General features: G+C 60.4%; 57 protein-coding genes and 1 riboswitch (2 of these 58 only partly in view). Of the genes, 25 read left to right on the top strand and 32 right to left on the bottom strand.

Annotation, left to right across the window (positions count from 1 at the left end):
• The 3 genes from dbpA to yccS all read left to right on the top strand — a co-directional run.
• Positions 1-47, top strand: partial view of an ATP-dependent RNA helicase DbpA gene (gene dbpA / locus NWV16_RS26385; protein WP_260523587.1) — the end only. 1291 nt of this gene lie to the left of the window's left edge; only the last 47 of its 1338 coding nucleotides appear in the window; the start codon falls outside the window, past its left edge; it ends in the stop codon at positions 45-47.
• A 156-nt stretch (positions 48-203) separates the two neighbouring features.
• On the top strand, positions 204-1382 hold the full coding sequence (locus NWV16_RS26390; protein ID WP_260521320.1) for an NAD(P)/FAD-dependent oxidoreductase: 1179 nt from the start codon (positions 204-206) through the stop codon (positions 1380-1382).
• Between the two features lie 110 nt (positions 1383-1492).
• The gene (gene yccS, locus NWV16_RS26395; protein ID WP_260521321.1) at positions 1493-3667 is read left to right on the top strand and encodes a YccS family putative transporter; all 2175 of its coding nucleotides are present in this window, start codon (positions 1493-1495) and stop codon (positions 3665-3667) included.
• A gap of 22 nt (positions 3668-3689) precedes the next feature.
• On the opposite strand, the gene NWV16_RS26400 is transcribed toward yccS, so the two are convergent.
• Positions 3690-4427, bottom strand: coding sequence for a substrate-binding periplasmic protein (locus tag NWV16_RS26400; protein WP_260521322.1), 738 nt, complete (start codon positions 4425-4427; stop codon positions 3690-3692).
• 257 nt (positions 4428-4684) lie between these two features.
• Here NWV16_RS26400 and NWV16_RS26405 point away from each other — a divergent pair, with 257 nt between their 5' ends.
• Positions 4685-5137 (top strand): GNAT family N-acetyltransferase, encoded by a 453-nt coding sequence (locus NWV16_RS26405; RefSeq protein WP_260521323.1) that lies wholly within the window; start codon positions 4685-4687, stop codon positions 5135-5137.
• Positions 5138-5252: 115 nt separating this feature from the next.
• Here NWV16_RS26405 and NWV16_RS26410 read toward each other — a convergent pair whose 3' ends face one another.
• The 3 genes from NWV16_RS26410 to NWV16_RS26420 are packed head-to-tail and all read right to left on the bottom strand — an operon-like array spanning position 5253 to position 8229.
• The gene (locus tag NWV16_RS26410) at positions 5253-5549 is read right to left on the bottom strand and encodes a winged helix-turn-helix domain-containing protein (protein ID WP_260521324.1); all 297 of its coding nucleotides are present in this window, start codon (positions 5547-5549) and stop codon (positions 5253-5255) included.
• Between the two features lie 24 nt (positions 5550-5573).
• Entirely contained in the window at positions 5574-6065 is a 492-nt protein-coding gene (locus tag NWV16_RS26415; RefSeq protein ID WP_260521325.1) for a M48 family metallopeptidase, read from the bottom strand.
• A 40-nt stretch (positions 6066-6105) separates the two neighbouring features.
• Positions 6106-8229: a putative bifunctional diguanylate cyclase/phosphodiesterase gene (locus tag NWV16_RS26420; protein WP_260521326.1), complete on the bottom strand. Its 2124-nt coding sequence runs from the start codon at positions 8227-8229 to the stop codon at positions 6106-6108.
• A gap of 333 nt (positions 8230-8562) precedes the next feature.
• On the opposite strand from NWV16_RS26420, the gene NWV16_RS26425 reads away from it, so the two are divergent.
• The 7 genes from NWV16_RS26425 (at position 8563) to NWV16_RS26455 (ending at position 13918) form a co-directional block, all read left to right on the top strand.
• Positions 8563-9231, top strand: coding sequence for a polysaccharide lyase family 7 protein (locus NWV16_RS26425; protein ID WP_260521327.1), 669 nt, complete (start codon positions 8563-8565; stop codon positions 9229-9231).
• Positions 9232-9647: 416 nt separating this feature from the next.
• Positions 9648-10010 (top strand): DUF6124 family protein, encoded by a 363-nt coding sequence (locus NWV16_RS26430; RefSeq protein ID WP_260521328.1) that lies wholly within the window; start codon positions 9648-9650, stop codon positions 10008-10010.
• A gap of 239 nt (positions 10011-10249) precedes the next feature.
• Positions 10250-10810, top strand: coding sequence for a hypothetical protein (locus NWV16_RS26435; protein ID WP_260521329.1), 561 nt, complete (start codon positions 10250-10252; stop codon positions 10808-10810).
• A gap of 28 nt (positions 10811-10838) precedes the next feature.
• Positions 10839-11288, top strand: coding sequence for a hypothetical protein (locus tag NWV16_RS26440; protein WP_260521330.1), 450 nt, complete (start codon positions 10839-10841; stop codon positions 11286-11288).
• 317 nt (positions 11289-11605) lie between these two features.
• Positions 11606-12151 (top strand): hypothetical protein, encoded by a 546-nt coding sequence (locus tag NWV16_RS26445; protein ID WP_260521331.1) that lies wholly within the window; start codon positions 11606-11608, stop codon positions 12149-12151.
• A 28-nt stretch (positions 12152-12179) separates the two neighbouring features.
• A complete protein-coding gene (locus NWV16_RS26450; RefSeq protein WP_260521332.1) occupies positions 12180-12632 on the top strand; it encodes a hypothetical protein in 453 nt (150 codons plus the stop codon).
• Between the two features lie 326 nt (positions 12633-12958).
• Complete coding sequence (locus NWV16_RS26455; protein ID WP_260521333.1) at positions 12959-13918, top strand: hypothetical protein; 960 nt, start codon at positions 12959-12961, stop codon at positions 13916-13918.
• Positions 13919-14081: 163 nt separating this feature from the next.
• On the opposite strand, the gene fba is transcribed toward NWV16_RS26455, so the two are convergent.
• From fba to tkt, 6 genes are all read right to left on the bottom strand, one after another.
• A complete protein-coding gene (gene fba / locus NWV16_RS26460) occupies positions 14082-15146 on the bottom strand; it encodes a class II fructose-bisphosphate aldolase (RefSeq protein WP_064380164.1) in 1065 nt (354 codons plus the stop codon).
• Between the two features lie 125 nt (positions 15147-15271).
• Positions 15272-15604: an MliC family protein gene (locus tag NWV16_RS26465; RefSeq protein WP_260521334.1), complete on the bottom strand. Its 333-nt coding sequence runs from the start codon at positions 15602-15604 to the stop codon at positions 15272-15274.
• Between the two features lie 57 nt (positions 15605-15661).
• A complete protein-coding gene (locus NWV16_RS26470; RefSeq protein WP_065261798.1) occupies positions 15662-15883 on the bottom strand; it encodes a hypothetical protein in 222 nt (73 codons plus the stop codon).
• 34 nt (positions 15884-15917) lie between these two features.
• Entirely contained in the window at positions 15918-17081 is a 1164-nt protein-coding gene (locus NWV16_RS26475; RefSeq protein WP_260521335.1) for a phosphoglycerate kinase, read from the bottom strand.
• Between the two features lie 12 nt (positions 17082-17093).
• On the bottom strand, positions 17094-18146 hold the full coding sequence (gene epd / locus NWV16_RS26480; RefSeq protein WP_260521336.1) for an erythrose-4-phosphate dehydrogenase: 1053 nt from the start codon (positions 18144-18146) through the stop codon (positions 17094-17096).
• Between the two features lie 151 nt (positions 18147-18297).
• Positions 18298-20295, bottom strand: coding sequence for a transketolase (gene tkt, locus NWV16_RS26485; RefSeq protein WP_260521337.1), 1998 nt, complete (start codon positions 20293-20295; stop codon positions 18298-18300).
• A gap of 258 nt (positions 20296-20553) precedes the next feature.
• On the opposite strand from tkt, the gene NWV16_RS26490 reads away from it, so the two are divergent.
• The 4 genes from NWV16_RS26490 to NWV16_RS26505 all read left to right on the top strand — a co-directional run bounded on the left by NWV16_RS26490 (position 20554) and on the right by NWV16_RS26505 (position 25077).
• Complete coding sequence (locus tag NWV16_RS26490; RefSeq protein ID WP_260521338.1) at positions 20554-21549, top strand: metalloregulator ArsR/SmtB family transcription factor; 996 nt, start codon at positions 20554-20556, stop codon at positions 21547-21549.
• A gap of 18 nt (positions 21550-21567) precedes the next feature.
• Complete coding sequence (gene metK / locus NWV16_RS26495) at positions 21568-22758, top strand: methionine adenosyltransferase (RefSeq protein WP_065261833.1); 1191 nt, start codon at positions 21568-21570, stop codon at positions 22756-22758.
• Positions 22759-22905: 147 nt separating this feature from the next.
• Positions 22906-24585 (top strand): NAD-dependent DNA ligase LigB, encoded by a 1680-nt coding sequence (gene ligB, locus NWV16_RS26500; RefSeq protein ID WP_260521339.1) that lies wholly within the window; start codon positions 22906-22908, stop codon positions 24583-24585.
• 96 nt (positions 24586-24681) lie between these two features.
• Positions 24682-25077 (top strand): DUF1090 domain-containing protein, encoded by a 396-nt coding sequence (locus NWV16_RS26505; RefSeq protein ID WP_065261835.1) that lies wholly within the window; start codon positions 24682-24684, stop codon positions 25075-25077.
• A gap of 52 nt (positions 25078-25129) precedes the next feature.
• Here NWV16_RS26505 and NWV16_RS26510 read toward each other — a convergent pair whose 3' ends face one another.
• Entirely contained in the window at positions 25130-25579 is a 450-nt protein-coding gene (locus tag NWV16_RS26510; RefSeq protein ID WP_260521340.1) for a cytochrome c, read from the bottom strand.
• Between the two features lie 127 nt (positions 25580-25706).
• Here NWV16_RS26510 and NWV16_RS26515 point away from each other — a divergent pair, with 127 nt between their 5' ends.
• Positions 25707-26879, top strand: coding sequence for a murein transglycosylase A (locus NWV16_RS26515; RefSeq protein WP_260521341.1), 1173 nt, complete (start codon positions 25707-25709; stop codon positions 26877-26879).
• Positions 26880-26928: 49 nt separating this feature from the next.
• On the opposite strand, the gene NWV16_RS26520 is transcribed toward NWV16_RS26515, so the two are convergent.
• Positions 26929-27312, bottom strand: a complete 384-nt coding sequence (locus tag NWV16_RS26520) for an MAPEG family protein (protein ID WP_260521342.1) — start codon at positions 27310-27312, stop codon at positions 26929-26931.
• A 37-nt stretch (positions 27313-27349) separates the two neighbouring features.
• A complete protein-coding gene (locus NWV16_RS26525; protein ID WP_260521343.1) occupies positions 27350-28183 on the bottom strand; it encodes an EamA family transporter in 834 nt (277 codons plus the stop codon).
• Between the two features lie 238 nt (positions 28184-28421).
• Here NWV16_RS26525 and NWV16_RS26530 point away from each other — a divergent pair, with 238 nt between their 5' ends.
• The gene (locus NWV16_RS26530) at positions 28422-29687 is read left to right on the top strand and encodes a cation:proton antiporter (protein ID WP_260521344.1); all 1266 of its coding nucleotides are present in this window, start codon (positions 28422-28424) and stop codon (positions 29685-29687) included.
• Here NWV16_RS26530 and NWV16_RS26535 read toward each other — a convergent pair whose 3' ends face one another.
• Both NWV16_RS26535 and NWV16_RS26540 read right to left on the bottom strand, forming a co-directional pair.
• Positions 29688-30575, bottom strand: coding sequence for a formate/nitrite transporter family protein (locus NWV16_RS26535; protein ID WP_260521345.1), 888 nt, complete (start codon positions 30573-30575; stop codon positions 29688-29690). It lies immediately after the preceding gene.
• A gap of 73 nt (positions 30576-30648) precedes the next feature.
• On the bottom strand, positions 30649-31056 hold the full coding sequence (locus tag NWV16_RS26540; protein WP_134334142.1) for an acyl-CoA thioesterase: 408 nt from the start codon (positions 31054-31056) through the stop codon (positions 30649-30651).
• Between the two features lie 197 nt (positions 31057-31253).
• A riboswitch (S-adenosyl-L-homocysteine riboswitch) is annotated at positions 31254-31352 on the top strand.
• Positions 31353-31374: 22 nt separating this feature from the next.
• Between NWV16_RS26540 and ahcY the strand changes: the two genes are divergently transcribed.
• From ahcY to NWV16_RS26560, 4 genes are all read left to right on the top strand, one after another.
• Positions 31375-32784, top strand: a complete 1410-nt coding sequence (gene ahcY, locus NWV16_RS26545) for an adenosylhomocysteinase (RefSeq protein ID WP_065261843.1) — start codon at positions 31375-31377, stop codon at positions 32782-32784.
• 192 nt (positions 32785-32976) lie between these two features.
• The gene (metF, locus tag NWV16_RS26550) at positions 32977-33822 is read left to right on the top strand and encodes a methylenetetrahydrofolate reductase [NAD(P)H] (protein ID WP_260521346.1); all 846 of its coding nucleotides are present in this window, start codon (positions 32977-32979) and stop codon (positions 33820-33822) included.
• 168 nt (positions 33823-33990) lie between these two features.
• A complete protein-coding gene (locus NWV16_RS26555) occupies positions 33991-34803 on the top strand; it encodes an ABC transporter substrate-binding protein (RefSeq protein WP_260521347.1) in 813 nt (270 codons plus the stop codon).
• A gap of 222 nt (positions 34804-35025) precedes the next feature.
• A complete protein-coding gene (locus NWV16_RS26560; RefSeq protein ID WP_260521348.1) occupies positions 35026-36891 on the top strand; it encodes a DEAD/DEAH box helicase in 1866 nt (621 codons plus the stop codon).
• 68 nt (positions 36892-36959) lie between these two features.
• Here NWV16_RS26560 and NWV16_RS26565 read toward each other — a convergent pair whose 3' ends face one another.
• From NWV16_RS26565 to NWV16_RS26575, 3 genes are all read right to left on the bottom strand, one after another.
• A complete protein-coding gene (locus tag NWV16_RS26565) occupies positions 36960-37553 on the bottom strand; it encodes a YceI family protein (protein WP_260521349.1) in 594 nt (197 codons plus the stop codon).
• A gap of 31 nt (positions 37554-37584) precedes the next feature.
• The gene (locus NWV16_RS26570; protein WP_260521350.1) at positions 37585-38136 is read right to left on the bottom strand and encodes a cytochrome b; all 552 of its coding nucleotides are present in this window, start codon (positions 38134-38136) and stop codon (positions 37585-37587) included.
• Between the two features lie 279 nt (positions 38137-38415).
• Positions 38416-40215, bottom strand: coding sequence for a flavin monoamine oxidase family protein (locus NWV16_RS26575; RefSeq protein ID WP_260521351.1), 1800 nt, complete (start codon positions 40213-40215; stop codon positions 38416-38418).
• A 223-nt stretch (positions 40216-40438) separates the two neighbouring features.
• Here NWV16_RS26575 and NWV16_RS26580 point away from each other — a divergent pair, with 223 nt between their 5' ends.
• The gene (locus NWV16_RS26580) at positions 40439-41845 is read left to right on the top strand and encodes an adenosylmethionine--8-amino-7-oxononanoate transaminase (protein WP_260521352.1); all 1407 of its coding nucleotides are present in this window, start codon (positions 40439-40441) and stop codon (positions 41843-41845) included.
• A 153-nt stretch (positions 41846-41998) separates the two neighbouring features.
• Complete coding sequence (locus NWV16_RS26585) at positions 41999-42718, top strand: 16S rRNA (uracil(1498)-N(3))-methyltransferase (RefSeq protein ID WP_065261862.1); 720 nt, start codon at positions 41999-42001, stop codon at positions 42716-42718.
• A 4-nt stretch (positions 42719-42722) separates the two neighbouring features.
• Here NWV16_RS26585 and NWV16_RS26590 read toward each other — a convergent pair whose 3' ends face one another.
• Positions 42723-43625 carry a transporter substrate-binding domain-containing protein gene (locus tag NWV16_RS26590; RefSeq protein WP_260521353.1) on the bottom strand — a complete coding sequence of 301 codons (903 nt, stop codon included), beginning with the start codon at positions 43623-43625 and terminating at the stop codon, positions 42723-42725.
• Between the two features lie 41 nt (positions 43626-43666).
• Complete coding sequence (locus NWV16_RS26595; protein ID WP_260521354.1) at positions 43667-44908, bottom strand: D-amino acid dehydrogenase; 1242 nt, start codon at positions 44906-44908, stop codon at positions 43667-43669.
• 108 nt (positions 44909-45016) lie between these two features.
• On the opposite strand from NWV16_RS26595, the gene NWV16_RS26600 reads away from it, so the two are divergent.
• Positions 45017-45973: a LysR family transcriptional regulator gene (locus NWV16_RS26600; RefSeq protein ID WP_260521355.1), complete on the top strand. Its 957-nt coding sequence runs from the start codon at positions 45017-45019 to the stop codon at positions 45971-45973.
• Between the two features lie 51 nt (positions 45974-46024).
• On the opposite strand, the gene trhA is transcribed toward NWV16_RS26600, so the two are convergent.
• Complete coding sequence (trhA, locus tag NWV16_RS26605) at positions 46025-46642, bottom strand: PAQR family membrane homeostasis protein TrhA (RefSeq protein ID WP_065261866.1); 618 nt, start codon at positions 46640-46642, stop codon at positions 46025-46027.
• A gap of 142 nt (positions 46643-46784) precedes the next feature.
• Between trhA and NWV16_RS26610 the strand changes: the two genes are divergently transcribed.
• Positions 46785-47699: a LysR substrate-binding domain-containing protein gene (locus NWV16_RS26610; protein WP_260521356.1), complete on the top strand. Its 915-nt coding sequence runs from the start codon at positions 46785-46787 to the stop codon at positions 47697-47699.
• Between the two features lie 125 nt (positions 47700-47824).
• On the opposite strand, the gene madM is transcribed toward NWV16_RS26610, so the two are convergent.
• The 11 genes from madM to NWV16_RS26665 form a co-directional block, all read right to left on the bottom strand.
• On the bottom strand, positions 47825-48589 hold the full coding sequence (madM, locus tag NWV16_RS26615; RefSeq protein ID WP_260521357.1) for a malonate transporter subunit MadM: 765 nt from the start codon (positions 48587-48589) through the stop codon (positions 47825-47827).
• Position 48590: 1 nt separating this feature from the next.
• Positions 48591-49007 (bottom strand): malonate transporter subunit MadL, encoded by a 417-nt coding sequence (gene madL / locus NWV16_RS26620; RefSeq protein WP_260521358.1) that lies wholly within the window; start codon positions 49005-49007, stop codon positions 48591-48593.
• 64 nt (positions 49008-49071) lie between these two features.
• On the bottom strand, positions 49072-49992 hold the full coding sequence (gene mdcH, locus NWV16_RS26625) for a malonate decarboxylase subunit epsilon (protein WP_260521359.1): 921 nt from the start codon (positions 49990-49992) through the stop codon (positions 49072-49074).
• Positions 49989-50609: a malonate decarboxylase holo-ACP synthase gene (locus NWV16_RS26630; RefSeq protein ID WP_260521360.1), complete on the bottom strand. Its 621-nt coding sequence runs from the start codon at positions 50607-50609 to the stop codon at positions 49989-49991. The genes mdcH and NWV16_RS26630 overlap by 4 nt, the downstream gene beginning before the upstream one ends.
• The gene (gene mdcE / locus NWV16_RS26635; protein ID WP_260521361.1) at positions 50603-51388 is read right to left on the bottom strand and encodes a biotin-independent malonate decarboxylase subunit gamma; all 786 of its coding nucleotides are present in this window, start codon (positions 51386-51388) and stop codon (positions 50603-50605) included. Before mdcE ends, NWV16_RS26630 begins: the two co-directional genes overlap by 7 nt.
• On the bottom strand, positions 51385-52236 hold the full coding sequence (locus tag NWV16_RS26640; RefSeq protein ID WP_260521362.1) for a biotin-independent malonate decarboxylase subunit beta: 852 nt from the start codon (positions 52234-52236) through the stop codon (positions 51385-51387). The genes mdcE and NWV16_RS26640 overlap by 4 nt, the downstream gene beginning before the upstream one ends.
• A complete protein-coding gene (locus tag NWV16_RS26645) occupies positions 52229-52528 on the bottom strand; it encodes a malonate decarboxylase subunit delta (protein WP_003229075.1) in 300 nt (99 codons plus the stop codon). The genes NWV16_RS26640 and NWV16_RS26645 overlap by 8 nt, the downstream gene beginning before the upstream one ends.
• On the bottom strand, positions 52528-53400 hold the full coding sequence (locus NWV16_RS26650) for a triphosphoribosyl-dephospho-CoA synthase (protein ID WP_260521363.1): 873 nt from the start codon (positions 53398-53400) through the stop codon (positions 52528-52530). The genes NWV16_RS26645 and NWV16_RS26650 overlap by 1 nt, the downstream gene beginning before the upstream one ends.
• Positions 53400-55070, bottom strand: a complete 1671-nt coding sequence (gene mdcA / locus NWV16_RS26655) for a malonate decarboxylase subunit alpha (protein ID WP_260521364.1) — start codon at positions 55068-55070, stop codon at positions 53400-53402. Before mdcA ends, NWV16_RS26650 begins: the two co-directional genes overlap by 1 nt.
• A 140-nt stretch (positions 55071-55210) precedes the next feature.
• Complete coding sequence (locus tag NWV16_RS26660) at positions 55211-55681, bottom strand: chemotaxis protein CheW (RefSeq protein ID WP_260521365.1); 471 nt, start codon at positions 55679-55681, stop codon at positions 55211-55213.
• Positions 55674-56254, bottom strand: partial view of an Hpt domain-containing protein gene (locus NWV16_RS26665; RefSeq protein WP_260521366.1) — the 3' end only. It continues 5335 nt past the right edge of the window; the window shows 581 of its 5916 coding nt (coding positions 5336-5916); its start codon lies off the right edge, out of view; the stop codon is at positions 55674-55676. Before NWV16_RS26665 ends, NWV16_RS26660 begins: the two co-directional genes overlap by 8 nt.

Genomic DNA, 56254 nt, shown 5'->3' on the forward strand with positions numbered 1-56254 from the left:
ACAACGGCAAGATCAAGGGCCGTTCGCTGCGCGTTCGGGCTTTGTAAACGATCTACCATCCAAAGTAGATCCTTGTGGGAGCGGGCTTGCCCGCGATTGCAATCTGTCAGTTGATATCTTTGTGACTGACACACCGCTATCGCGAGCAAGCTCGCTCCCACATTGGTTTCCGGTGAATTTGAATTTTGTGTGAGGACACCGTTTTGCGCTCTACCGAAGTCGTGATCATTGGCGCCGGCGCCGCAGGGTTGATGTGTGCACTGACCGCCGCCGGGCGCGGGCGTCAGGTGCTGCTGCTCGACCACGCGAACAAGGCCGGCAAGAAAATCCTGATGTCCGGCGGCGGGCGCTGCAACTTCACCAACCTGTACACCGAGCCGGGCAATTTTCTTTCGCAGAATCCGCACTTCTGCAAGTCCGCGCTGGCCCGCTACACCCAGTGGGATTTCATCGGCATGGTCGCCAAGCATGGCGTGCCGTATCACGAGAAAAAACTTGGTCAGTTGTTCTGCGATAACAAATCCAGCGACATCCTCGGCATGCTGCTGGACGAGTGCGATCAGGTCGGCGTCAACCTGCATCTGGACACCTCGATCCAGACCATCGAGAAAGTCGAAAGCGGTTATCTGCTCGACACCACCCTCGGCCAGATCCAGTGCCAGTCGCTGGTGATCGCCACCGGCGGCCTGTCGATCCCGACGTTGGGCGCCACCGGTTTCGGCTATCAGGTCGCCAAACAGTTTGGCCACGAGCTGCTGCCGACCCGCGCCGGGCTGGTGCCGTTCACCATCACCGATCAGCTCAAGGAGCTATGCACCGAGTTGTCCGGCACCTCGGTGGATTGCCTGGTCAGCTGCAACGACCAGAGCTTTCGCGAGAACATTCTGTTCACCCACCGTGGCCTCAGCGGCCCGGCGATTCTGCAGATTTCCTCGTTCTGGGAGCCGGGCGACACCGTCGAGATCAACCTGCTGCCCGACCACGACGCCGCAAGCTGGCTGCAACAGCAAATCGCCGAGCGCCCGAACAGCGAACTGAAAACCCTGCTCGGGGAAATCTTCACCAAGAAGATGGCCAACCTGCTGGCGGACAACTGGTTCGTCTCCAAACCGATGAAGCAATACACCCACGCCGAACTGGCGGACATCGCCGAGAAGCTCGGCAGCTGGAAAGTCGTCCCGGCCGGCACCGAAGGCTACCGCACCGCCGAAGTCACCCTCGGCGGCGTCGACACCCGTGAAGTGTCGTCCAAGACCATGGAATCGCTGAAAAGCCCGGGCCTGTACTTTGTCGGCGAAGTGCTGGATGTCACCGGACATCTGGGCGGCTTCAACTTTCAGTGGGCCTGGGCATCGGGTTACGCGGCAGCGCAATACGTCTGACTTGAAGACCGTGCGGAACACTTTTTGCTGTCGGATGTGATCGGCGCCATTGCGTCGACGTCATTACTGGCTCAATTTAGCGGCATCGCCTCGGAAGGCCTTCGCACTTCATGTCCTCGACCTCGTTTCGTCAGTCTTTGCGGCGCCTGTGGGCGCTGGATAAATTCAGCTACAGCGTGCGGGTGTTCATCGCCCTGACCGGCAGCATGGCGCTGTGTTGGTATCAGGATGAAATGGGGCTGCTGATCCCGTTGTTCCTCGGGATCATCGCCAGCGCCCTGGCCGAGACCGACGACAGCTGGCAGGGCCGCCTCAATGCACTGGCGGTGACGCTGGTGTGTTTCAGCGTCGCGGCACTGTCGGTGGAATTGCTCTTCCCCTACCCCATCGTTTTTGTCATCGCCCTGGCGTTGGCCAGTTTCGGCCTGACCATGCTCGGTGCGCTCGGTGAGCGTTACGGGGCGATTGCCTCAGCGACCCTGATCCTCTCCGTCTACACCATGATCGGCGTCGACCAGCGCGGCGGCGCGGTCACGGATTTCTGGCACGAACCGATGCTGCTGGTGGCCGGTGCCGCGTGGTACGGCTTGCTGTCGGTGCTGTGGCAGGCGATGTTTTCCAACCAGCCGGTGCAGCAGAGCCTGGCGCGGCTGTTCCGTGAACTGGGTTATTACCTGAAGTTGAAAGCCTCGCTGTTCGAGCCGATCCGTCAGTTGGACGTTGAAGCGCGGCGCCTGGAACTCGCGCAACAGAACGGCCGCGTCGTCGCGGCACTGAACAGCGCCAAGGAAATCATTCTCCATCGGGTCGGCAATGGCCGCCCCGGCTCGAAAGTCAGTCGTTACCTCAAGCTGTACTTTCTGGCGCAGGACATCCACGAACGCGCCAGCTCTTCGCACTACCCTTACAACGCACTGGCCGAAGCGTTTTTTCACAGCGACGTACTGTTCCGCTGCCAGCGTCTGTTGCGCCAGCAAGGCAAGGCCTGCCGGGCGCTGGCCGAATCGATCCAGATGCGCCAGCCGTTCGTCTACGACGCCGGTTTTGCCGAAGCCCTGAACGACCTGCACGCCTCCCTCGAACACCTGCGCATCCAGAGCAACCCGGCCTGGCGCGGCCTGTTGCGTTCGCTGCGCGCGCTGGCGGCCAACCTCGGCACCCTCGACCGCTTGCTCAGCGACGCGAGCAACCCCGATGCGCTGGCCGACGCCACCGACAGCAGCCTGCTCGACCGCTCGCCGCGCAACTTCAAGGATGTGCTGACTCGCCTGCGCACCCAACTGACACCGACGTCTTTGTTGTTCCGCCACGCCCTGCGCCTACCGCTGGCGTTGAGCATCGGCTACGGCATGGTGCATCTGATTCACCCGTCGCAGGGGTACTGGATCATCCTCACCACGCTGTTCGTCTGCCAGCCGAACTACGGCGCCACCCGACGCAAGCTCGGCCAGCGGATTCTCGGCACCGCCATCGGCCTGACCATCGCCTGGGCGCTGTTCGATCTGTTCCCCAGCCCACTGGTGCAGTCGTGTTTCGCCATCGCCGCCGGTGTGGTGTTCTTTACCAACCGCACGACCCGCTACACCGTAGCCACCGCGGCAATCACGATCATGGTGCTGTTCTGCTTCAACCAGGTCGGCGACGGCTACGGGCTGTTCGTGCCACGGCTGTTCGATACCCTGCTAGGCAGTCTGATCGCGGGGCTGACCGTATTTCTGTTCCTGCCGGACTGGCAGGGTCGGCGCCTGAACAAGGTGCTGGCCAACACCCTGACCTGCAACAGCATCTACCTGCGCCAGATCATGCAGCAATACGCCGCCGGCAAGCGCGACGACCTCGCCTATCGCCTCGCTCGGCGCAACGCGCACAACGCCGACGCGGCGTTGTCGACCACGCTGGCAAACATGCTGATGGAGCCGGGGCATTTCCGTAAAGAAGCCGATGTAGGTTTCCGCTTCCTGGTGCTGTCGCACACCTTGCTCAGCTACCTGTCGGGCCTTGGCGCGCACCGGGAAACCCAGTTGCCGGCCGAGGTGCGTGAGCATCTGATCGATGGCGCGGGAGTGAAACTGGCCAGCAGCATCGACGAAATCGCCCAGGGTCTGGCGAGCAAAACGCCGATCGCAATCCAGAGCGATGAAGAAGAAGCGCTGGCCAACGAGCTTGAGCAAATGCCCGACGAGATCGACGAAGGCCAGCGACTGGTACAGACGCAACTGGCGTTGATCTGCCGTCAGCTTGGACCGTTGCGGACGCTGGCGGCGCACTTGATCAAGGAGGTTTAAAGCGGTCGCTCGAAGCTCTCCTCTACATGCCGTGCTGCCTCAGCAACCTGTCATAGCTGCCGTCAGCCTTCATCGCCGCAATGGCCTTGTCGAACCCGGCCACGATCTGTGCGTGCTCCGGGTTTTTCAGGCTGACCAGAATGTGCAGGCTGTTTTCGCTCAATGGTTTGGGCAGGAACTCCACCGCGTTGCGCACCTTGGGTGATTCCCGTGCCAGGTAATAACGGGCGACGTATTCGTCTTCAAGGGTCAGCTTGACCCGGTCCGCCGCCAGCATCCGCACGGCCATGGCGAAGTTATGCACAGGAACCTTCTGCAATGCGGTGTCAGCATCGAACGGCGCCGAATAGGCGTAGCCGCGCACGACCGCAACCGGATAAGTGTGCAGCTCTTGCAGGTTGTTGTATTCGATGGGCGTGTCCTTGCGCTTGAGAAAGCGCACGCGGTTGAGCAGGTATTCGTCGGAAAACTGCCCCAGTTTCGTGCGCTCGTCGTTGTACCAGGCGTTGACCAGCACGTCGTAACGCCCCTCGCCAATGCCGAGCATGGCCCGCGCCCATGGCACCTGTTCATAGTCACTCGCATAGCCGGCCCGGGCCAGCGCCGTACTGACGATGTCCGTGGCCAACCCGCCGTTGACCAGCGTGACATCGGTAAAGGGCGGCCAGATGTCGAACACCAGGCGCAGTTTTTCCGCTGCAGCGCTTTGACCCAGCAACAGCAATCCGATCAAAGCCAACGCTCGATGCAATCGCGGCATGCTTGAAAATCCTTAGCGGGCGGGCCGCCCGGCGTGTTTTCAGTCAAAACCCCAAGATCCCCCCAACGGCGAGTCCCAGGCCCTAACATTAGCTCATTGAAGCCGTTGCACAGCGCTTAGCAGCAGATTACACAAAGATGTCGGCACCGCCAGAAGGGAATGATGGCATTTTGGCCTATGTCACAGATTTCTCAGCCATACAGACATATTTCGACGTGGCGCTTAGTATCGGGTGACGACGTTCAAGGAATCGGAAGATGACAATCGAGTGGGTCTGCAAACATCACAGCGATCTGGGGCTGGAACAGCTGTACGCCCTTTTGAAATTGCGCTCGGAAGTGTTCGTGGTCGAACAGCGCTGCGCCTACCTGGACCCCGACGGCCAGGATCTGGACGGTGATACCTGCCATTTGATGGGCTGGGACGGTGATCAACTGGTGGCGTATCTGCGTCTGCTGGACCCGCAATCCCAGGGCGGCGACGTGGTGATCGGCCGAGTGCTGACGGCGCCGGCCGGACGCGGCAAGGGTCTGGGTCACAAGATGATGGAACAGGCGCTGAAACAGGCCGAGAAGCGCTGGCCTGAAGTGCCGATCTATCTGTCGGCCCAGGCGCACTTGCAGGGATACTACGGGCGGTACGGGTTTGTGGTGGCGGGTGAGGAATATCTGGAGGATGACATTCCGCATATTGGTATGCGGCGTTCCTGAAGGCCCCATCGCGAGCAGGCTCGCTCCCACATTTGATTGCATTCCGACTGAAGGAATCGTGTCTTTTGTGGGAGCGAGCCTGCTCGCGATGGCGCCAGCCAAAGCACTGCAAGACTCAGGGATACTCAAGCACAGCCTTGATCTGCCGCAAATTGCGCTCGATCCACCCCCGATCAATCGCCCCCCACTCGCGAATCCGGTAGCGCCCCGTATGGTTGCGCGCGCCTTCTTGCTGTTCGAACTCGCAGACGATATCCAGATCCGCCAGCGCCGCAATGGTGTCCTGCGCCGTGCGCCGGGGCATGCCGGTGACGTCGGTCAGCGCCGGCACGCTGCTGGCCAGGCCGCTGTCGATCAGGTACGCCACGTACAGGCGCCGATAGAAACTGCTCTTGGTCTTGCTCACGTCCATGCCTGCGCTCCGTTTCTTTATTTTTTATTGCATGTCCCGCCACGTCAGGTACACCCGCAGATCGAACTCGATCTGGTGATAGCCCGGCAGCATGTGCTCACATAATTTATAGAACGCCTTGTTGTGGTCCGACTCCTTGAAGTGCGCCAGTTCGTGCACGACGATCATCTTCAGGAACTCCGGCGCGGCCTCCTTGAACAACGAGGCGATGCGAATTTCTTTCTTTGCCTTGAGTTTGCCGCCCTGCACCCGTGACACCGTGGTGTGCAGGCCGAGTGCGCGATGGGTCAGGTCGAGGCGGTTGTCGAACAAGACCTTGTCGATAGCCGGCGCGTTGCGCAGGAATTCTTGCTTGAGATCCAGCGCATAGCCATACAACGCCTTGTCGCTCTGCACATCGTGGCGGCCTGGATAGCGTTGATTCAGGTAATCGCCGAGGCGGTCTTCGGCAATCAATCGGCGCACCTGATCCTGCAATGGCGCGGGATAGGCCTGGAGGTATTTCAACGCAGTCATGGGCGGCACGGGTCATGAAAAGGCCGCCAGTGTAGCGAATTCAACCGGCCAGCGCGCTCCAGTCGAAAGGCTCGGCAAACCGCGAGGTGTCCTCGGCGACCAACGGCCGCGCCACCAGGAACCCCTGCACATATTCACAGCCGTGGGCTTGCAGCCATTGGTATTGCTCGAGGGTTTCCACGCCTTCGGCGATCACCAGCAAGCCGTATTCCTTGCCCAGCGCGATAACACTGCGCACCAGCGAAGCGTCCCGGGTCGAGTCGGGCAATCGGGCGATCAAGTGGCGATCGAGCTTGAGCGTGTCCAGATCCAGGTCCCGCAAATGCGAGAGCGAGCACGAGCCGGAACCGAAATCGTCCAGCGCCACCCGCACCCCGAGATTGCGCAGCAGCTTCAGTTGTTTGCGGGTTTCGTCCGGATTGACCGTCAAGGCCTCTTCCGTGACCTCCACTTCCATCTGCTGCGGCTGCAAGCCGTGACGTTCCAGCACCTGGCGCAATTCGGTCACCAGATTCGGCAGGCCGAACTGGGTGTTGCTCAGGCTCACGCCGATCACCAGATCCTGGTCGAACTCCGCCTCCCAGGCCTTACGCTGCCCGGCGCTGCGATGATAGATCCAGCTGCCGAGCCGACTGATCAACGTGGCCTCTTCCAACAACGGCAGGAACAACCCCGGCGGGACATCGCCGACACTCGGATGCTGCCAGCGCAGCAACGCCTCGAAACCGCGAATCCTGCCGTCGCCAATCGCCACCTGCGGCTGATACACCAGATTGAAATCGCGGTTCTCGATGGCGGTGCGCACGCTTTCTTCCAGCATCAGCCGTGAACGGGCGCGGCCGTTCATTTCATGATCGTAGAAGCGATACTGCTGACGTCCGGCCCGCTTGGCCTCGTACATGGCGATGTCCGAGGCGCGCATCAAGCCATCAAGGTTATTGCCGCAATCCGGGTACGTGGCGATGCCGATACTGGCACCCAGCGCGATATCCAGCCCTTCAATCTGCTGACAGATCGACACCCGTTCGATGAGCTTCTCGGCAATCTTCGCCGCCTGCTCGGGAAACTCCAGGTCCAGCAACGCGGTGAATTCATCACCGCCCATCCGCGCCAGAATGTCGAATGGCCGCAGGCAGGCTTTCAGTTGTTCGGAGACCCAGCGCAACACCCGGTCGCCGGCATCGTGGCCGAGGGAATCGTTGACCCGTTTGAAGCCGTCGAGATCGAGGTACATCAGCACCCAACTGCTGTCTGTGCGCTCACCGCGTAACAGCAGGTTTTCCACCGTCTGGTAGAAGCCGCGACGATTGAGCAACCCGGTCAGCGGATCGGTGACGGCCTGAAACTCTAGCTGTTGATGCAGATGACGCACCACCGACATGTCCAGCACCGTCACCACCATCGCGTGCTGTTCACTCGGCAACGCGGCGCAGGACAGCGCCACCGGCACCTGCTGACCCGGTACGGTTCGCAGCAGCGCGTCATGTAAACGCAGCGTCTCGCCACGTTTGTAACTGGCGTAAAACTCGGAATCAGCCCACAGCGGAATGTGCGGCTTCTGCAGGAAATCGAGAAATTCCTGACCTTCCAGCTCCTTCACCGGCGCATTCAACAAACGGGAAATCGCCGGGTTGGCGAAGCGGATCAAGCCATCCTCGGCCAGCACCAGAATGCCTTCAGCGGCGTTATCCAGCACTGAAGCATTGAAGGCCCGCGCCGACTCCAGGTCCTGACTCAAACGCTGCAGCGCCCGGCGATTGCGCTGGTGCTCCAGCAACGCCTGGACTTTCGGCTTGAGGATTTGCGGGTCGAACGGTTTGAACAGGTAATCCACCGCGCCACTGGCATAGCCCTTGATCACGGCGTCCTGGGACTGCTCGTTGGCGGTGAGAAAAATGATGGGCGTAAGCCGTGTTCGCTGGCTGCCGCGCATCAGGCGCGCGACTTCGAAACCGTCCATGCCCGGCATCTGTACATCCAGCAGCACCAGGTCGATGTCGTGTTCGAGCAAAAGGTTGAGCGCTTCGAAACCGGAAGCGGCGGTCATGACCTGCCAGTCCTGACGCTGCAGCAAGGCGCGCATGCTGATCAGGTTTTCAGGGTAATCATCAACGATCAAAAGGACGGAGCTGCCTTCACCTGGCTGGGTTTGCGCGCATTCCATGCTGCTTCTCTTGTCGGGACATCCTAACGGGACGCGGCCGGTTTCTCGTGAAAACCGTACTCTTGCTGAGCCTTCACTCTAGTCCGGGATATGCAAAAGCAGTAGCTGTCATCAAGCCATCATGTAATCAAACTCATGAGTAGCCGACTAACGGTCACCCCTGCAGCCCAAGGAAACCGGGAAACATGGCATTTCGACAGGATGTTGGCGCCAATCATCCGCCAGACGGCCGTTAACAAAAAATCCCTCTACGCTTATAAAGGCCGCCCCCAAGAGGCGCGGGCCAGAGCGTCTCGCACGTGCGTGCAGCAAAAACAGAGTGGAAGAACCGACATGATCGACCTCGCAACCTGGAACCTCAGCGTTCCCGTTGGCAGCCCGCCGCAAACCGTCGAAACCTCCCGGCTGGTGAACGGCTTCAAGGATCAGTACTTCCATTCCGACACCGGCACCCTGTTTTTCTGGTCCCCGGTGACCGGTTCGAAAACCGAAAACGCCATCTACCCGCGCACCGAACTGCGCGAAACCTACAGCAACGGCACGTTGCGCAACTGGTACTACCCGGACGCCGACAACCTGCTGCGCGCGACCCTCGCGGTCAACAAGGTGCCCAGCTCCGGCAAGATCGTCATCGGCCAGATCCACGCCTATGAAAGCCAGAAGCCGCTGGTGAAACTGGAGTATCAATACAAGAGCAAACTGGAGTCCGGCAACCTGGTGATCAAGGTGCGGATGCACCCGGATGATGACGAAGGCCGGGTGATTACCCTGGCGACCGGGATCAAACTGGATCGCGAGTTCAACTACCTCATTCACCTGAGCCCCGGTGGCGCGCTGGGCATCAGCGCAGCCGGGTACCAGTGGGATTCGCAGATCAGCGCGACCTGGCGCAACAGGCCGCTGTATTTCAAGGCCGGCGTGTATGTGCAGGACAACACCGGGTACACCAGCGAGGGTGGGCAGGTGACGTTCTCAAAACTGGACATTGACCACAACAAATAACCTGTGGGAGCTGCGGTGCGACGATTCGACTTGCCAGCGATGGCGGCTGCGGCAGCGCTGATATTTAAACGGTTATGTTTAAACCAGCCCGGCGCAACGTCCCGAAGCCTACAACGGCTTGCGTCGCGGCCTACCGCTGCGCCAGAATCCGCCGGCTTGTGCGCCTGGAGGGCCATCGGTAACTTGATTCGGGTCACTGATTCGCAGTGATCGGGTTTAGTAGCCCGTGGTGTTTTCAGTCAGGTGCAACACGCTGTCCATCAGACATTCCAGTCTGACTGTGATGGTGGCTGTGCGCAGGGCGCTTCGGCGCGCCGGTCAATGCTGAATACTCCCCGGTCTACTAACCTGCGCACAGCTGCCACCCTTCTTTTAGTAGGGAAGGACCGGCAGCTCCTTACAGGAGTTTTCAGCATATGTTCAAACCTACGCCTAACCCGCCAGAAACCGATCCGGCCTCCCCCTACGATCCCCTCGACCCCAAAAAACTCAACGAAGCCGCCGAACGCGCCCTCGACCACTACCTCTGCCCCGGCGCCCGCGTCATGGCCACGGTCAACGAACCCGCCCCCATGTTCCTCGCCAACCCCGCCTACAACACCGAATCCCTGCTGGCCAACGCCAGCGAAACCCTCGGCTCCGCCAGCGAAATGCTCAACAACTTCGCCGCGATTCTCCCGCCCTCCCACCGCAAGACCGCGCTGGGCATCGCGCAAGTGGTGATGCTGGGGGAATTGGCGGTGAGTCAGGCGTTGGATCACGTCGAGCCAAAAATGTAATCACTGAACGGCAAGCGAGAAACCAAAGAACCCACCCATGGCGGGTTCTTTGGTTGATCCCATTGTTTGAACCATTTCTTATCAAAAAATGTGAAAAGCCGCCCGCTCAATCCTGTTTCGATATTGCCGAACTGAATAACGCGCAATTCAAAAAATTATAAAAAACTGTCAACTTTGACAGTTTTCAGTTAACAAAAAAAATTCAATCTTATGCAACACCCCTCCAGGAGATTGAAAAAATGAGTGACTCACAGATTCAGCCAAAAATCTATTATACGGTTGACGCCCCAATCAGTGCCGTGGTTTCAGAAAATGGAAGATTAAAAGTTGTGGACGGTGAAATCGAGTCCATTGATGGGCAACAACGACTTGTAGTGATAAGGGATACTACAAACATTAAAAAAACAGTGAAAATCGAAAACATAAAAAAATTGAATCTTGATGAAAAATTTTATGATAAGGCTCTTATAGTCAGCAAATTCCACAACAATGGAAGTGGATATTTTACAATACACGACCCGAATGATACGGGGAACGACCTGTCAAAACCGCCCCAACAACCCCAACAACCCCAACAACCCCAAAACCCCGTATTTCCATCTTTAGGATCTTTGATCACTATTGATCCTTACGGTACAGCCTTTATCGATGCAAACTATATAATATATGGATTAGTCCCATCCATTAGAGGAGGCGGAAGTACCTATCAGGCTCCTGCAGATATTAGGCCTGTTAAGAAGGACCAAATACTTCCACCTCCTACTCACATCTTAATTGATTTAACATCCACACAAGAATAACAACCCAACAGCATGAAAGGTGAACGTCATGGCAACTCCCAGCACCCCTCCTCCATTCTTCATTGCGCAAGCTTTGCAATCTCCTGAGCTTCTTCCCCCTGGAACGCCGGGAGCCAACGGAAATATTCTGCCGGCCGGTTTTCAAAGAAATCTCGGCCCCTATAAAAAGGCTTCGGGAACACGCTTCATTTTTCCACCCACACCAAACGTTGTTCCTGGCAGCCTCCTCACAATATATGCAGACCTCGTCATGTTACCTAATGGCCAACCTTACAGCCCGTCACAGCCAACAATTACATTTGCTCCGGTGACGATCACCTCCCCGAACTCTGCAACTATGTTTAACCTGCCATATGAAGATACCAAAAATAATATCCAGGGTTTTAGAAACGATCCTGGCTATGAAATCTGGGCAGAAATATCGCTTGCAAACGTGGTTTACGCGGTCACTCGTTCTTGCTACGCATTCTGGTGTTAGGTTCTGTACGCCCCCGATAAGGACCCGATAGACGATAAGCAAAGTACGATAAGGGGACGGATGTATTTATTGAAATAATGTAATCTCTGCAAGCGAGAAACCAAAAAACCCACCCATGGTGGGTTCTTTGGTTGATCCCATTGCTTGAACCATTTCTTATCAAAAAATGTGAAAAGCCACCCACCCAATCCTGTTTCGATATTGCCGGACTGAATAACACCCAATTCAAAAAATCATAAAAAACTGTCAACTCTGACAGTTTCAGTTAACAAGAAAAAATTCAATCTTATGCAACACCCCTCCAGGAGATTGAAAAAATGAGTGACTCACAGATTCAGCCAAAAATCTATTATACGGTTGGCGCCCCATTCAGTGGCGTGATATCAGAAAATGGAATATTAAAAGTTGTGGAGGGTGAAATCGAGTTCATTGATGAGCAACAACGAACTGTAATGCTAAGATTAGATACTACAAACATTAGAAAAACAGTGAACATCGAAAACATAAAAGTAGCGGTGCTTGGTGCAGGCGCTTTTAGTAATGCTCAGATAGTCAGCAAATTTCAAAAAGATGCAAATGGAGGTTATACAATACCCAACCTGGTTGATCTGTTGAACTTCCCGCCACCCCAACTATCCCATTTACCCGAAACCCCTGTAGTTCGATCTTTAGAATCTTCGCTCGCTAATCCTGACGTTGAATACTATCTAATCGATGGAAACGATATAATATTTAGTTTAGACCCATTCATTAGAATCGGACATTTCTATCAGGCTCCTACAACTATTAGATCTTTTAAGAAGGACCTAGAACTTTCATCTCCCGCTTGCATCTTAATTGATTTAACATCCACACAAGAATAACAACCCAACAGCATGAAAGGTGAACGTCATGGCAACTCCCACCACCCCTCCTCCATTCTTCATTGCGCCAGCTTTGCAATCTCCTGATTTTCTTGCCGCTGGAACGCCGGGAGCCAACGGAAATATTCTGCCAGCTGGTTTTCAGAGAAATCCCGGCCCTTATAAAAAGGCTTCGGGAACACGCTTCATTTTTCCACCCACACCAAACGTTGTTCCTGGCAGCCTCCTCACAATATATGCAGACCTCGTCATGGCACCTAATGGCCAACCTTATAGCCCGTCACCGCCAACAATTATATTTGCACCGGTGACGATCACCTCCCCGAACTCTGCAACTGTGTTTAGCCTGCCATATAGAGATAACAATACTCAAACGGAGGGTTTTGGAAACGATCCTGGTTATGAAATCTGGGCAGAAATATCGCTTGCAAACGTGGTTTACGCGGTCACTCGTTCTTTCTATGGCTTCTGGTTTCCCTAGGTTCTGTACGCCCTCCTTCGATAAGGACCCGATAGACGACAAGCAAAGATACGATAAGAGGACGGATGTATTTATTGAAAAATGTAATCACTGATCTGCAAGCGAGAAACCAAAGAACCCACCCATGGCGGATTCTTTGGTTGACCCCATTGCTTGAACCATTTCTTATCAAAAAATGTGAAAAGCCACCCACTCAATCCTGTTTCGATATTGCAGGACTGAATAACGCGCAATTCAAAAAATCATAAAAAACTGTCAACTCTGACAGTTTTCAGTTAACAAAAAAAATTCAATCTTATGCAACACCCCTCCAGGAGATTGAAAAAATGAGTGACTCACAGATTCAGCCAAAAATCATTTGTATGCCTGGCGCCAGAATCGTTGTCGCGGTATCAGAAAATAACAAATTAAAAGTACGGAAAGGTAAAATCGAGTCCGTTGAAGAGGAACTACAAACTATAAATATAACTTCAGCCACTACAAACATTACAAACACAGTAAAGATCGAAAACATAAAACAAGTGATGCTTGATGCAAGCTCTCTTGATGATGCTCGTATAGTCAGAAAATTTCAAAAAGATGAAAAAGGATATTATAAAATTCCCGGCCCGGCTGATCTGAGTAACGTCCTGCAAGAATCGCTCCGACTAAACCAACTACCCAACCCCCTCCTATCTCAACTATACGGATCGGACGATGATGTTGATATTCAAGAATTTTCAGTTGTGCCCGTTGGAGTACCAAGCTTTGCAAGCGAATTCACACCCATTCAGACTACTAAACTGTTAATTCTCTTAGAAAAACCTGACACTTCTACCCTCCCTGAAAAAATGAGCGACTCAAACATTCAGCCAAAAATTATTTGTATGCCTGGCGCCAAAATCGTTGTCGTGGTATCAGAAAATAACAAATCAAAAGTACTGGAAGGTAAAATCGAGTCCGCTGAAGAGAAACTACAAACTATAAAGATAACTTCACCGACTACAAACATTACAAACACAGTGAAGATCGAAAACATAAAAAAATTGAGTATTGATGAAGAAATTTATAGTAGCCTTACTATAGTCGGCGAACCTCATGAAGATTATTATTCAATACACGACCCGGATAATCCGGGGAACGTCCTGCTAAATCCGCACCATTCCTCAGACTTTCCGATCCTTATTAATCCTGACAACATACACTTTTTAACCGAAGGCAGATCCCTTACAAGCGAATTTAGTCTCATTCGGACTGCTAAACTGTTCATTCTCTTAGAAGGAACTAAAACTTCTACCCTCACCTAATCAAAGGGGACAATCAAGCAGCAGCCGCTGTTTAGTAAATATATCCGTTCTCTTCTCGCCGTTTGCTCTGGCTTTTGGATAGCCTCATGACCCGAGAATATCGTCGCCCATAAAAAATCCGCCTCTCGGCGGATTTTTCATTCAATCGGCTAAACACCCAGTTTCAATTGACCTTGGCGTTCAACTCACCCTTCAGATAACGCTGATACATGTTTTCCAGCGAGATCGGCTTGATCTTCGAAGCGTTGCCAGCAGTGCCGAACGCTTCGTAACGAGCGATACAGACATCGCGCATTGCTTTTACGGTTTCCCCAAAGAACTTACGCGGGTCGAATTCGCTCGGGTTGGTGGCCATCAGGCGACGCATGGCGCCGGTGGATGCCAGACGCAGGTCGGTGTCGATGTTGACCTTGCGCACGCCGTGCTTGATGCCTTCGACGATTTCTTCAACCGGTACGCCGTAGGTTTCTTTGATGTCGCCGCCGTACTGGTTGATGATCGCCAGCCACTCTTGTGGAACCGACGAGGAACCGTGCATCACCAGGTGGGTGTTCGGGATGCGTTTGTGGATTTCCTTGATGCGGTCGATGGCCAGCACGTCGCCGGTAGGCGGCTTGGTGAACTTGTAGGCGCCGTGGCTGGTGCCGATGGCGATGGCCAGGGCGTCGACCTGAGTCTTTTTGACGAAGTCAGCAGCTTCTTCCGGGTCGGTCAGCATCTGGCTGTGATCCAGAACGCCTTCGGCGCCGATGCCGTCTTCTTCACCGGCCATGCCGGTTTCCAGGGAACCCAGGCAGCCCAGCTCGCCTTCAACCGATACGCCGCAGGCGTGAGCCATGGCCACGGTTTGCTGGGTCACGCGGACGTTGTATTCGTAGTCGGTCGGGGTCTTGCCGTCTTCGCCGAGGGAGCCGTCCATCATCACCGAGCTGAAGCCCAGTTGAATGGAACGCTGGCAGACGTCAGGGCTGGTGCCGTGGTCCTGGTGCATGCACACCGGGATGTGCGGGAATTCTTCGATCGCCGCCAGGATCAGGTGACGCAGGAACGGGGCACCGGCGTATTTGCGGGCACCGGCCGAAGCCTGGACGATCACCGGGGAGTCCGTCTTGTCAGCGGCTTCCATGATGGCGCGCATCTGCTCAAGGTTGTTGACGTTGAAGGCTGGAACGCCGTAACCGAACTCGGCTGCGTGGTCCAGCATCTGGCGCATGCTGATAAGTGCCATTGTGTGTCTCTCTCCCGGTTTGGGTCGTTAATCGTGCCAGCCTGCCGGAGCGGCGGCGGCTATTCAAGTGATTGCAGATCGGGGGTTGAGGCCCGGTCTGGTGATTCGATACAGCAAATTCTGTTTTATTCGGCTTTGCAGCCCCGGCCGATCAGATCATTGGTGGCGACCCAGTAGACCAGGCCTTCATTACCCTTGATGTGAAACGCCAGCATGTTGTCGCTGTACAAAGCGCCCGAGGCGCCCGGCTCTTCTTTCAGGCGATAGACCTGATCGCCACCGCCCAGCCGTACATCGACTTCCTTCTGGCCGGCGTCGGTGTAGCGCCACAGCACCTTGGCCTGGCTGTCGCAGGTCCAGGTGGTCCAGTTGTCCACAGGGGCGGACGACTGGAACGGGTTCCACTGCGCGCAACCACCCAACAATCCCAGCGCCGCAACGGCGATCAAGCCTTTCATCCGTGTTCCTCAACCGGCAGCACACGCCGCCGGCCCTGAGTTAAAGAGTCAGACCGGTCAAGGGCAACCATGTTCCTTGGCCGGGGTTTGCGTCTCGTATTTGTCCAGGCCTTCCGGCCCCGAGCGCTTGTTCAGCACCGGGTTGGTTTCGGCCTGCCAGTCGGCCTGGTAGCAGCCTTTACGGTCCTCGCCGGGTGCCGGCTCGGGCGCAGCCTTCGGATGACTCCCGCAGGCTGCCAATGTACCGGTCAGCAACAACAGCGCTAGCGACTTGACCATCTGAACACTCCTTTGCCTGGCCAAACGGGCGGCCTCAGGCCTTGGCCCGGCTTTCCAGGACCTCAACGGCCGGCAGCACCTTGCCTTCGACGAATTCGAGGAACGCGCCACCGCCGGTGGAAATGTAGGAGATCTTTTCAGCCACGCCATATTTATCGATGGCCGCCAGGGTGTCGCCACCGCCGGCAATCGAGAACGCTGCGCTTTCGGCGATGGCCTCGGCCAGCACTTTGGTGCCGTTGCCGAACTGGTCGAACTCGAACACACCGACCGGGCCGTTCCACAGGATGGTTTTCGAAGATTTCAGCAGCTCGGCGAAGTTGGCCGCGGTTTGCGGGCCGATGTCGAGGATCATGTCGTCAGTTGCCACATCACCGATCAGTTTCACGGTCGCTGCAGCACTTTCGGCGAATTCCTTGGCAACCACCACGTCCACCGGCAGCGGCACGCTGACCTTGGCGGCGATGGCGCGGGCGGTGTCCAGCAGGTCCGGCTCGTACAGCGACTTGCCGACCGGGTGACCGGCTGCCGCGAGGAAAGTGTTGGCGATGCCGCCGCCGACGATCAGTTGATCGCAGATCTGGCTCAGGCTGTTCAGCACGTCGAGTTTGGTCGAGACCTTGGAACCGGCAACGATGGCCGCCATCGGTTTGGCCGGGTTGCCCAGGGCCTTGCCCAGTGCATCCAGCTCAGCGGCCAGCAGCGGGCCGGCAGCGGCCACTTTGGCGAACTTGGCCACACCGTGGGTCGAACCTTCGGCGCGGTGAGCAGTACCGAAAGCGTCCATCACGAACACGTCGCACAGGGCGGCGTATTGCCGGGCCAGTTCGTCGGCGTTCTTTTTCTCGCCCTTGTTGAAGCGCACGTTTTCGAACAGCACGATGTCGCCGGCCTTGACGTCAACGCCGCCCAGGTAGTCAGCCACCAGCGGCACTTCGCGGCCCAGGGCCTTGCTCAGGTAGTCGGCGACTGGCTTGAGGCTGTTTTCGGCGGAGAACTCGCCTTCGGTCGGACGACCCAGGTGCGAGCAGACCATCACCGCTGCGCCTTTTTCCAGGGCCAGCTTGATGGTCGGCAGCGAAGCCAGGATACGCGCATCGCTGGTGACAACACCGTCCTTGACTGGGACGTTGAGGTCTTCGCGGATCAATACGCGCTTACCTTGCAGATCGAGGTCGGACATCTTCAACACGGTCATGGGTCGCACTTCCTACGGTTTTTTTGAAGTCGCTGTCTGCAGATAGTGTTCTGCAACATCCAGCATTCGGTTGGCAAAACCCCATTCGTTGTCGAACCAGGCCAGGATGTTCACCAGCCGTGGGCCGGAAACGCGGGTCTGACTGGCATCGACGATGGCCGAATGTGGGTCATGGTTGAAATCACAGCTTGCGTGAGGCAGTTCGGTGTAGGCCAAAAGACCTTTGAGCGGGCCGCTGGTGGCGGCGTCGCGCAGGATCCGGTTGACCTCATCGGCGTCGGTGTCACTCGCAGTCTGCATCGTGATGTCGAGGCAGGACACGTTGACCGTCGGCACGCGTACGGCTTTGGCCTGGATTCGCCCGGCAAGTTCCGGCAGCAGGCGCTCGATGCCCCGCGCCAGACCGGTGGACACCGGGATCACCGACTGGAACGCCGAACGGGTGCGGCGCAAGTCTTCGTGGTGATAGGCGTCGATGACCGGCTGATCGTTCATCGCCGAGTGGATCGTGGTGATCGACACGAATTCCAGGCCGATCGCCTTGTCCAGCAGACGCAGCAGCGGCACGCCGCAGTTGGTGGTGCAGGAAGCGTTGGACACCAGCAACTCTTCGCCGGTCAGGCAATCCTGATTGACGCCGTAAACGATGGTGGCGTCGACATCCGCCTCGCTGGCCATCGGCTGCGAGAACAGCACACGCGGCGCGCCAGCGTCGAGGAAACGCTGGCCGTCTTCACGGGTGTGCCAGGCGCCGGAGCATTCGAGCACCAGATCGACGCCCAGCGACGCCCAATCGATGCCTTCAGGGGTGGCACTGCGCAGGACTTTCACGCAGTTGCCATTGATATGCAGACAATCGCCGTCGACCTTCACTTCGCCGGGGAACCGACCGTGAGTGGAGTCGAAGCGTGTCAGGTATTCGATGCTGGCCATGTCGGCCAGATCGTTGATCGCGACAATCTCGAAGCCAGCCTTCTCGCCTCGCTCGAACAACGCACGCAAGACGCAACGACCAATCCGGCCGTAGCCGTTGAGTGCAACTTTGTAGGGACGCGGTTGAGGCATGGGGTTCTCGATTACCGTGGTGTATCAGTCAGAGCGATGTTGCCCGACCGACCGCCATCGCGGGCAAGCCCGCTCCCACAAGGATCTACATCGCCCATGTGGGAGCGGGCTTGCCCGCGATGGTGTCAGTTAAGACGACACCTGATCTGTATCAGTCTTCCAGCAGCTCTTCAGCCTGACCCAGGATGTTTTCCAGGGTGAAGCCGAACGCTTCGAACAGTGCCGAAGCCGGAGCCGATTCGCCGTAGGTGGTCATGCCGATCACGCGACCTTCCAGACCCACGTACTTGAACCAGAAGTCGGCGTGAGCCGCTTCGATCGCGATACGCGCACCGACCTGCAACGGCAGGACCGATTGCTTGTAGCTGGCGTCCTGGGCATCGAACACGCTGGTGCATGGCATGGAAACCACGCGCACCTTGCGGCCCTGTGCGGTCAGTTTGTCGAAGGCCTGAACGGCCAGACCGACTTCCGAACCGGTGGCGATCAGAATCAGCTCAGGCTCGCCCGCGCAGTCCTTCAGCACGTAGCCACCACGGCTGATGTCGGCGATCTGGCCGGCGTCGCGGGTCTGATGCTGCAGGTTCTGACGGGAGAAGATCAGCGCCGACGGGCCGTCCTTGCGCTCCAGGGCATTTTTCCAGGCCACCGCCGATTCAACGGCATCGGCCGGACGCCAGGTGTCGAGGTTCGGCGTGCTGCGCAGGCTGGTCAGTTGCTCGATCGGCTGGTGCGTCGGGCCGTCTTCGCCCAGACCGATGGAGTCGTGGGTGTAGACGTGGATCACGCGCTGCTTCATCAGGGCGGACATGCGCACAGCATTGCGGGCGTATTCCATGAACATCAGGAAGGTCGCGCCGTAAGGCACCAGACCGCCGTGCAGGGCGACGCCGTTCATGATGGCGGTCATGCCGAACTCACGCACGCCGTAGTACATGTAGTTGCCGCTGGCGTCCTCGGCGCTGACGCCTTTGCAACCTTTCCACAGGGTCAGGTTGGAACCGGCCAGGTCCGCCGAGCCGCCCAGCATTTCCGGCAGCAGCGGACCGAACGCGTTCAGGGTGTTCTGGCTGGCTTTACGGCTGGCGATGGTTTCGCCCTTGGTCGCGACGTCCGCGATGTAGGCATCGGCCTTTTCGGAGAAATCGGCCGGCAACTCGCCGCTCAGGCGACGGATCAGTTCGTTGGCTTCGGTCGGGAATGCGACGGAGTAGGCAGCGAAACGCTGATCCCACTCGGCTTCGACCGCACGGCCCTTTTCCTTGGCATCCCATTCGGCGTAGATGTCGGCCGGGATTTCGAACGGACCGTGGTTCCAGTTCAGCGCCTGACGGGTCAGGGCGATCTCCGCGTCACCCAGCGGGGCGCCGTGGCAATCTTCCTTGCCCTGCTTGTTCGGCGAACCGAAACCGATGGTGGTCTTGCAGCAGATCAGGGTCGGCAGCGGGCTCTTGCGAGCGGTCTCGATGGCGGTCTTGATCTCTTCCGGATCGTGACCGTCGACGTTGCGGATCACCTGCCAGTTGTAGGATTCGAAACGCTTCGGCGTGTCATCGGTGAACCAGCCTTCGACTTCGCCGTCGATGGAAATGCCGTTGTCATCGTAGAAGGCGATCAGCTTGCCCAGGCCCAAAGTGCCGGCCAGGGAAGCGACTTCGTGGGAAATGCCTTCCATCATGCAGCCATCACCCAGGAACACGTAGGTGTGGTGGTCGACGATGTTGTGGCCGGGACGGTTGAACTGCGCGCCCAGGACCTTTTCAGCCAGGGCGAAGCCCACGGCGTTGGCCAGGCCCTGACCCAGCGGGCCGGTGGTGGTTTCAACGCCCGGGGTGTAACCGAATTCCGGGTGGCCCGGGGTACGGCTGTGCAGTTGACGGAACTGCTTCAGGTCGTCGATCGACAGGTCGTAACCGGTCAGGTGCAGCAGCGAGTAGATCAACATCGAGCCGTGACCGTTGGACAGCACGAAGCGGTCACGGTCGGCGAACGATGGATTGCTCGGGTTGTGCTTGAGGTAGTCGCGCCAAAGCACTTCGGCGATATCTGCCATACCCATGGGGGCACCGGGATGGCCGCTGTTGGCTTTTTGCACGGCATCCATGCTGAGGGCACGAATGGCGTTGGCACGCTCACGACGGCTAGGCATCGCTGATCTCCTGGGTGTGAATGGATTGAAACGGAAAAAAGGAGGGCATTTTCCCTCACCCGAGCGCCTCGGGGCAATGACAGATAGTCATCCGGAGGCGTTTTTCCCATGGATAACATCGGTTTCGGTTGATGAAACCTTTCCGCTGTTCGTTTGTAGAGCTGACCGGTCCGTGAGAAGTGCCATCCATCGAGCAATATCAAAACTTTTTGATATTGCCCTTGCGGTGTTTTTCGGCCATCACTAGACTGCGGCCCTATGAATTTACGTGTGCCTTCCATTCGCCATGACGATTGCGACGAGCTGGCGGCCCTGTGCAAGGCCGGCGGCGATCCGCTGCGGCTGAATGTATTGCGCGCCCTGGCCAACGATTCGTTCGGCGTACTGGAGCTGGCACAGATTTTCGGTATCGGTCAGTCCGGCATGAGCCACCACCTGAAGGTGCTGGCACAGGCGGATCTGGTGGCCACCCGCCGCGAAGGCAACGCGATTTTCTATCGCCGCGCCCTGCCCCATACCGAGCTGCTGGGCGGCAAGTTGCACAGCGCCCTGTTAGAAGAAGTCGACAATCTGGCGCTGCCGGACGATGTGCAGGCACGCATTGGCCAGGTCCACGGACAACGGGCTGCTGCCAGCCAGGACTTTTTCGCCCGGGTCGCGGAAAAATTCCGCGCTCAGCAGGACTTGATTGCCGGACTCCCGCAGTACCGTGACAGCGTGCTGGCCCTGCTCGACAAACTGAATTTCGATGGTGCAGCCTCGGCCATCGAAGTCGGCCCCGGCGATGGAGCATTCCTGCCGGAACTGGCACGCCGCTTCGGCACCGTAACCGCACTGGACAACAGCGCGGCGATGCTCGAACTGGCGCGACAGGTGTGTGAACGTGAAAAGCTGACTAACGTCAGCCTGCGATTGGCCGATGCATTGAATGGCACAAGCCTTCAGGCCGATTGCGTGGTATTGAACATGGTGTTGCACCATTTCGCTGCGCCGGCCGAAGCGCTCAAGCACATGGCCGGCCTGCTGCAACCGGGCGGTAGCCTGCTCGTGACAGAGTTATGCAGCCACAACCAGAGTTGGGCCAGGGAGGCCTGCGGTGATCTGTGGTTGGGGTTTGAACAGGACGATCTGGCCCGTTGGGCCACCGCTGCGGGACTCGTTCCCGGGGAAAGCCTCTATGTAGGCTTACGTAATGGTTTCCAGATCCAGGTCCGCCACTTTCAGCGGCCGTCTGGCGACACTCACCATCGGTAAATTCAGGAAAACATCGAGATGAGCGAATACTCCCTCTTCACCTCCGAGTCCGTGTCTGAAGGGCATCCGGACAAAATCGCCGACCAGATTTCCGATGCAGTGCTGGACGCCATCATCGCCCAGGACAAGCACGCACGCGTGGCCGTGGAAACCCTGGTCAAGACTGGCGTGGCCATCGTGGCCGGTGAAGTGACTACCAGCGCATGGGTCGACCTGGAACAGATCGTTCGTGACGTGATCTGCGACATCGGTTACACCAGCTCCGACGTCGGCTTCGACGGCGCTACCTGCGGCGTGATGAACATCATCGGCAAGCAGTCCCCTGACATCAACCAGGGCGTTGACCGTGCCAAGCCTGAAGACCAGGGCGCCGGCGACCAGGGCCTGATGTTCGGCTACGCCAGCAACGAAACCGACGTGCTGATGCCGGCACCGATCACCTTCTCGCACCAGCTGGTACAGCGCCAGGCCGAAGCCCGCAAATCGGGTCTGCTGCCATGGCTGCGTCCGGACGCCAAGTCGCAAGTGACCTGCCGTTACGAAGGCGGCAAGGTTGTCGGCATCGACGCCGTGGTGCTGTCGACCCAGCACAACCCTGAAGTGTCGTACAACGACCTGCGCGAAGGCGTGATGGAGCTGATCGTCAAGCACGTACTGCCTGCAGAACTGCTGAGCAAGGACACCCAGTTCCACATCAACCCGACCGGCCAGTTCATCATCGGCGGCCCGGTAGGCGACTGCGGTCTGACCGGTCGCAAGATCATCGTCGACAGCTACGGCGGCATGGCCCGTCACGGCGGCGGCGCGTTCTCCGGCAAGGACCCATCCAAGGTTGACCGTTCGGCTGCCTACGCCGGCCGTTACGTTGCCAAGAACATCGTGGCTGCCGGCCTGGCCGAGCGTTGCGAGATCCAGGTTTCCTACGCGATCGGTGTGGCCCAGCCTACCTCGATCTCGCTGAACACCTTCGGCACCGGCAAGATCAGCGATGACAAGATCATCAAACTGGTCCGCGAAGTGTTCGACCTGCGTCCATACGCAATCACCACCATGCTCGACCTGCTGCACCCGATGTACCAGGACACCGCAGCCTACGGCCACTTCGGTCGTACTCCGCAGACCAAGACTGTTGGCGAAGACACCTTCTCCACTTTCACCTGGGAAAAAACCGACCGCGCCGACGCCCTGCGTTCGGCAGCCGGCCTGTAAGACTTCCCTGGCGGCACAAAAAGCCCCGCACGGTTCGCGCCGTGCGGGGCTTTTTCATGGCCGCGAAACACCCGGCAAAACAGCCACCCGGCCCGATTGAAAATCCGGGCTAGCCTTCAGGTATCTCCCTGAGCAAGGACGCTCACGATGCTTGCCATATCGCGCCTGTCTGGTTTTTTCCTGCTGTTTTCCATCCACCTCGGCGCCTTCGCTGACGATTGCCCGGACTGGGCTGCCGACCGGGCCCGAAGCGAAATCGCCGCCCTGCAACAGCAGATCGATCAGTGGGACGACGCCTATCACCGCGAAGGCCGCTCGCTGATCGCCGACGAACTTTATGACCAGTCCCGCATCCGGCTCGGCGAATGGCGCCAGTGCTTCAAACTGCCCTCACCGACCAGGCCGTTCCGCACCGCATCAGGTCCGGTCGCGCATCCAATCGTCCACACCGGCCTCGACAAGCTTCACGATGCAGCAAGCGTCGAAGCATGGCTGCGTAACCGCAAAGAGGTCTGGGTACAGCCCAAGGTCGATGGCGTGGCCGTCACGCTGATCTACCGCGCCGGACGGTTACAACAGGCGATCAGTCGCGGCGACGGCGTTCGCGGGCAGGACTGGACGGCCTCGGCGCAGAAGATCAACGCCATTCCCCGACAGCTGACACAACCTCTGGATCTGTCGGTGCAGGGTGAACTCTATTGGCGACTCAACGACCATATCCAGGCCCGCACCGGCAGTGCCAACGCCCGCGCGACCGTTGCCGGCCTGATGGGACGCAAGGACTTGAGCGTCGAACAGGCAGCGGGTATCGGGCTTTTCGTGTGGGACTGGCCGTTGGGACCGAACACCCTGAAAGAACGAATCACCGGGCTGACGACACTGGGCTTCGCCACGACGGAACCTTACAGCCAACCCGTCGGTGGTCTTGCCGACGCGCAAAAGTGGCGCGATCACTGGTATCACTCGCCATTGCCGTTCGCCAGTGACGGCATTGTCTTGCGGCAGAGCCAGCGTCCTCCCGCCGAACGCTGGCAGGCGCGCTCACCCTATTGGGCCGTGGCCTGGAAATACCCGTTCGCCCAGGTATTGGCCGATGTGCGCAAGGTCGATTTCAAGGTCGGCCGCACCGGGCGTATCACTCCCGTGCTGGAACTGGCGCCGGTCAGGCTCGATGACCGCCAGATCAGGCGAGTCAGCGTCAGCTCATTGAATCGTTGGCAGGAACTGGACATTCGTCCCGGTGATCAGGTGGCGATCAGCCTGGCAGGAATGACCATTCCGCGGCTCGACAGCGTTGTGCTGCGCAGCCCGGAGCGTGTCGAGCTCAAGGTGCCGCTCGCCAGTGACTTTCACTCCCTGAGCTGCTGGCAACCGACGCCCGGATGCGAGAGTCAATTCCTCGCGCGCCTGACCTGGCTTGGCGGCAAACAGGGACTGGCACTGCCCCATGTCGGTCGCGGTACGTGGGAGAAACTTCTGGAAACAGGCCGACTGAACAGCCTGCTGGATTGGCTGACCCTCGACGAGCCAGAGCTTGCTAAGATTGCCGGCCTCGGCGAGCGCAGCAGTGCTCGCCTGCTTCACAGTTTTCACAGTGCTCGCCAGCGGCCGTTCACCCAGTGGCTCAAAGCCCTCGGACTGCCGCCAACCGGTCAGGCCACCCTGGCTGATTCATGGCAAGCGCTGGCACAACGAAATACCGAACAATGGCAGGCAGAACCCGGAATCGGCCCCGGTCGTGCGGCGCAATTGAGCGCCTTTTTCCGCGACCCGCAGGTACTGGCCCTGAGTGAAACCTTGCGCACCGCCGGAATCGACGGTTTCTGAACATGCATCCCGGTACGCCGGGAACCCAACGGTCGGCGAGGCGCTCCAACAGCGCAGTGCTTCCCCGACCCGATTGCCCTTGCACATGGAGCTTTTATGAAATTTCTCGCACCGCTCGCCCTGCTGACTCTTTGCGGCGCAATGGCCGCCTCCGCGATGGCTGGCGAAGACGCCCCGGGCCTGACCGGTTGTGCCGCCAAGAAGCAAGGCATCATCAATCAGATCGAACAGGCCAAATCCCGTGGCAATGCTGACCAGCAGGCTGGCCTCGAAACCGCCCTGCGCGAAGTCACCGAACACTGCACCGATGCCGGCCTGAAGAAGGAACGCGAAAACAAGGTGCTCGATGCCAAGCATGAAGTGAGCAAGCGCCAGGCCGACCTCGACAAGGCCATGAAGAAAGGCGACCCGGAGAAAATCGACAAGCGCAAGAACAAGCTCGCCGAATCGCGCAAGGAATTGCAGGACGCGCTGGACGAACTGGACAAGTGATCCGGCAGGCCATAGGCGGTGAAGGAGCCTTCTCCGTCACCGCACATCAGGATCAATGATCCCGAAACTCTTTATGACAGGCACTGCAGGCATCTTCGACCTTCTGCACCGCCGGCCCAAGGTTGCTGGCCTTGTAAGGCTGAACCTTGCTGGCGATCACCAGCTCACCGGTGGCGGCCTCAAGAGTGCGGGCCATTTCCTGGAAACGTGCCTGTCGCTGCCAGACATCGTCCCTGGCGCTGGTGTGATCTTCTTCGCGCACCGAAGGGAAATGCTTCCACGGTTCATGGGACAGCGCATCGAGCTTGATCGCGCCCTCCGTGAATTTCGGCCCGTCGAAGGGAATGCGTCCGCGCAGCATGCCGCCCAGGTCTTCGCCGGTTTTGAGCATCTGCTTGAAGATCGCCTTGCGCTGACCCAGCGGAGAGTTGGGATCGACACCGCCACAGGCGGACAAGGTCAGACAGGCCAGCAATACAACAGAAATTCTTTTGAGAGTCATGGTGGCTTCAGGTCACGGAATTCGGCGGCCAGTATCCTCGCGTCACCGCCAAACACCAATAGCCCTATTAACAATACGGGTTGCTGGCGCGCATGGAGCACGCAGCAACCGACACAGGAAATTCTCCATGAACAGCCGTTTCAAGGCCTGGCGTCACCCGCTCGTCGCTACCCTGCCGCTGCTGGCGATCCTCGCCGGCTGCACCGGCGGCGACAGTGCCAAGCCGAAAACCCACGCACTGGCCACTTACTCCAGCGCCACCTGGGAATCTCTGCCTGCGGTTTCCGACAGCGATCTGGTGGCCGGTTTCGGTTCGTGGCGCAGCGCCTGCACCCGGCTCAAGGCTGACCCGATCTGGGGCGCCACCTGCGCAGCGGCAGCCAATGTGCCGCAAAGCGCCGGCGACATTCGCAGCTTCCTCAAACAGAACCTCGACGTCTTTGGCCTGCGCGCCGAAAACGACAATCCCAACGGCCTGATCACCGGCTACTACGAACCGGTCTATCCCGGCAGCCTGACGCAGACCGCCACTGCCAACGTACCGGTGTATGGCGTGCCGGAGGACATGATCATTGTTTCGCTGGACAGCATTTACCCGGAACTGAAAGGCAAGCGCCTGCGCGGACGCCTCGAAGGTCGGGTACTCAAGCCTTACGACGACGCCGCGACCATCGAGAGCAAAGGGGTGAAGGCACCGGTGGTGGCCTGGCTGACCGATCCGATGAACCTGCAATTTCTGCAGATCCAGGGCTCAGGGCGGATTCAGACCGATGACGGCCGACAGCTGCGTATCGCCTACGCCGACCAGAACGGTCACCCATACCGTCCGATAGGACGCTGGCTGGTGGAACAGGGCGAGTTGAAGAAAGAAGACGTGACCATGGGCGCGATCAGCAACTGGGCCAAGGCCAACCCGTCGCGTATCCCGGAACTGCTGGGAAGCAATCCGAGTTATGTGTTCTTCACCCGCAACCCGGACAGCAACGAAGGCCCGCGCGGCTCGTTGAATGTGCCGCTGACCGCCGGTTACAGCGCGGCGGTGGATCGCAAGGTGATTCCGCTGGGAAGCCTGCTGTGGCTGTCGACCACCCGCCCGGATGGCACGGCGCTGGTACGCCCGGTGGCGGCGCAGGATACCGGCGGTGCGATTGCCGGCGAGGTTCGTGCGGATCTGTTCTGGGGCACCGGCGATGCCGCCGGGCAACTGGCCGGCGACATGAAGCAGCAGGGGCAGATCTGGATGCTCTGGCCGAAAGGCGCGGCATTGCCGCAAGTGCCGCAGGTGGCCGACAAGCAATAAGCGCTGCGCGAAGGATCGCCGGCCTCGTCAGCCTGCGATCCTTCCAGCTTCAGATTGAAACGAAGAAGAAACTGGCAATCAGCCCCATCCCGACAAACCAAACCAGCGACCGCAGAATCGCCCAGTCCGCCAGGTAGCAAATGATGTAGAGCAGGCGACTGGTGATGAACAGCACTGCCAGCACATTGACCGTCACCAGCTCCGCCGTGCCCACCAGGTGCGCGACGATTACTGCCGCCGCAAAGGCCGGTGTCACTTCAAAACTGTTCAATTGCGCCGCATGGGCCCGTCGGGCCACGCCGTTCAGGCTTTCCAGGAAGTCCCGGGGATCGTGATTGTCACTGAGCCGGTAACCACCGACAGCCTTGGCCACGCCCGTGCACACGTAGGGCAGAAAAATCGCAATGAAAACGCACCACAGAGCCACCGTCATAACGCCGTCCTTCTTCAGTTTTTAGAGTGTTGGCGGGTCAGAACTTCATCACCAGCATGCCGATCAGCACCAGCCCACAGGCTAAGAGCCGTGGCCGGCCGAAAGGTTCTTTCAGGTAGCGCATGCCGAACAGCACCACGAGAATCACGCTGATTTCACGCAACGCCGCCGCTTCAGCAATCGACCCCAACTGCATCGCCCACAGCACCAGAGCGTAGCTGAACAACACGCAGAACCCGACTGCCAGCCCCAGCTTCCATTGTTCGCGCCAGAACTGCAGAAACGCCGGCCGCCTGGCGACCCACGCCAGCATCGGGAACGGCCAGGCGCTGAGAAGCGTGACCCAGACCAGGTAATCCAGCGGATGCGACCAGCGCCGCAAGGCCTGGCCATCGATGTAGGTGTAACAACCGATGCACAGCCCGATCAGCGCCACCACCGGCAGCATCGACCATGGCAAGTGTTTCCCGCCACCGCCCTGCCAGAGCAGGCAGGCCATGCCCAGCGGGATCAGCATGATTCCGAAGATCTGCTGGGTGGTCAGCACTTCACCGGCGAAGATCAGGGTCAGCGCCAGCACCACCAATGGCGACAATCCGCGCATCAACGGGTAGACCAGCCCCAGGTCGCCGACCCGATAGGCCTGGATCAACAGATAGCGATACAGCAGCTCGAACGCCGCCGAGGCCAGAATCCACGGCCAGATTTCTGCCGGCGGCAAGCTTATGAAAGGAAACGCCAGCGCCACGAACAACAGCGCCACGGTGTCCATGCAGGCCACCACCAGCAGGCGCTCGGCGCTGAATTTGATCAGGGTATTCCATGCGGCGTGCAGCAGCGCCGCCATCAACACCAGAACTGTCGCCAGCACGTCCCGCTCCTTCATGCCTGCTGTTGAACCTGAGCCACTTGATCAGGTCTTTGCTTCGCGATGTGTCAGGTGATGTTTATACGTCAAGTGACCTCGATACACCCGGTCATGCGCAGACAAAATCCCGAAAATCCTGCCCGGAACACGCAACTGTGCCCCCGCCCGGTGTCTACCCATCCAACCCTTGCGCCCTCGAACCGGCGCGCTGTCTTTTCACCTCCCATCCAAAGGACCCCGGATGCTTGAACTTGTCGCCGCATTCATCTGCCTCACCACCCTGCTGACCTTCGTGAATTTCCGCTTCATCGGTTTGCCTCCGACCATCGGCGTGATGGTGACCGCTCTGATGTTTTCCCTGCTGCTGCAAGGCCTGAGCCTGCTCGGTTATCCCGGCCTTGAAGAACGCGTGCAGCAACTGATCGGCCAGATCGACTTCGGTGATCTGCTGATGAACTGGATGCTGTCGTTCCTGCTGTTCGCCGGCGCCCTGCACGTCAACCTGAACGACCTGCGCAGCTACCGCTGGCCCATCGGTCTGCTGGCAACTTTCGGTGTGCTGATCGCCACCGCCGTGATCGGCAGCCTCGCCTACTACATCTTCGCCCTGTTCGGCTGGCACGTGAGCTTCCTCTACTGCCTGTTGTTCGGCGCACTGATTTCCCCGACCGACCCGATCGCGGTGCTCGGCGTGTTGCGCACCGCCAATGCCTCGAAACCGTTGAAGACCACCATCGTCGGCGAGTCGCTGTTCAACGACGGCACCGCCGTGGTGGTGTTCACCGTGTTGCTGGGCATCGCACAACTGGGCGAAACCCCGACCATCGGCGCCACCGCCCTGCTGTTTGCCCATGAAGCCATCGGCGGCGTGCTGTTCGGCGGCCTGATCGGTTATCTGGTGTACCTGATGATCAAGAGCATCGAGCAGCACCAGATCGAAGTCATGCTGACCCTGGCGCTGGTCATCGGCGGCTCGGCGATGGCCACCGAGTTGCACGTTTCGGCGCCGATTGCGATGGTGGTCGCTGGTCTGATCATCGGTAACCTCGGTCGCAATCTGGCAATGAACGACATGACGCGCAAATACCTGGACGGTTTCTGGGAATTGCTCGACGACATGCTCAACGCCCTGCTGTTTGCGCTGATCGGTCTGGAGCTGTTGCTGCTGCCGTTCAACTGGCTGCACGTGGCAGCGGCAAGTTTGCTGGCGCTGGCGATTCTGCTGTCGCGCCTGCTCACCGTGGCACCTGCCATTGTCCTGTTGCGCCGCTGGCGCACGGTGCCGCGCGGCACTATCCGGATCCTGACCTGGGGTGGTTTGCGCGGCGGCGTTTCGGTGGCCCTGGCCCTGGCCCTGCCGCTGGGTACGGAGCGCGATCTGCTGCTGAGCATCACCTACATCGTGGTGCTGTCATCGATCCTGTTGCAGGGCCTGACCATCGGCAAACTGGTCCGGCACGCCACCCGAGATGAACCGGCGACCACCGCCGAACCGACGCACCACTGATCATTTTCTGATCTGCTGCGGATCAGGCTTTTCGGCCTGATCCGCCGATTCTTTCGGCGCACCGCTTTCGCTGCGGATCTGCGCATGGCTGATCAGGGCGAAGATGAAACTGCCGCCGATGATGTTCCCCGCCAGGGTCGGCCCGGCAAACACCGCCCAGAAATCACGCCACGGCAACTCGCCGGCAAACACCAGATACGACACCTCCGCCGAACCCACTACGATGTGCGTGAAGTCGCCCAGCGCCATGAGGTAGGTGATGAGGATGATGATCCACACCTTCGCGCTTTCCATGGACGGGATCATCCAGACCATGGTGGCGATCATCCAGCCGGAAACGATGCCCTTGGCGAACATCTGGCCGGCATGGTTTTCCATGACCTTGCGACCGATTTCGAGGAAGGCGATGTCGGTCTTGCTGTCGAAGATCGGCAGTTCCAGCATCACGTAGGCCACCAGAATCGTGCCGCACAGGTTGCCGAACAGCACGACTGTCCAGAGCCGGATCAGCCGCCCAAAATTGCCGAGCGTCGGTTTGGTCATGACCGGCAGAACGGCGGTCAGGGTGTTTTCGGTAAACAGCTGCTGGCGAGCCAGGATCACCGCGAGAAAACCTGCGCAGTAGCCAAAGCTGGCGATCACCTTGAATTCGTCGCCCTCGGGCAGACGGGAGTTGAGTAACCCCATGCCCATCAGCGACAGGCCCATGGTCAGCCCGGCCGCCAGCGCCGACCACCACAACGCGGCCATGCTGCGGTCCAGTTCCTGATCGCCCTGTTTGCGGATGATTTCATGCAGGACCGCCGCCCGGGGCGGCTGGTTTTTCTCGACTTCGTGTTGTTCCTTGGCCGAGAGGTCAGGGTTCTTGCCTTCTGTTGGTGTAGTCATGGCGGGAAACCGGTGGCGGGGTCATAAGGCTACGACACACGCCGCCCGGCTTCGGTTCTGTGGAGTGCGCCGATTACTCGGTAACGGGCACGTCATCCTTGAACTGGTCTTTGACGTACTTGATCTCGGTCCGCCCATGCGGCGCCGGCAGGCCGTCTTCGCCAAGGTTGACGAAGACCATTTTCTCGACGGTCAGGATGCTTTTGCGGGTGATCTTGTTGCGCACTTCGCAGGTCAGGGTGATCGAGGTGCGACCGAACTCGGTGGCGGTGATGCCCAGTTCGATGATGTCGCCCTGGCGCGAGGCGCTGACGAAGTTGATCTCGGAAATGTATTTGGTCACCACGCGCTGGTTGCCCAGTTGAACGATGGCGTAGATCGCTGCCTCTTCGTCGATCCAGCGCAGCAGGCTGCCGCCGAACAGGGTGCCGTTGGGGTTGAGGTCTTCGGGTTTTACCCACTTGCGGGTGTGGAAATTCATCTTCACTCCTGAGCGTCTTGCCGAATGATGGGGCCATCTTGGCAGACTGAGCGGTCATGCTCCATGAGGCTTCTACTATGGTCGCGATTGGCGATCTTCATCTGGCCGACAGAAACCCTTTGGAAGATCAGTCCAGACGGCTATAATCGCCCCCGTTTCAAAACGGTAACCTTCACTTGATACCGTTTTCCCGCCACCTGTCCGAGGGGCGCTGCAGCAGGTTCAACCTGTCAGGCTCGGATGGGGCGTTGACCGGCTCAGGCCGGACACTAAACGCACAACGGCGCCCATTCGCATACATTACGAATGGAGGCTCTCATGAGCGCTGTTATCACGCCTGCAGATTTTAACGATTACAAAGTTGCCGACATGTCCCTGGCTGCCTGGGGCCGTCGCGAAACCATCATCGCCGAGTCGGAAATGCCGGCCCTGATGGGTCTGCGCCGCAAGTACGCTTCCGAGCAGCCGCTCAAGGGCGCAAAAATCCTCGGCTGCATCCACATGACCATTCAGACCGCCGTGCTGATCGAAACCCTGGTTGCCCTGGGTGCCGAAGTGCGCTGGTCGTCCTGCAACATTTTCTCGACTCAGGATCAGGCCGCCGCGTCCATCGCCGCTGCCGGCATCCCGGTTTTCGCCTGGAAAGGTGAAACCGAAGAAGAGTACGAGTGGTGCCTGGAGCAGACCATCCTGAAGGATGGCAAGCCTTGGGACGCCAACATGATCCTCGACGACGGCGGCGACCTGACCGAGCTGCTGCACAAGAAATACCCACAGGTTCTGGACCGCGTTCACGGCGTGACCGAAGAAACCACCACCGGCGTTCACCGCCTGCTGGACATGCTGGCCAAGGGCGAACTGCGCATCCCGGCCATCAACGTCAACGACTCGGTGACCAAGTCCAAGAACGACAACAAGTACGGCTGCCGTCACAGCCTGAACGACGCCATCAAGCGCGGCACCGACCACCTGCTGTCCGGCAAGCAGGCGCTGGTCATCGGCTACGGTGACGTGGGCAAGGGTTCGGCCCAGTCCCTGCGTCAGGAAGGCATGATCGTCAAGGTCTCCGAAGTCGACCCGATCTGCGCCATGCAAGCCTGCATGGACGGTTTCGAACTGGTTTCGCCGTTCATCGACGGTATCAACGACGGCACCGAAGCGAGCATCGACAAGGCGCTGCTGGGCAAGATCGACCTGATCGTGACCACCACCGGTAACGTCAACGTTTGCGACGCAAACATGCTCAAAGCCCTTAAGAAGCGCGCCGTTGTCTGCAACATCGGTCACTTCGACAACGAAATCGACACCGCTTTCATGCGCAAGAACTGGGCATGGGAAGAAGTGAAGCCACAGGTACACAAGATCCACCGTACCGGCCCTGGCGCATTCGATGCGCAGAACGACGACTACCTGATCCTGCTGGCCGAAGGTCGTCTGGTGAACCTGGGCAACGCCACCGGTCACCCGAGCCGCATCATGGACGGTTCGTTCGCCAACCAGGTTCTGGCGCAGATCTTCCTGTTCGGCCAGAAGTACGCCGACCTGTCGCCCGCCCAGAAAGCCGAGCGCCTGACCGTTGAAGTACTGCCGAAGAAACTCGACGAAGAAGTGGCCCTGGAAATGGTTCGCGGCTTCGGTGGCGTGGTCACCAAACTGACCAAGCAACAGGCTGACTACATCGGCGTGACCGTCGAAGGCCCGTTCAAGCCGCACGCTTACCGCTACTAAGAGCCAAGAGCAGCTGCGAGTTTCAAGCTTCAAGCGGCAAGCAAGGTCAAAAGCCGGGCTTGCCGTACGGAGCTTGAAGCTCTGCCCCTATTTCAAAACAGTTTCAGGCAGCAGGTTTCACGCACGAGAGATCAGCGCACCTCCGCTTCTCTCGAAGCTTGTAGCTTGCCGCTCGTAACTGGAGGTCCCCCGATGTCCCAGGAACGTCGCTACAGCTTCGAGTTCTTCCCGACCAAGACCGATGCCGGGCATGAAAAACTGCTTGCCACTGCCCGTCAGCTGGCCACCTACAATCCCGACTTCTTTTCCTGCACCTACGGCGCGGGCGGTTCGACCCGTGACCGCACGCTGAACACCGTGCTGCAGCTGGAAAGCGAAGTCAAAATCCCCGCCGCCCCGCACCTGTCGTGCGTCGGCGACAGCAAGGACGACCTGCGCGGCCTGCTGAACGAGTACAAGGCTGCCGGCATCAAGCGCATCGTCGCCCTGCGTGGCGACCTGCCATCCGGCATGGGCATGACCAGCGGCGAGTTGCGTCACGCCAATGAACTGGTCGAATTCATTCGTGAAGAAACCGGCAATCATTTCCACGTCGAAGTCGCCGCCTACCCGGAGATGCATCCGCAGGCGCGCAACTATGAAGACGATCTCGCCAACTTCGTGCGCAAGGCCCGCGCCGGCGCCGACAGTGCGATCACCCAGTACTTCTTCAACGCCGACAGTTATTTCTACTTCGTCGACCGTTTGCAGGCGCTGGGCGTGGACATTCCGGTCGTTCCGGGGATCATGCCGATCACCAACTACAGCAAGCTCGCACGCTTCTCCGATGCCTGCGGTGCGGAAATTCCGCGCTGGATCCGCAAGCAACTGGAAGCCTACGGCGATGACAGCCAAAGCATTCAGCGCTTTGGCGAACAGGTCGTCAGCGAAATGTGCGAACGTCTGCTGCAAGGCGGTGCACCCGGCCTGCACTTCTACTCCATGAACCAGGCCGAACCCAGCCTGGCGATCTGGAACAATCTGAAGCTGCCGCGCTGAGACCGCATCACGGCTCACGTTGAACGTTTCATGCAACATCGGAAGATCGCAAGTTTCGACAGTTCCCGTGGGGTTGTCGCCACTGCGATCTTTTGCTTTCAAGGCCCGAAACAGAGCTTCTGCAGCCAGTTTCTGGCTCTTTGGCGTTTCTCGTCGTAATCTCAAGTCATGCCTTTGATCACGCAGTTATTCGCCGTGCTGGTTTTTGCTTGCCTGAGCTTTGCGGCTCGAGGCGAAAAGCTGCGTATCGTCACCGAACCCTGGGCACCGTACGTGTACGAAGCCGACGGCAAGAAGCTCGGTCTGGACTTCGAAACCACCGCCATCGTGTTCAAGCGCCTGGGAATCGACGTCGAATGGCAATTCCTGCCCTGGAAACGCTGCCTGTCGATGCTCGAAACCGGCCAGGCGGACGGTGCGCTGGACATCTTTCACAGCGACGAACGAGACGCCACCCTCCTCTACCCCAGCGAACCGTTGTCGGACGTGGAATTCGTGATGTTTTACGCCAACGAGCGACCGCACCCGTTTCGTACTCTGCAGGACCTCAAGGGTCTGACCATCGGCACCTCGCCAGGTTATCTGTACAGTCCGGACTTCAGCGAATCGACCCTGTTCAACCGGGAACCGGCCCCGACCCACGAAGCCAATTTCGGCAAACTGGTGCGTGGGCGCATCGACCTGCTGATCACCGATCGCCGCGTGGGTCAGCACTTGCTCGATGAATTGGATATTCGCGACCAGATCACCGAGAACCCCGTCGTCATCAGCCGCCAGAGCCAGTTTCTGGCCGTAAGGCGCAATGTCGGGATGGATTTGCTGGTGCAGCGCTTCGGCGCTGAACTCAAGCGTTTCAAGCGCGAGCCGGCCTATGCCGAACTGAGTACGCGCTACGGCGCAGCGCCGGTTCCGGGCAAACCGCTGAGCAGCGCCACCGCCAGCGGCAAAACCGTTGAGCAGCAGGAACGCGGCGCACAGTGATTGCTCTGTTATACTCCGGCGTTCCCGCCAGGCTCACGCCCGGACGCCCGGAACCGTAACAGGCCTCCCGCCCCGCTACAGCGCAGCTTTTCAGCCCGCGCGAGCGCTCCGGACGTGCCTTCGGTACCGCAGCAGGACCGGACGGGATTGCGTCCTCTTGAACGCCATTCGCGCCAGGCAAGACTCCCATTGGGCCAAGCCCTAACTGAAACAGGATTACTCATGTCCTTTGCTTCCCTCGGTCTCTCCGAGGCTTTGGTCCGCGCTATCGAAGACGCGGGCTATACCGAGCCTACTCCGGTGCAACAGCGGGCCATTCCCGCCGTGTTGCAAGGTCGCGACCTGATGGTTGCGGCACAGACAGGTACCGGTAAAACCGGCGGTTTCGCCCTTCCGATCCTGGAACGGCTGTTCCCCAACGGTCACCCGGACAAATCCCAGCGCCACGGCCCGCGCCAACCGCGCGTCCTGGTCCTGACCCCGACCCGCGAACTGGCGGCCCAGGTTCACGACAGCTTCAAGATCTACGCCCGTGACCTGAAATTCGTCAGCGCCTGCATTTTCGGCGGCGTCGGCATGAACCCGCAGGTCCAGGCCATGTCCCGTGGCGTGGACGTGCTGGTCGCCTGCCCGGGGCGTCTGCTCGACCTGTGCGGCCAGGGCAGCATCGACCTGTCCCACGTTGAAATCCTTGTGCTGGACGAAGCCGACCGCATGCTCGACATGGGCTTCGTCCATGACGTGAAGAAAGTCCTCGCCCGCCTGCCGGCCAAACGCCAGAACCTGCTGTTCTCGGCGACCTTCTCCAAAGACATCACCGACCTCGCCGGCAAGCTGCTGCACAACCCGGAACGCATCGAAGTGACGCCGCCGAACACCACGGTCGAGCGCATCGAACAACGCGTCTTCCGTCTGCCGGCCAGCCACAAGCGTGCCTTGCTGGCGCACCTGATCACCGCCGGCGCGTGGGAGCAGGTGCTGGTGTTCACCCGCACCAAGCACGGCGCCAACCGTCTGGCCGAGTACCTGGACAAACATGGCCTGCCGGCTGTAGCAATCCATGGCAACAAGAGCCAGAACGCCCGCACCAAGGCCCTGGCCGACTTCAAGGCCAATCAGGTGCGCGTCCTGGTCGCCACCGACATCGCGGCCCGCGGTCTGGACATCGACCAGTTGCCACATGTGGTCAACTACGAGCTGCCGAACGTTGATGAAGACTACGTGCACCGCATCGGTCGTACCGGCCGCGCCGGTCGTTCGGGCGAAGCGATCTCGCTGGTGGCACCGGACGAAGAAAAACTGCTGAAAAGCATCGAACGCATGACCAGACAGAAAATCGCCGACGGCGACCTGATGGGCTTCGATGCCAGCGCCATCGAGGCCGAGAAGCCGGAAGTGCGCGAGCGTCCGGACATGCGCAACTCCCGCAATGCCCGCGGCCCACGCGGTGACGGCTCGAATGGTGGTGGCCGCAAGGACAAGGGCAAGGACAAAGGCAAGGAAAAACCGGCCGGCGAACGTGGTGAGCGCAGTGAGCGTGGCGAGCGTCCGGCCCGTCAGCAGAAGCAGCGCGAGGGCACTCCGGCCCGTGAGTCGCGCCAGTCGAGCCAGCCGCCACGTCCTCCTGCCGATCGCGCACCGGATGAATTCCTCGACGACGATATCGATAACTTCGGCAACCGCGTCGACTACGTACCCAAACAGACGCCGGCCGCAGGTCGTGGCCGTCGCCCGGGTGGACAGGGTCAAGGTCAGGGCGCACCACGCAATGGCCAGTCCCAGGGCCGCAATGGTGGCCGCAACGGGAGCGGCTCGGGCAACGGAGCCTCCCAGGGCAAACGCAACGGTCCTCGCAACGGTGCTCCGCGTGATGGCCAGGGTCGTCGCGACGACAACTCGCGCAACCGCCGTCCGGCCCGTGACGATCAGCAACGTGGCGAACCGGCCGTGCAGAACCCGCGCAGCAGCGGCCCGAAGATCATGCACAAGGAATCGAAAATCGACCGTTTTCCGACGCCTGAGCAGCTCGATCAATTGCCAAGCCGCCCCCGCGGCGAAAAACCGGCCTTGCTGACCCGCAATCGCTGAGTTTCACCGGGCAATAAAAAACGCCCCCGGTCGCAAGACCGGGGGCGTTTTTTTGTATCCGGCGAAAATTACTTCGCTTTGACACCTTCGAACGAGATGTACAGGTCGACTTTGTCGGACTGCGGACCCAGATCCATCATCTTGCCGAAATCAGAGCGCTTGATGCTGGTGGTGCCTTCGAAGCCGGCACGGTAGCCGCCCCATGGATCCTTGCCTTCACCCAGGAAAGTGGCCTTGACCACGATCGGCTTGGTCACGCCGTGCAGGGTCAGGTCGCCGGTCACGTCGGCAGTGTCTTTGCCATCGGCGTTCTTGCCGGTGGATTTGACGCTGGTGGAGACGAACTTGGCATCAGCGAATTTGCCTACGTCCAGGAAGTCTTTGCTGGCGATGTGCTTGTCACGCTCGGCGTGGTTGGTGAACACACTGGCGGTCTTCACGTCGAACTCGATCTTGCTCTCTTCAGGCTTGGCCGCATCGAAGCTGAACTTGCCGCTGATGTCCTTGAAGGTACCGGTGATGAAGCTGTAGCCGAGGTGGCTGATCTTGAAGTCGACGAAGGCGTGCTGGCCTTCCTTGTCGACGGTGTAGTCAACGGCCATTGCGTTGGCGGACAGCACGGCGGAACCGATTGCCAGAGCGGCCAGAGTCTTTTTCAACATGCTTTCTTTTCCTTTGAGTCGAGGTTGAGCTTCAGGCTTTGCGACCGAGCATTCGAGTGAGGGTCGCATCACGATCGATAAAGTGGTGCTTCAATGCTGCCAACGCATGGAGACCGGAAAAAATTACCAGCGCCCATGCCAGGTAGAGATGAATCGCACCGGCGGTATCTGCCTGATCCGGTAGTCCGGAAACCAGGGCAGGAACTTCGAACAGGCCAAACACCGGAATCCCGACACCGTCTGCGGTGGAAATCAGGTAACCGGCAATCATCACGGCGAACAGCGCCAGGTACAAAAACCCGTGGCCGAACTTTGCGCCGATGCGGGTCATGCGGCTGTAGCTCTGCAGCGTGGGTGGCGGCGGGCTGACAAAACGCCACAATACCCGCAACACCATCACGCCCAGCAGCACCAGACCGATGCTCTTGTGCAGGTCAGGACCGGCCTTGCGCCAGGGATCGTAGTACCCGAGGTCAACCATCCACAGGCCGAGGCCGAACAATCCGAAGACCGCCAGTGCCACACCCCAGTGCATGAAGAGGCTGACCCAACCGTAGCGCGAAGAAGAGTTACGTAGCTGCATTGCCCAAATCCTGTGAGAACTGCGAACCAAGACTAGCGAGTTATCTATCGATTTAAAGCGGAAAATTTCGCTTTGAAATATCGAGAAATACGATCAAGAGTCTTGAACAAGGGAGTTAAGGAAAAGTTAAAGGTGAAAAGTGTGACGGGAGATTAGCTGACAGGTCTTGAAATTTCAGTGCCTGGACTGCCCCCATCGCGAGCCTGCTCGCGATAGCTATCTGACAGGCAATAAAAAAGCGCGGCCTGAAAGCCGCGCTTTTTCATTCACCGCAAAGCCTTACTGCGCTTTGGTGTCGGTACTGGCTGCCGGAGTCGCTGCCGGTTTGGCGGCTGGCTTCTTCGCCGGTTCAGCCTTTTTCGCTGCAGGTTTGGCCGGGGCTTTTTTCGCCTCGGTCTTGGCCGCAGGCTTCTTCGCTGCCGGCTTGGCTGCTGCTTTTTTGGCTGGCTCGGTTTTCACCGGGGCCGCTGGCTTCGGCGCTTCCACCGGGGCTGGCGCAGGTGCCGGAGTCGGGGCAGGCGCCGGGGCGGCTGGAGCAGGTGCCGGCTCTGGCGCTTTCACTGGCTCCGGTTTCTTCTCGTCATCCGAACCACCGAACAGGTTGGTGAAGAAGTTGCCCTTCTTCTTCGCCGCTGTCGCCGCACCGGCTGCACCTGCCGCCGCTGCTGCTGTGGCCGCTGCCGGGCCGACCTTGATCGGCTCGAAAGACTTGCCCGCCGCCAGATCTTCTACCTGGCCGGCCGCACGCTGGCCGGTGCGCAGTGCGCCTTCCAGAGTGCCCGGGTAGAGCGTGTCGGTGTGTTCGCCGGCAAACGCTACGCGCTGCAGCGGACGCTCCCACAGGCGCCAGTATTTGCTGATCTGGCCCGGGCCGAAGGCCAGGTACGAACCGCCAGTCCCCGGGTCGGTGCTGTAGCGGCGGATTTCATAACCGGTGAACGCACCACGGGCCTGTGGATAAAACGCATGCAGACGGATCAGCACCTGATCGACCATCTGCTTGTCGCCGAAGGCCTGCATGACACGGGCGTTGTCACCGGACAGGTTGATCACCACATTGGCGCCGCCCTTCATGGCCGGTTCGATCCACAACATGCCCAGACCGGTGTTGCTGTAGATTTCGCCGGACATGCGCGCCTTGCTTTCCCACACCGGCGTCTTGAACTTCAGCATGATCTGGTCGCGCCAGCCGTAGTTGGTGCCCTTGATCGCGGCCAGATGCTGGGCGTCCAGCGCCGGGGTCAGCTGGATCTTGTCGAGGGCGCGCAATGGCACCGCCAGCACGACGTAGTCCGCCTGGTAGCCGACACTGCCGACCTTGACGGTCACGCCGTCCTTGTCCTGGACGATCGCGGAAACCGGGGAATTGGTCTTGATGGTTTTCAGTTGCTTGACGAAGGCCTGGGCCAGCACCGGGCTGCCGCCAACCAGACGCGAAGCACGCATGTCACGGTCGGACACGCCGCGATAGACCCGGCTCTGCTGCGCGTAGTACAGCAGCGACAGACGCGAAGGTTCGTCGTAGTGGGTGCGAATATCCTGGTTGATCAGCTGGCGGGCGGTGGCCGGCAGGTTCTGCTTGTCGAGCCAGCTCGACACGTTGATCTGGTCCAGCGCATGCAGGGTGTTGGTCGCCGCCGGATTCTGCGGATCGTCGATCGAACGCGCCAGATCGTCACGGGTTTTCTCGAAGGCTTTCAAGGCCTGGGCGGTGGCCGGTTGCTTGGTGGCCAGGTCGGCAGCGGAGAAATACTCGCCGTCGATCAGGTAACCCGGGGTACGCACGAACTCAGGCGCCGGCGTGGTGCTCAGCTTGAAGGTCGAGACGTACTTGTTCAGCACCGGCTGGGCCTTGTCGTTGCCGATCCACTCGCTGGTGGCCATGCCCGAGCGGCCACCCAGGCTCGACTTGGCTTCCAGCAGCGTGACCTGCCAGCCTTTGTTCTGCAGCTCGTAAGCCGCGGTCAGACCCGACAGGCCGCCGCCGATCACGATCGCGGTTTTCTCCTTGGCCAGCGCCGTAACGCTGAAAAGCCCCAACACCACAAGCGCACAGGCGCGCAGCCAACCGACAGACATTCAGCGAACTCCGGAAATACACGTAGGAAAAAGCGGTTTTGCGGGTCAGTCGACCCAAAGAACCGCGAAGAATACGTCAGCCATCAAAACGCCGCCAGCGACGTCTATCGGCCCATACAAAGTAGCCCAATCGCCGCAATGGGTTGTCCCGGCGCGACGCATTGCATAGGCTTGTGCGATTGTTTGCCCGCGCCTGACGCGAGCCGCCTCGAGGAGACTGAACATGGGCCTGAACGACCAGTGGATGCAACGCGATCTCGCGGTGCTGTGGCATCCCTGCACCCAGATGAAAGACCACGAACAGCTGCCGCTGATCCCGATCAAACGCGGTGAAGGCGTCTGGCTGGAAGACTTCGAAGGCAAGCGCTACCTGGATGCCGTCAGTTCCTGGTGGGTCAACGTGTTCGGCCACGCCAACCCGCGCATCAACCAATGCATCAAGGATCAGGTCGATCAGCTGGAACACGTGATTCTGGCCGGTTTCAGCCATCAGCCGGTGATCGAGTTGTCCGAACGCCTGGTGAAAATGACGCCGGAAGGCCTGAACCGGGTGTTCTATGCCGATAACGGTTCGTCCTGCATCGAAGTCGCGCTGAAAATGAGCTTTCACTACTGGCTCAATCGCGGCCAGCCGAACAAGAAGCGCTTCGTCACCCTGACCAACAGCTACCACGGCGAAACCATGGCGGCGATGTCGGTCGGCGACGTGCCGTTGTTCACCGAGACCTACAAGGCGCTGCTGATGGACACCCTCAAGGTGCCGAGCCCGGATTGCTACCTGCGTCCGCAGGGCATGAGCTGGGAAGAACACTCACGCAACATGTTCGCCGCCATGGAACAAACGCTGGCGGAAAATCATGACAGCGTCGCGGCCGTGATCGTCGAGCCGCTGATCCAGGGCGCCGGCGGCATGCGCATGTATCACCCGGTGTACCTCAAGCTGCTGCGCGAGGCTTGCGACCGTTACGGCGTACACCTGATCCACGATGAAATCGCCGTCGGCTTCGGCCGCACCGGAACGATGTTCGCCTGCGAACAGGCCGGCATCCGCCCCGACTTCCTGTGCCTGTCGAAAGCCCTGACCGGCGGCTATCTGCCGCTGGCCGCGTGCCTGACCACCGACGAGGTGTACAACGCGTTCTACGACGATTACCCGACCCTGCGTGCCTTCCTGCATTCGCACAGCTACACCGGCAACCCGCTGGCCTGTGCGGCGGCGTTGGCGACCCTGGATATCTTCGAGCAGGACAACGTGGTCGAGAACAATCGGGCGCTGGCGCAACGCATGGCTTCTTCGACCGCGCACCTGGCGGATCATCCGAATGTCTCGGAAGTGCGCCAGACCGGCATGGTGCTGGCCGTCGAAATGGTCAAGGACAAAGCCACGAAAGAGGCCTACCCGTGGCAGGAACGCCGCGGTCTGAAGGTGTTCCAGCATGCCCTGGAGCGTGGCGCGCTACTGCGTCCGCTGGGCAGCGTGGTGTATTTCCTGCCGCCGTATGTGATCACCCCGGAGCAGATCGACTTCCTCGCCGAAGTCGCCAGCGAAGGCATCGACATTGCCACCCGTGACAGCGTCAGCGTGGCGGTGCCGAAGGATTTCCATCCCGGGTTCCGTGATCCGGGCTGATCTATTTCACTTAAGCTTCAGCGGTGACCGGACTACCGCTTTCGCGAGCAAGCCCGCTCCCACATTTGGAATGCAGTTCCCTGTGGGAGCGAGCCTGCTCGCGAATCAAGTCGACACCGTTTTAACTGATTCACACCTTTCCAGAGACCCGAAATGAGACTGTCCCGCTTCTTTATCGACGCCCCCCTCGGCACCGGCGAACACGAACTGCCGGAAGCCCAGGCGCATTACATCAGCCGCGTGCTGCGCATGGCCGAGGGCGATGCGGTGCAGCTGTTCGACGGCTCCGGCCACGAGTTTCGCGGATCGCTGGTGGAGGTTGGCAAAAAGCGTGTCGTGGTACAGATCGACGAACAGTTCGCAGGCCAAGTCGAATCGCCCCTGCGCATCCATCTCGGTCAGGGGCTGTCCCGGGGCGAGCGGATGGACTGGGCGATCCAGAAAGCCACTGAACTGGGCGTGACTGAAATCACCCCGATCTTCAGTGAGCGCTGCGAAGTGCGCCTGAAGGATGAACGCGCCGACAAACGTCTGCTGCACTGGCGTCAGGTGGCGATCAGCGCCTGCGAACAATGCGGTCGTTCGCGGGTGCCGGTGATTCATCCGCCGGTGCTGCTGGCCGATTGGCTGAAACAGACCGAAGCCGAACTGAAACTGGTCCTGCACCCGGTGGCCGAGCCTTTGGTCAGCCATGCCAGGCCTGCGACGCTGGCGTTCCTGATCGGCCCGGAAGGCGGTCTGTCCGACGCCGAAGTCGAGCAGGCCAAAGGCAACGGTTTCCACGCTGCCCGCCTCGGCCCGCGCGTGCTGCGCACCGAGACCGCGCCGGTTGTAGCGCTGGCGGTGGCGCAGCAACTGTGGGGGGATTTCTGACCCGTCACTGCACCGGATCACTGATCGGTCTGGCGATGATTGCCTTGAGTTCGCTTGTCATCGGGAACTCAAGGTTCAAGCCTTTCGGCGGGATCGGTTGTTCGAACCACTTGCGGTAGATCCCGTTGATCTCCCCCGAGCTGTACAGGTCAGCCAACACACCGTTGACCAGCGCCAGGAACTGCGGATCATCCTTGCGCACCATGCAGCTGTAGATTTCCCTCGATTGCTCCTCCCCCACCACGACCCAGTGATGCGGATCGCGCGCCTTGGCCCGCTCGCCGTAAAGCAACGCATCGTCCATGTAGAACGCCGCCGCGCGCCCCGATTGCAGCATCTGGAACGCCTCGCCGTGATCCTTGGCGCTGATCACGAACATGTTCAGTTTGCGGTCGAGGTTGTAGCTCTTCAGATAGCGCTCGTTGGTGGTGCCGGCGGTGGTCACCACGTTCTTGCCGCGCAGATCGTCGAAGCGTTTGATGCCGCTGTCCTTTGCGGTCAACAACTGGCCTTTGACGTAGATGAAACCGTAGGAGAAGGCGACCTGCTTCTGCCGTTCGGCCGTCACTCCGGTGGAACCGCATTCAAGGTCGACCGTGCCGTTCTGCACCAGCGGAATCCGCGTCTGCGAGGTCACCAGGTTGTACTTCACCTTCAGCTCCGGCAGCGCGAGTTGCTGTTTGATGCGCTCGACGATCCTGTCCGCCAGTTCCACCGAATACCCCATCGGCTGCCCGGTGTGATCGCCCACATACGAAAACGGCACCGACGCATCGCGATAACCCAGGGTGATGCTGTTGGCGCTGGCGATCTTGCCGAGCGTACCGGTCAGCGGCACTTCATTGGCCTGCGCCTGGGCGCCGATGAACAACGCCAGTGTGCAGCCGAGCAACGTGATTTTTTGCATTGTTATTCTCCGTTGTGGGTGGGGTGTTTTAGCAGAAACCTTTACGCCGCACGGGGATTGAACCCGTGCAGATCAATGGATGTGCGTTGTTCGCCGATCAGTTCGCTGAGCAACTGCCCGCTGCCGCAGGCCAGGGTGAAACCGAGCGCACCGTGGCCGAGGTTGAGCCACAGATTGCGATACGCCGTGGCGCCCAGCAGCGGAACGCCGGTCGGGGTGGCCGGGCGCATGCCGGCCCACTCGATGGCGGCGTCGTAGTGGCCGGCGTCGGGAAAGGTGTCGCGGGCCTGGCGCTTGATCAGCGCCAGTCGCTCGGGGTCCACCGCCGGGTCGAAACCGACGATGTCGACCATCGCCGCCACGCGCAGTTGCTCGCCGATGCGGGCGTAGACGATCTTGCGGTCGTAGTCGGTGATGCTGACGTCCGGTGCCCGGTGTTCACTGCCAATCGGTACGGTCAGGCTGTAGCCCTTCAGCGGATACAGCGGCAGGCGCAGGCCGGGCAGTGCCAGCAACGGGCTGCGATGGCCGGCGGCGATCACCAGTTGTTCGACCGGCAGAATTTCGTCGCCAAGCTCAATGGCCGTGACGGCGCCGTGGCTGTGGCGAATACCGATCACTGACTGGCCGAGACGAAACTCACAGCGGCCCGACGCCTTCAATCGCGCTGCCAACTGTTGGCAGAAACCGTGACAGTCGCCGACCTCTTCATCCGGCGTGTAGATCGCGCCCACAAACGGCGCGTCACTCAGTGCAGGTTCCAGTTGCGCACATTCGATGGCGGACAACACCTGCTGTTGCTGCGGATCGGCCAGGTTCTTTCGCGCATGATCGAAGCGGGCGGCATTGCGAAAGGTCACCAGCTTGCCGTTGCGCCGCCAGTTGAAGCCGTCGAGCCCGTCGTCCTCGCGCCAGCGTTTGAGTGTGCTTTGGCTGAACAGCGCCAGACGCAACAGATGCGCGGCGTTTTCGCGGTTGACCGAGGTACGGCACGCGGCGAGAAACGACGCCATCCAGCGCCACTGCGCCGGGTCCAGACGCGGACGCAACTTGAGCGGTGAATCGCCGCGCAGCATCCAGCCGATTGCCTGCAACGGCACGCCGGCATCGGCCAGCGGCGCAACGTAACGGTAGGACAACTGGCCGCCGTTGGCGAAACTGGTTTCGCTGCCCAGCGACTGCCGCGCTTCGACCACCGTCACCTCGAACCCTTCACGCACCAGCGCATAGGCCGTTGCCAACCCGATCACACCGCCGCCGATGATGCACACGCGCTGAGTCATGTCCGTCCTTATTTCTATTTGAAGACGAGGCTGAGGTTAGGGTGAGGTGACAAGCGCCGAACAATGAATAAAGATGCCAGACCTATAAACAAAGGTTATGGACTCGCCATGCGCCTTCGCCACATCGAGATTTTCCAGGCCATCCGCCAGACCGGCTCGGTCAGCGCCGCTGCACAGTTGCTGCACGTCTCGCAACCGGCGGTGACCAAGGTGCTGCAGCATGCCGAGCAGCAACTGGGCTTTCCGTTATTTCTGCGGGTGCGCGGCAAGTTGCAGGCGACCCCGGAAGCGCTGGAGCTGGAGCGCGAAGTCGACAAGGTCACCGAAAGCCTGCAAGGCGTGCGGCGTCTGGCCCAGAGCCTGCGCCGCGAGCCCGGCCACAGCCTGCGGATCGGCGCGACCCCGGCGCTGGCGCTGTCATTGCTGCCGCCGGCGATCCGGCAATGGACGGTGCAGTTCCCGGACATCGCCTGTGAACTGTCCAGCGCGCACAGCCGCGAATTGATGCAGAACCTGCTGATGCGCGAAGTGGATGTGGCCCTGACGTTGCAATTGCCGGATCATCCGGGGCTGAAGGCGCAGGCCCTGGCTTCGGGGGTGTTGGTGGCGCTGGCGCCGAAAGGTTACTGGCCGCAGGAAGACGCCGGTCAGCCGTTGTCGCTGATGGCACTGGCCGGGGCGCCGCTGATCGGGCTGTCCAGCGCCGACCCGCTTGCCGCCCGGCTCGACAGCTATCTGGAAGCCGTCGAGCCAGCGCCTCGGGTGCGGATTGCCGTGCAGACTTACTCACTGGCCCGGGCGATGGTGGAATCCGGGGCGGGCGTGGCGGTAATCGACCCGTTCACCGCGCTCGGTGCTTCGCCGACCAGCACCGTGATCCGCCCTCTCGCCCCGCCGCTGCCGATCACGCTGTACGCCGTGACTCGCGCCACTGAACCGCCGCCGCATACCCTCGGCGACCTGTTGCAGATCTTCAGCAGCCGCGCGCAGATACAGCTGCAAACCCTGGTCCCTGTGGGAGCTGCCTTGCCAGCGATTGCGGTGGCGCCATCAACACAGGCGTGACTGACAGTCCGTCATCGCGGACAAGCCCGCTCCCACAAGGTTTTGGGTGATCTACAAGACATAAAACAGAATCGCCACAAAGTGCAGCAGGCTCCCGGCGATGACAAACAGATGCCAGATCCCGTGGGCATGGCGCAGGCGATCATCCAGTGCAAAGAAAATGATCCCCACGGTGTACAGCACACCGCCGGATGCGAGCCAGACAAACCCGGCCATCCCCAGCGCGTCGATCAGCGGCTTGACCGCCACCAGCACGATCCAGCCCATCACCGCGTAGATCACGATCGACAGGATCCGCGCCTCGGAGCGCGGCTTGATCTCTTGCAGGATGCCGATCAGCGCCAGCCCCCAGACGATCCCGAACAGCGTCCAGCCCCACGGCCCGCGCAGGGTCACCAGACAAAATGGCGTGTAACTGCCGGCAATCAGCAGGTAGATCGAAAAGTGATCGACCTTCTTCATGATCGCTTTCTTGCGCCCGCGCACGCTGTGGTACACGGTGGATGCGCTGTAGAGCACCAGCAACGTAAAGGCATAAATCGCCACGCTGACGATCTTCCACGGGCTGCCGTCGAGGCTGGCGATCACCAGCATCCAGACGCCCCCGACGAACGCCGCTATCGCCCCGACCAGATGCGTCCAGGCGTTCAGTTTTTCTCCGTGATACATGTGTCGCACACCTCGATTTCATTACCGCAGCGCGCAAGGCTCGGGGCTTGAGCGTAAAAGCGCAATGTTTCCGTTCAACGCGGGCCTGCACCTGTCCTGATATTTGGGCACAATCGAGCGATACCAAGGAAGAGTCCGCGCCATGCTGATCGACGAAGAATTGACCCTGAAGAAACTCGAGGTGTTCCTCGCCTTCATGCGCACCGGCAACCTCGCCCGCGCCGCCGCCGAACTGCAGACCAGCAACGTCAGCGTGCACCGCGCGATCCATTCGCTGGAAAGCGCCCTGCGCTGCCCGCTGTTCAAGCACGAAGGCCGCAACCTGACGCCGCTGGAAAGCGCCTACGTGCTCGAAGAGCGGGCGCAGAAGCTGATTCAGGATGTGGTCGAAAGCGTACGCCTGACCCGCGAAGCCGCCGGCTTTTCGGCCGAACGCTTCAAGCTCGGCTCGCTGTATTCGCTGACGGTAAAGACCGTGCCGCAGTTGATCATGGGCCTGAAGATCCGCCGCAGCGAACTCAACATCGACCTGATCCTCGGCTCGAACATCGACCTGCTCTACAAACTGAAAAACATGGAAGTCGACGCGATCCTGGTGTCGCTGGACGACACCGTCAACGACCCGGACTGTGAACAGATTCCGCTGTTTTCCGACGACATCTTCCTCGCCACCCCGGCCGATTCCCGGTTCGCCCAACGCAGCGAAGTGGACCTGGCGCAGGTGCGCGACGAAACCTTCATCACCCTCACCCAAGGCTTCGCCACCCACCAGGACGGTATCCGGGTATTCCGCCAGGCGGGGTTCGAGCCGAAGGTGGCGATGCAGGTCAACGATATCTTCACCCTGCTGAGCATGGTCAGCTCCGGGGTCGGTTATGCGTTGCTGCCGGGCAGGATTGCGGCGGTGTACGAGAACCGGGTGAAGCTGATCCCGTTGCAGGAGAAGTACCGGTTGCAGCAGCACATTGGTGTGGTGTTCTTGAAGGCCAAGGAGCGGGATCCGAATCTGCTGGCGTTGCTGGCGGAATGTCGGATGTATGCCAATCGCCAGACCTGACACCCAGTGGCGAGGGAGCTTGCTCCCGCTGGGGCGCGGAGCGGCCCCCGCTCTTTATCTGAAGAGCCGGGACTGCTGCGCAGTCCAGCGGGAGCAAGCTCCCTCGCCACAGAAACAGGTCACCCTTAAGCCACAATCCCGCGAACGATGAAGAACAGCAGCGAAGGCCCAAGCAGGCACCCAAGTCCGGTGTGGAAGGTCGCGGTCAACGCCCCATAAGGCACCAGCCGCCGATCCGTCGCCGCCAGCCCCGCCGTCACGCCGCTCACCGTCCCGGCCAGCCCGCCAAACACCATCGCCGAACGCGGGTTATCCAGGCCCATCCAGCGCGCCGCCACCGGCGTGCCGACCATCACCAGAATCGCCTTGATCAACCCGGTGGCAATCGACAGCGCCATCACATCCGACGTCGCGCCAATCGCCGCACCGGTCACCGGGCCGACAATGTAAGTCACCGCACCGGCGCCGATGGTGGTCATGCTCACCGCATCGCGATAACCAAACGCGTAAGCCATGCACGCGCCGACAATGAACGGCAGGATCGTGCCCAGCAGCAGCGCAATCACGCCAATCATCCCGGCCTTCTTCGCCTCGGTCGCCTGCACTTCAAATGCTGTGGCGACAATGGCGAAATCCCGCAGCATCGCGCCGCCCATCAGGCCGATGCCGGAGAACAGGGTCAGATCCGCCAGGCCCTTCTGCCCGCCCGTCATCGTGCCGCCGACCCAGGCCAGCACCAGACCGATGACGATGGCAATCGCCGAGCCGTGAATCCGCCCGAACGTCAGGCGTTTGGAGAGGATCACCGAGACCCACATGATCACGCCGACGAAGGCGAACGCGGTGATCAGACCGTTGTGTTCCAGACCTTTTTCAATGAGATCCCACATGTCAGCGACCTCCTACCGGTGTGCCGACCGGGGAGATTTCCGCCGGCTCGTCGGGCAAGGGTTCGCCCTTGTGGGTGCGGCTGATCAGGGCAATCGTGCAGCCACAGACCACCACCGAACCGATCGCCGCCAGCACCGCCACCGGGCCGCCGTGCAGCGCGGTGACGACGTTCTGTTGTGCGGCCATCGCCACCACCACCGGAATGTACATGGCGCCCCAGAAGCCGACGCCCATTTCGCAATCCTTGGTCATGCCGCCGCGTTTCTGCATCCACAACCGCGCGAAGATCAACAGGATCATGGCGATGCCGACCCCGCCGACATTGGATTTGACCCCCAGCAGCACGCCGAGCAGGTCACCCATGATCACCCCTGCCAGCGTACAGATCGCCAGCAGCGCCACACCGTAAATAATCATTGTTGTAGTCCTCAAAGTGCATCGTCGAATGTTGTTTTTGTTGTTCGAAGCCTGAGTCGGTGATTTAGGGTCGTCGGCCCTCCTCCTCTCGCAACAGCGCCTGCAAGGTGTCGAGCCGGGCACTGTCGAAGGCCGTGACAGTCCCCTGTTCGAACACCCGGCGCGCCAGCCCGGTCAGCACCGCACCAGGCGGCAGTTCGATCTGTAGTCGCACGCCGCGCTCGTAGGCGCTTTGCACGGTGCCGCGCCAGTCCACCACGCGACACATGTTGAAGGCGAGATCGTCGCGCAGCGCTTCTACCTGGGTCACAGGCCTGGCGCGACTGCCGCTCAGGTAAGCGATTTCTGGTGTTTTCAATTCCACGCTGGCGAACGCTTCGGCAAGGGTTTGCGCAGGCTCATCCAGCAACGGGCAGTGCGACGGCACGCTGACCGCCAGACGTTTCGCCACCCCGGCGCCATGACTGCGCGCCAGCTCGGCCACGGCCTGCATCGCCTTGTCGCTGCCGGCAATCACCACCTGGTTATCGGCGTTGATGTTGGCCAGATACACCGGCGAATCTGCGCCATGCACCTGCGCCAGCAGCGTTTCGACTGTGGATAATTGCAGACCGATGATCGCGGTCATGCCGAAGCCCTGTGGATAAGCCTGTTGCATCAATTCACCGCGCAGGCTGACCAGATGCAACGCGTCGCTGAAGCTCAACGCCCCAGCAACCACCGCTGCCGGGTATGCACCGATGGAGAGGCCGGCGACGTAATCGGCGGTGAAACCGTCCTGCAACAACTGCCGCGAGGCCGCGACACCGGCGATCAGCAGGCAGAGCTGAACCGCCCGGGTGCTGCGCAACGCCTCGCTGGAGTCCAGCCGCAAGACATCCTCACCGAGCCAATCGCTGGCCTCGATCAACGTTTCCCCAGGCAAACGCCGGAGCATGCCGGGCTGCTGCGCGCCCTGACCGGGAAACACCAGCAAGCTGCTCACGCGGCCTGCTCCTGGGGGTTCCACGGGTCGCTGACCAGACGAGCTTCACAATCGTTTTTCAGCAGCACCCGCGAAGCGTTTCCGGCCCACTCGCGCAGGGCCACCGCGCCGAACGGTGTCTGCAATTGCATATCCACTCGACAAATCGCCTGATCGAAAACCGCCACCAGTTTGCGGGCCTGATTACGGGTGATGAGTTGCGGTGTCCGCAGGATGAGATCGAGATCACTGGTCTCGTGCATCGCCGCAAACCCGCTGGCCAATTCAAATCCGGCACTGCCGCTGACGCCCCAGACCCAACCGCAATCATCGAGCACCGGTCGCAGTTGCCGCAGCGCCTGCATGACCGGCAGATCACGCTCGCTCTCGACATGACAAAGGGCTTCCGGGCTGACCTGGCAAGCAATCGAATCGCTCGCCATGAACGCCGCCAGCCGCTGCTCGCGCAATGCTCCGCGCACGCCCACCGCCACCAGACCTTCAGCGCTCACGGCACGCCGCACCACCACCGGTTGCCCGGCAGCCAGCGAATCAATCGCCCACTGCGGCGCATCCCCCGGCAACTGCGCCGGCGTCATGCCCCACAGCAGATCGTGGGCCAGTGGCATGTTCACCACTGCGCCCTCAGCAGTTCACGCACGCGGCTGGAGGCTTCGCGATTTTTTGCACCGAGACGACTGCTCAAATTCGTCGCACCGATATTACCGATGGCCTGCTTCAGGCACTCGGTCACCCGCGCCAGATCCTCCACCGTCGGCTGATCGATCTGTTGCACCGACAGGGTTTCCCAGAGCAGTCCAAGGCTGGCGTAGCTCTCGATGTCGTAGGCCATCGGCGGCACGCTGGCCGCCAGGGCCTCCAGTTCCTCGACACTGCGCAAGGTGACCCGCGCCGCCGACGCCTTGCCCATCGCATGCACCATCACCCCCGGATCCCGCAGGGCGATCAAGCGATTGGCCTGGTACCCGTGAGCCAGAAATGCCCCGGACATGGCCTTGCCCACCAGCAGTGCTATCACCGGATGCCCGGCCAGACGCGCTCGGGCGTAGGCATCCGCCGCGCCGGCCAGGGCCTGATGAATGCCGAGGGCTTCTTCGCGGCGGCCATAGGCCTGGCTCGGTACATCGACGATGGCAATCAAGGGACGCTTTTGTGTTTTGTCATGGTCGACGGTGATCGCGTCATCCACAGCCTTGGCCAGACCCCAGCCTTCGAGCAAACCGACTTCGCCGTTGCGAGCACGAGGGAAACGGTTTTGCGGATCGGCGACCACGGCGATAAAACGCCCGAGTGGCGCGTCGGCGACCTTGAGCGAGGGCGGCAAACCCTCAACGGCCTTCGCGCCAGCGCTCAAGGCGTTGAACCAGTTCAAACCGCGCACGGAATAACCGCTCATGAGCGCTCTCCTTGATACAGGTCGCGAACCACCGAAGGCTCGATTTGCTTGTCAGTGTCCAGGCTCGTCAGGCGTTGCAGGAACCACTCGGCCCGTTGACTGCGCGGTTGTTTCGGCAGGCCTTGTTGCAGCAGCTCGCCGACCTGCTGGCGAATCTGCGCCACATCATCGGCGACAAAACGGTCCACCAGGCTGCTGGCAAACCGCTGCTGACCACCGGTCAGGCTCCAGATGAAGGGCCGGTCGCGGGAGTCGTATTCCTCGATCCCGGCTTCCTGCTCGATCACCTGCGGACCGTTCAGGCCGAGGCGTGCTTCCTGGGTCACCAGCAAATAGCTGCACAGCGCGGCAGCAATCGACATCCCGCCAAAGCAACCGACGCTGCCGGCCACCACGCCGACCACCGGTTGGTAACGCTGCAGATCGACAATCGCCGCGTGTATATCGGCAATCGCCGCCAAGCCAAGGTTGGCTTCCTGCAGACGCACACCGCCGGTTTCCAACAGCAGGATGGCGCGGGTCGGGATGCCTTTGCGGTTGTCCTCGGCAGCCAGTTCCAGCGCGCCGGCAATCTTCGCGCCACCGACTTCACCGAGACTGCCACCCTGAAACGCCCCCTCGATTGCGGCGATCACCACCGGCATACCGCCGACGCTGCCCTTGGCGATCACCACGCCGTCATCGGCCTGCGGCACTACGCCCTGACGTTCGAGCCATGGCGACATGACGCGTTGGAACGGGTCGAGCAGTTCGCGGAAAGTGCCGGCGTCGAGCAAGGCTTTCGCCCGTTGCCGTGCGCCGAGTTCGACGAATGAATGTTTGCGCAAAAGTGCCGAGGTGTCAGTCATGACCGATCTCCTCGAAGCCTTGTTCCAGACGCAGGCGCACCACACCCGGTGTCGCGCCGAAATCATGGATATCGATGGCCATTGCCGGTGGCGTGGTGCCGTCGAACATCCGAGCAAACAGATGTTGCCAGCGCTGCTGCGCACCGTTGACCGAGGTCTGCACATTGATCGTCAGCTTGCCGGCCAGACCCGGTTCGATCAGCACTTCCAGATCGCCCGAGCCGACACAGCCCACCAGCGCCCGCCCCCGTGGCGGCTGCCCGGCGGGGAATTCAAAGGATAAGGTTTCCATCAAAACGCTCCCTGAAAGAGGCCGTCGCGCTCGATCCGGTCGAGCAACAGCGTGGTGGCGAGCAAATCGGCGGCGCCACCGGGCGAGGCATTCAATGCGATGAGTTGTTGATCCAGTTCGTGCAGGCGGCGGCGACCGGTGAGGCTGGCGCTGCCACCGGCATCGAGTACCGCACGGGCACCGTGCTGCATCGCCTGCAGACCCGGCTCGCCGGCGCGGTACAGCACGCAGGTGTCGGCGAGGTCGGTCATGATCGCGAGCAAGGCATCCAGTCGGGCGTTCTGTTCGCCATGGCCGGCGGCACGGCTGCGCTTGAGCTGCGGCAGGCCACGTTGCACTACCGACGGGAAGCCGAGTTGCGCTTCTTCCCGGGCACCGCGAGCGCCATAGCGTTGCGCGACCTGCGCGCCATGGCTCAGCGGGCGCGGTGCATGACGATCATCGAGCAACGCCAGACGTGCGGCGCGCAAAGTGACGGCGCCGGGACCGGTGGATTTCGTGTCCAGCGCAGCGGCTGTGACCAGCAGGCCCAACGCCCAGATCGCCCCGCGATGGGTGTTTACGCCGTGGGTGGTGGCGAGCATCGCTTGCTCGCCTTCCCGTCCGATACGGCCGATGGCTTCGCGCAACGGCAAGCCGATCTCGCCGAACGCGAGTACAGCCTCGGCCATTTCCTTGAACGCCGGCCACAGCGCCAGCGCCGAGGCATGCATCAATCCCAGGTGCAGATCGGTGTGAGCGCCGTTACCGCGCCGGTCGACCAGTGCCGGTTTCGGCGACAGGTCGGCTTCATCGATCAGCGCATCCACGGCCAGATCCGCCAGGCGCTCGGCGAGGGTGATGGTTTTCGGTTGCAGATTGAGTGCGTGCATTACCAACTCCTGAACCTGGCGGGCGGGTTGTAGAGGCCGCCGGACCACTCGACCAGATCGGCCACGCTCTTCGCCGCCAGCCACTCGCGGGTGGCGTCGGTACGGCGAATGCCGAGGTCTTCGGGCAAGGCGATCAGCCCTTCGCGGCGCATGCGTTCGGTGTCCTTCGGGTGGTGGCGCAGGCCGATGGCCGTGACGCCGGCCACCGCCGCGATCATTGCCTGACGCTCTTCCAGCGAGCGCGCCTTGTACAGGTAGGCGATGCCTTCTTCGGTCAGCAAGTGAGTGACGTCGTCGCCGTAGATCATGATCGGCGCGAGCGGCATGCCGCTTTTCTTCGCCACCTCAACCGCATCGAGGGTTTCGACAAAGGTCGGTTTGCCGCCTTCCTGGAAGGTCTCGACCATCTGCACCACGAGTTTCTTGCCGCGTTCGAGCATCGGCTGTTGCGAATCGTCATGGCGCATGTCGAGCCATGCCGGGGTCCCGTGACGACGGCCGCGCGGGTCGTGGCCCATGTTCGGCGCGCCGCCGAAACCGGCGAGTCGGCCACGAGTGACGGTGGAGGAATGGCCGTCGCCATCGACTTGCAGGGTCGCGCCGATGAACAGGTCCACCGCGTATTGCCCGGCCAGTTGGCAGAACATCCGGTTGGACCGCAGCGAGCCGTCATGTCCGGTAAAGAAAACATCCGGTCGGGCGGCGATGTAGTTTTCCATCCCCAGCTCAGTGCCGAAGCAATGCACACTTTCGACCCAGCCGCTTTCGATGGCCGGGATCAAGGTCGGGTGCGGGTTCAACGTCCAGTTGCGGCAGATCTTGCCCTTCAGACCGAGAGACTCGCCGTAGGTCGGCAGGATCAATTCGATGGCGGCCGTGTTGAAACCGATGCCGTGGTTCAGCGACTGGACGTTGTGTTTTTCATAGATCCCGCGAATTGCCATCATCGCCATCAGCACATGCACAGGTTTGATGTGACGCGGGTCGCGAGTGAACAACGGCTCGATGTAAAACGGCTTGTCCGCCACCACCACGAAATCCACCCACGATGCCGGAATGTCCACGCGAGGCAGCTCACTGACATCGTCCACCAGTTGATTGACCTGAACGATGACAATGCCGTCGCTGAACGCGGCCGGTTCGATCAGTGCCGGGGTGTCTTCGGTGCTCGGGCCGGTATAGATGTTGCCGGCCCGGTCGGCCATGAATCCGGCCGAGAGCACGACGTTGGGGATCAGGTCCACCACCAGCCGGGCGTAGAGTTCGATGTAGGTGTGGATCGCGCCGACTTCCAGCAGGCCGTCTTCGAGCAACTGGCTGATGCGCAGGCTCTGGGTGCCGGCGAAGGAGAAATCGAGCTTGCGGGCGATGCCGCGTTCGAACAGATCGAGGTGCTCGGAGCGCCCGACGCTGGGCATGATCATGTGCAGGTCGTGCAGCTTCCCGGGATCGGCCTTGGCCAGGGAGCGCGAGAGGAAATCTGCCTGCTTCTGATTGTTGCCCTCCAGCACCACTCGGTCGCCGGGCAGGATCAGCGCCTCGAGCGCCGCGACGATCCGGTCGGTGGGCAACACCGCACCGTCGGCCAGCCCGCGCACCTTGTCGAGGCGCCGCTGCTTCTCGTCGCGCCGCCGCGTCCAGCGCGAGTCGGGGGATATTGTTGTTGTCATGCTCACTCCACGGGGTTCGCTGTCGTGGAGCTACCTTAGGAGTGTGATCAAGGGGCATCAATCAAGCGCGGTGGCGAACCGTTACGGTCAGCGTAATGAATGCCAGCGATGAGGCCAGTGAAAACAATAAAAATTGTGGATCAGTGAGTCAGTCCTGCATCCACCAACAACTTCTCCAACCCCAGCAAATCCGGCACCTTCGCCACCTGCTCCCCGACCTGCACCGCCGCCTGCTCCAGCGCGCACAACGGCACGTCGACGTAACTCAACTGGCTGTCGAGCTTGTACGAGCGCGGAATCCCCTGCACCAGCAGGGCGATGAAGCGCAAATTCGGCAATCCGCCGAGGGCGTTGAGGATGACGATCCGCGCCCGTTCGCCGATGACGATCTTGTTGCCGCACGCCGACTCGAAACTCAGCAGTGGAATCTGCCGCTCACGCCAGGTCACCCGACCCAGATACCACGGCGGCGTATCGAGGTCGAAGGCGCCGGCCTGGTAGTCGATCAGCTCGGCGATGGCCACGTTGGGCAGGATCAGGTTGCGATCCGCCAGCGGCAGCAGCAGTCCCGTGAGCTGGCTGCTGTGTGGGTTGTGAGGCCGCTCATGCATGTTTTTTGCTCCAACGGGCAATGCTTTCGAGCAGCACCGACTCCTGGTAAGGCTTGCCAAGGTAGTCGTTGACGCCGATGGCCATGGCGCGATCACGGTGTTTCTGGCCGGTGCGCGAGGTGATCATGATGATCGGCAGGTGTTGCAGGCGCTCATCCTGACGTACCCGGGTCGCCACTTCGAAGCCGTCCATGCGCGGCATTTCGATGTCGAGCAGCATCAGGTCCGGCATGTGGTCTTCCAGCAGCAACATCGCATCGACTCCGTCCTTGGCGGTGAGTACGTTCATGCCGTGGCGTTCGAGCAGCCGGCTGGTGACCTTGCGCACGGTCACCGAATCGTCGACCACCAGTACCAGCAGTGGTTTCTGCGGTTCGCTGTCGATCTCGTGACTGGCCGGACGCTGCGGCAACCGTGCCTGCATTGCGCGGATCGGCGCCAGCAGGTCGAGAATCAGCACCACCCGGCCATCGCCGAGGATCGTCGCCCCGGATACGCCCTGCACCGCCGCGAACTGCGGGCCGAGGCTCTTGACCACGATTTCCCGGGTGCCGGCCATGGCGTCGACCTGGA

Origin of the sequence: Pseudomonas sp. BW7P1, from assembly GCF_024981055.1 — a bacterium.
Lineage (GTDB): Bacteria > Pseudomonadota > Gammaproteobacteria > Pseudomonadales > Pseudomonadaceae > Aquipseudomonas > Aquipseudomonas bananamidigenes.

Bases quoted from the DNA above. Each gene is read 5' to 3' on its own strand.
- yccS (WP_260521321.1), top strand. From the start codon at position 1,493: ATGTCCTCGACCTCGTTTCGTCAGTCTTTGCGGCGCCTGTGGGCGCTG.
- NWV16_RS26400 (WP_260521322.1), bottom strand. From the start codon at position 4,427: ATGCCGCGATTGCATCGAGCGTTGGCTTTGATCGGATTGCTGTTGCTG.
- NWV16_RS26405 (WP_260521323.1), top strand. From the start codon at position 4,685: ATGACAATCGAGTGGGTCTGCAAACATCACAGCGATCTGGGGCTGGAA.
- NWV16_RS26410 (WP_260521324.1), bottom strand. From the start codon at position 5,549: ATGGACGTGAGCAAGACCAAGAGCAGTTTCTATCGGCGCCTGTACGTG.
- NWV16_RS26415 (WP_260521325.1), bottom strand. From the start codon at position 6,065: ATGACTGCGTTGAAATACCTCCAGGCCTATCCCGCGCCATTGCAGGAT.
- NWV16_RS26420 (WP_260521326.1), bottom strand. From the start codon at position 8,229: ATGGAATGCGCGCAAACCCAGCCAGGTGAAGGCAGCTCCGTCCTTTTG.
- NWV16_RS26425 (WP_260521327.1), top strand. From the start codon at position 8,563: ATGATCGACCTCGCAACCTGGAACCTCAGCGTTCCCGTTGGCAGCCCG.
- NWV16_RS26430 (WP_260521328.1), top strand. From the start codon at position 9,648: ATGTTCAAACCTACGCCTAACCCGCCAGAAACCGATCCGGCCTCCCCC.
- NWV16_RS26435 (WP_260521329.1), top strand. From the start codon at position 10,250: ATGAGTGACTCACAGATTCAGCCAAAAATCTATTATACGGTTGACGCC.
- NWV16_RS26440 (WP_260521330.1), top strand. From the start codon at position 10,839: ATGGCAACTCCCAGCACCCCTCCTCCATTCTTCATTGCGCAAGCTTTG.
- NWV16_RS26445 (WP_260521331.1), top strand. From the start codon at position 11,606: ATGAGTGACTCACAGATTCAGCCAAAAATCTATTATACGGTTGGCGCC.
- NWV16_RS26450 (WP_260521332.1), top strand. From the start codon at position 12,180: ATGGCAACTCCCACCACCCCTCCTCCATTCTTCATTGCGCCAGCTTTG.
- NWV16_RS26455 (WP_260521333.1), top strand. From the start codon at position 12,959: ATGAGTGACTCACAGATTCAGCCAAAAATCATTTGTATGCCTGGCGCC.
- fba (WP_064380164.1), bottom strand. From the start codon at position 15,146: ATGGCACTTATCAGCATGCGCCAGATGCTGGACCACGCAGCCGAGTTC.
- NWV16_RS26465 (WP_260521334.1), bottom strand. From the start codon at position 15,604: ATGAAAGGCTTGATCGCCGTTGCGGCGCTGGGATTGTTGGGTGGTTGC.
- NWV16_RS26470 (WP_065261798.1), bottom strand. From the start codon at position 15,883: ATGGTCAAGTCGCTAGCGCTGTTGTTGCTGACCGGTACATTGGCAGCC.
- NWV16_RS26475 (WP_260521335.1), bottom strand. From the start codon at position 17,081: ATGACCGTGTTGAAGATGTCCGACCTCGATCTGCAAGGTAAGCGCGTA.
- epd (WP_260521336.1), bottom strand. From the start codon at position 18,146: ATGCCTCAACCGCGTCCCTACAAAGTTGCACTCAACGGCTACGGCCGG.
- tkt (WP_260521337.1), bottom strand. From the start codon at position 20,295: ATGCCTAGCCGTCGTGAGCGTGCCAACGCCATTCGTGCCCTCAGCATG.
- NWV16_RS26490 (WP_260521338.1), top strand. From the start codon at position 20,554: ATGAATTTACGTGTGCCTTCCATTCGCCATGACGATTGCGACGAGCTG.
- metK (WP_065261833.1), top strand. From the start codon at position 21,568: ATGAGCGAATACTCCCTCTTCACCTCCGAGTCCGTGTCTGAAGGGCAT.
- ligB (WP_260521339.1), top strand. From the start codon at position 22,906: ATGCTTGCCATATCGCGCCTGTCTGGTTTTTTCCTGCTGTTTTCCATC.
- NWV16_RS26505 (WP_065261835.1), top strand. From the start codon at position 24,682: ATGAAATTTCTCGCACCGCTCGCCCTGCTGACTCTTTGCGGCGCAATG.
- NWV16_RS26510 (WP_260521340.1), bottom strand. From the start codon at position 25,579: ATGACTCTCAAAAGAATTTCTGTTGTATTGCTGGCCTGTCTGACCTTG.
- NWV16_RS26515 (WP_260521341.1), top strand. From the start codon at position 25,707: ATGAACAGCCGTTTCAAGGCCTGGCGTCACCCGCTCGTCGCTACCCTG.
- NWV16_RS26520 (WP_260521342.1), bottom strand. From the start codon at position 27,312: ATGACGGTGGCTCTGTGGTGCGTTTTCATTGCGATTTTTCTGCCCTAC.
- NWV16_RS26530 (WP_260521344.1), top strand. From the start codon at position 28,422: ATGCTTGAACTTGTCGCCGCATTCATCTGCCTCACCACCCTGCTGACC.
- NWV16_RS26535 (WP_260521345.1), bottom strand. From the start codon at position 30,575: ATGACTACACCAACAGAAGGCAAGAACCCTGACCTCTCGGCCAAGGAA.
- NWV16_RS26540 (WP_134334142.1), bottom strand. From the start codon at position 31,056: ATGAATTTCCACACCCGCAAGTGGGTAAAACCCGAAGACCTCAACCCC.
- ahcY (WP_065261843.1), top strand. From the start codon at position 31,375: ATGAGCGCTGTTATCACGCCTGCAGATTTTAACGATTACAAAGTTGCC.
- metF (WP_260521346.1), top strand. From the start codon at position 32,977: ATGTCCCAGGAACGTCGCTACAGCTTCGAGTTCTTCCCGACCAAGACC.
- NWV16_RS26555 (WP_260521347.1), top strand. From the start codon at position 33,991: ATGCCTTTGATCACGCAGTTATTCGCCGTGCTGGTTTTTGCTTGCCTG.
- NWV16_RS26560 (WP_260521348.1), top strand. From the start codon at position 35,026: ATGTCCTTTGCTTCCCTCGGTCTCTCCGAGGCTTTGGTCCGCGCTATC.
- NWV16_RS26565 (WP_260521349.1), bottom strand. From the start codon at position 37,553: ATGTTGAAAAAGACTCTGGCCGCTCTGGCAATCGGTTCCGCCGTGCTG.
- NWV16_RS26570 (WP_260521350.1), bottom strand. From the start codon at position 38,136: ATGCAGCTACGTAACTCTTCTTCGCGCTACGGTTGGGTCAGCCTCTTC.
- NWV16_RS26575 (WP_260521351.1), bottom strand. From the start codon at position 40,215: ATGTCTGTCGGTTGGCTGCGCGCCTGTGCGCTTGTGGTGTTGGGGCTT.
- NWV16_RS26580 (WP_260521352.1), top strand. From the start codon at position 40,439: ATGGGCCTGAACGACCAGTGGATGCAACGCGATCTCGCGGTGCTGTGG.
- NWV16_RS26585 (WP_065261862.1), top strand. From the start codon at position 41,999: ATGAGACTGTCCCGCTTCTTTATCGACGCCCCCCTCGGCACCGGCGAA.
- NWV16_RS26590 (WP_260521353.1), bottom strand. From the start codon at position 43,625: ATGCAAAAAATCACGTTGCTCGGCTGCACACTGGCGTTGTTCATCGGC.
- NWV16_RS26595 (WP_260521354.1), bottom strand. From the start codon at position 44,908: ATGACTCAGCGCGTGTGCATCATCGGCGGCGGTGTGATCGGGTTGGCA.
- NWV16_RS26600 (WP_260521355.1), top strand. From the start codon at position 45,017: ATGCGCCTTCGCCACATCGAGATTTTCCAGGCCATCCGCCAGACCGGC.
- trhA (WP_065261866.1), bottom strand. From the start codon at position 46,642: ATGTATCACGGAGAAAAACTGAACGCCTGGACGCATCTGGTCGGGGCG.
- NWV16_RS26610 (WP_260521356.1), top strand. From the start codon at position 46,785: ATGCTGATCGACGAAGAATTGACCCTGAAGAAACTCGAGGTGTTCCTC.
- madM (WP_260521357.1), bottom strand. From the start codon at position 48,589: ATGTGGGATCTCATTGAAAAAGGTCTGGAACACAACGGTCTGATCACC.
- madL (WP_260521358.1), bottom strand. From the start codon at position 49,007: ATGATTATTTACGGTGTGGCGCTGCTGGCGATCTGTACGCTGGCAGGG.
- mdcE (WP_260521361.1), bottom strand. From the start codon at position 51,388: ATGAGCGGTTATTCCGTGCGCGGTTTGAACTGGTTCAACGCCTTGAGC.
- NWV16_RS26640 (WP_260521362.1), bottom strand. From the start codon at position 52,236: ATGACTGACACCTCGGCACTTTTGCGCAAACATTCATTCGTCGAACTC.
- NWV16_RS26645 (WP_003229075.1), bottom strand. From the start codon at position 52,528: ATGGAAACCTTATCCTTTGAATTCCCCGCCGGGCAGCCGCCACGGGGG.
- NWV16_RS26650 (WP_260521363.1), bottom strand. From the start codon at position 53,400: ATGCACGCACTCAATCTGCAACCGAAAACCATCACCCTCGCCGAGCGC.
- mdcA (WP_260521364.1), bottom strand. From the start codon at position 55,070: ATGACAACAACAATATCCCCCGACTCGCGCTGGACGCGGCGGCGCGAC.
- NWV16_RS26660 (WP_260521365.1), bottom strand. From the start codon at position 55,681: ATGCATGAGCGGCCTCACAACCCACACAGCAGCCAGCTCACGGGACTG.